Below are 56,409 nucleotides of genomic sequence, written 5' to 3'. Positions count from 1 at the left end.
TGATGTCGACGCCCGCCGGAGCGACGACCTGCATCACCCGGATCCCGGACGTGTCGTCTCCCGACAGCAGTACGACCAACCTCCGCTCGTCGAACTGGACCCACCAGACTTCGCCACGTTGCACAAGTCCTCCAGACACATGACGGCAGACAGACGCTGCGCGACCCTGACGCGCTGTGGAGACGGGTGCGGCCACCGTTGATCATCGGTGTGTGAAGACTGAAGATCATGCGGTGGCCGCAGGTCACAGCGTAGACCCTGCCCGCCGGCAGGAGGCGTTCGAGGGCCTGATGGCCCAGATCGCGGGCCGGTTCGCACGGGTCGCACCCCGACGTCGGGAGTCCGGCAAGGGCCTGGCTGCCTTGGACGAGCACCAGGTCCGCCGCTACCCGTCCTGGTCCCGCTGGGTCACCCTGGCCATGCTCGCGCACGCCTTCCTCGCCGTCGTCCGCGCGAACGAACACGACCGCGATCCCGCACCAGACGCCCTCATACCGCTCACCTGCAACGAGATCCAACGGCTGTTCATCACGCTCGTCATCCGGCCCGCCTTTGACCCGGTCCACCGGCTCGGCTGGTCCGACTGGCGACGCCGCCACCAGGCCCGAACCCAGACCAGCCACTACCGGCGGCAAGCCGCTCGAACGTGAAGATCACGATTTACGGCTGGAGTACTAGCCCTGTCCCTGCGCGTAGAGCGCGGACATTTCAAGGGGCATCGGGAGTATGGAAGCCAGCGAGGCGAAGGGCGAACTCGCTGTACTGGTCGGCGACTTCTTCGGCGGACATTGCGCCGTCCTCCCGAAACCAGCGGGCAATGCTCACGCACATCTCTAGGATCCCGAATGAGGCCAGAGACGCCGTCTTGACGTGGAAGACACCTTCGCGTGCGCCGTCGTCGATCAGGGCTCGAATGGCGCGCTCGTGGCGGCGTCGCAGGTGCAGGACGCGCTCGTACGCCTCGTGTTCCAGGCTTGCGATGTCCCGGCTGACGATGAGGGCCTCGCGCCGATGGAGTGCATGGCGCAGGGCGTATGCCTTCACGGCGCGGCGTAGTGCGTCGGCTACCCCGGTGCTGCCCTCTACAGCGGCCTCGTAGTCGGCCCAGACCTGCTCTGTCGTCTCGGAGACGATGGCGTCCAGTAGGTCATGCTTGGAGTTCATGTGGTTGTAGAGGCTCGGCGTGCGTACCCCGAGTTTGGCTGCGATCTGGCTTAGCGCTGTGCCGTGGTAGCCACGCTCGGAAAACAGCGTAAGAGCTGTTTCACGTACTGCTGCCGGTGTCACCGTGACCCGCGCTTCGCGGGATTCGGCCGTTTGAGACCGCGTCATTGCCATGGCTTCTAGCCTACGGCCCGCAGTCAGCGGGACGTTGTGGCCGCCTCCCGACAGTGGATGGGGCCGCGCGTGGCGGACAGTGGACGTGCACTTGCTTGGTTACGGCAGGTAATGATTTGTGCGGCGATGGAGATCGCTGTCTCCTCCGGAGTGCGGCCGCCGAGGTCGAGGCCGATGGGAGAGTGCAGGCGTGCCAGATCTTGCTCGGTCACGCCGTGTTCACGCAGTTCGGTGAGACGGCGCTGGTGGGTCCGGCGTGATCCCATGGCTCCGATATAGGCTGCTGGGCTGGGCAGAGCCTGTGCGAGGAGGGGTACGTCGAACTTCGGGTCGTGGGTCAGAACGCAAAGGACGGTGCGTTCGTCTGGTGGGTTGGCCTCGAGATAGCGGTGTGGCCAGTCGACGACGATCTCGTCGGCGTCGGGGAACCGGGCTCGTGTGGCGAAGATTGGGCGGGCGTCGCAGAGTGTGACGTGGTAGCCCAGGTATTTGCCGATCTTTACGACGGCGCCGGCGAAGTCGATGGCGCCGAAGACGACCATTCGGGGCGGCGGAGCGAAGGAGTGGATAAAGACCGTCACGTCCCGTCGCATCCGCTCGCCGCTGGGTCCAAAGTACGTGGTGCGCGTTTCACCGATGTCCAGCAGTCCCTGGCCGGCTTCGGTGACGGAGGCGTCGAGACGGTCGTCGCCGAAAGTACCGGTGGTCTCCTCGGCGGTGATGATGCGGTGGGCGCCAACCGGGCCCGGACCTTCGAGGAACGTGGCGACGGCAATGGGCATCTCGTGGGCGGCCGCGTCGACCAGGAGGGGGAAGTCTGGGAACGACGAGGCATCCACTGGTTCGACGAACAGGTCGATGATGCCCCCGCAGGTCAGCCCGACGGCGAATGCGTCGTCGTCGGAGATGCCGAAGCGCCGGAGCATCGGTGTGCCGGTGGCGATCGCCTCGTGAGCCAGATCGTAGGCTGCGCTTTCGACGCAGCCGCCGGACACGCTCCCGACCACTCCGTGGGCGGCGGACACAGCCATAGCGGCGCCGGGTGGTCGAGGTGCGCTGGAAAAGGTGTTCACGACGGTGACGAGCCCAAACCGCTCTCCCGAGGTGAACCACTGGGAAAGTTTGGGAAGTAGTTCGTGCATGGGTGCTCCGTCACGGTGCCGGCGCGGTCGCGGGAGCGTCGGAGGCCTCGTTGAATTTCCGCAGCTTGCACGCGGCAGCCTGTACGGCGTCAACGATGCCCATGTAGCCAGTGCAGCGGCAGATGTTGCCGGACAGTTCCTCGCGGATTTGCTCCCGGTCCGGGTCACTTTCGCGGTGCAGCAGGTCAAGGGCTGACATCAGCATGCCGGGTGTGCAGAAGCCGCACTGCAGTCCGTGGTGTTCGGCGAACGCCTCCTGCAGCGGGTGCAGGGTGCCTTCGTCGCCGCTCATGCCTTCAACGGTGGTGATGGAGCTGCCTTCAACCTGAGCAGCGAACATGAGGCAGGCACGAACGGGTTCTCCGTCGACCAGCACGGTGCAGGCACCGCATACTCCGTGCTCGCAACCGAGGTGCGTCCCGGTCAGGCCGACGTCCTCGCGCAGCGCATCGGCGAGGGTGCGGCGTGGCTCGACGTTGATGGCCTGCTGGGTGCCGTTGACTGTGAATGTGACACGCATCAGGTCATTCCCTTCTCGTTGCCAGCGGTTGCCTGCAGCAACGCGCGGCGGGTGAACTCCTCGGTCATGGCCCGCCGGTACTCGGCCGAGCCATGGATGTCATCGGATGGGTTGATGCCTGCGGCGATGACCGCTGCGGCTTGCGTGAGGGCGTTCGAGCCGCTGTTGTTCAGCAGTTCCTCGGCCTCGGCACTGCGGTATGGGACGCTGCCGACGCCGCCGACGCAGACCCTCCAGCTGCCTCGGATCTCTGCGGCTGCCACAGTGACCAGGCCGAAGTCGCCGTGCCGACGGGAGAGTTCGGCAAATCCCCAGCGGTCAGGGATCGGCATGTCTACAGCGATGATCATCTCGTCTTCGGCAAGTGTGGTCTCCAGTGCGCCGGTGAAGAATTCCTGGGCGGACTGCTGTCGCACTCCACTGGGACCTGCGACGTGAATGGTCGCGTCGACCGCGGCTGCCACGATCGGTAGTTCGGCTGAGGGGTCGGCGTGAGCGATGCTGCCGCCGCTGGTGCCTCGGGACCGGATCGCGGTGTGCCCGATCCAGCGGGCTGCCTCGGCGAGCAGTCCGTGATGGGGCTGCTCGATGAGCCGGGAATGGCGGACCAGGGCACCCAGCCGGACGGTCTGTCCGTCCAGGGGGGTGATGGCCGACAGGCCGGGGACGCGGTTGATATCAACGAGGACGGCCGGGCGGGACATTCTCAGAGCGAGCACTGGGATGAGGCTCTGTCCGCCGGCGATGATCTTGCCGTCCCCGTTGGCGTTGGCGAGGATCTGGGTGGCCTCGGCGACGCTGTTTGCGGTGACGTATTCGAAGGATGCTGGTTTCACTCTGCTTGTCCTCTCACCGGCCGCGGAACTGTGGCGTGCGGCGTTCCTGCCGAGCCAGCCGCGCTTCGGTGACGTCCTCGCTCTCCCAGCACGCTATGAACTCCCTCTCAAGTTGTTCAGCTCCTGCAGTTTCCTCGAAGAGGGCGTTGAGTGCGTGCTTGGAATAACGCAGCGACATCGGAGCCATGTCGGCGATCTGGGCGGCCCATGTCAGAGCGTCGTCCAGCGACCCGATGCGGTCGGCCAACCCGATCTTCCGGGCTTGAACAGCGCCGAACGGTTCACAGCCCAGCAGCATGGCCCGGGCCGCGCCTCCCCCGGCAAGCATCGCCAGCCGGCGCACTGTCCACGGGTCGACCGCCAGGCCGTTCTTCGCGGTAGGCACGGAGAAGAACGCCGTCGGCGCCGCGACACGCAGGTCGGCGGCGATGGCGAGCTGGGTACCCGCCCCGACAGCGGGGCCGTTGACGGCAGCAATCACCGGAATGGGAAGGGCGTAGATCCTGTGCAGCGTCTGGTAGAGCGCTTCGCGGAACTCCTCACTGTAAGTGCCGTCCAGGTCGGCACCCGCGCAGAAGGTGGTGCCGTCGCCGGTGAGCACCAGCACCCGGGCGTCCTTGCCGATCAGTTCTTTGGCACCGTCGGCCAGGGCCCGGCAGTGGTCGAGGTCGAGCGCGTTGCGGCGCTCGTCACGGCACAGCGTGATGAGTCCGATTGCGTCGGTCAGCTCGGCAGTAATCATCGCAGGGCCTCCCATACGCGGGCTGGGGTGATGGGCAGTTGGGTGATGGTGATGCCGAGGGCGTCACTGATGGCGCCCGCGACGCATGCGTTGGGGCCGAGCGTGCCGCCCTCACCCACGCCGCGCACTCCGATCGGGTTGTCCGCAGGGTGGCTGACGTGCCCAATCGTCAATTCGGGGATTTCGGCCGCGGTGGGCATCAGATAGTCCATCAGGGTGCCGGTGGACAGGTTGCCCGCATCGTCGTAGATGAGGTGCTCGTAGAGGGTGCCGCCGATGCCCTGGGCGATGGAGCCGGCGATCTGGCCGTCGACGATCATCGGGTTGATGACCCGGCCAGCGTCCTCGACGCAGACCCATTGCAGGATGCGCAGTTCGCCGGTGGCACGGTCGATCTCCAAGACCGCGGCTTGTGCTCCGGCGGCGAACGCGCCTCGGATCGGGTCGTAGAACCGGGTTGCTTCCAGGCCGGGTTCGATGCCCTCGGGCAGGCGGTTGGATTCCAGGTAGGCGACGCGGGCGATTTCGCTGAGCGAGGCGAGCGGTTCGGGCTTGCCGGCTCGGCGTACCTCGCCGTCCACGAGCCGCAGTTCCTCCTGCGGTACGTCGAACAGCTTGGCGGCCAGGTGCAGTGCCTTGTCCCGGACCGCGGTTCCGGAGCGGTGGGCCGCGCCGCCGCCGATGACGGCCTGCCGGGAGGAGAAGGCGCCGAATCCCCACAGCGACTCGTTGGTGTCGCCGAGCCGTACTTCGACGGCGTCATAGCTGACGCCGACCGCGTCGGCAACCACCTGGGCCATCGTGGTCTCCAGGCCTTGGCCCTGTGCCGTCACGCCGGACAGTACGGTGACGCGGCCGTCCGGGTTGATCCGCACGGTGCAGGCGTCGTGCCCAGTGCGGAATGGCATGCGCGGGCCTGCTGCTGCCGCGCGCCCCAGCCCGGTCAGTTCGTTGTAGCAGGCCAGGCCAAGTCCGATGGGATTGCCGCCGGTCTGCCGGCGGCGTTCCTGCTCCTTGCGGAAGGCGTCGTAGCCGATAGCCTCGATGGCCTTTTCCAGGCATTCTCCGTACCACCCGGAGTCATCCACCAGACGGGACGGCATGCGGTACGGGATGTCGGCGGGCTGGATGAGATTGAGCCTGCGGATCTCCAGCGGGGAGATCCCCAGTTCCCGGGCGGCTCCGTCGAGCAGGGTCTCCATCGCGAAGACGCTGGCCGGACGGGCGACGCCCCGGTACGGGCCTGAGGGCGAGGTGTTCGTGGTCACGCCCCGCACCGTGCAGAGGTAATGCTGCAGCCGGTACGGGCCGGACAACAGGCCGCCCGCCATGAGCGGTTCGATACCAGCCGTCCACGGGTAGACCGAGTAGGCACCGACGTTGCACGTGACGTCCGCCTGGAGAGCCAGGAGGCGACCGTCGGCGGCAAACCCGGCCTTGACCAGGTAGCGGTGTTCTCGGGCGTGAGTCGCGGCGAGCAGGTGTTCCGTGCGGTCCTCGACCCATTTGACCGGGAAGCCGCGCATCTGCCGGGCGATCAGGCACAGGGCGACGTCCTCGGGGTAGAGGACGGCTTTGGTACCGAACCCGCCGCCAACGTCGGGGGCGATAACGCGGACGTTGCCCTCGGGCAGGCCGAGGAGTTCGGCGATCATGTTGCGGGCGAGGTGCGGGATCTGGGTGCCCGACCAGAAGGTGAGCTTGTCGTCGGCGGCGTCCCACAGTGCGACCCCGGCCCGGCATTCCATCGGGTTCCCGGCGTGCCGGTTGGTGATCAGCTCGCGCTCCACCACGAGGTGCGCGGCCTCGATCTGCTGCGGTACGTCACCGGTGTCGAAGGTGCGCTGCAGCAGGACGTTGTCTGGTGCCGCGTCGTGGACCGGGACCTCGGGCTCGGCCCAGGCGGTGACCGTGGCCGACAGCGGCTCGTACTTCACGTCGATCCGCTCGATGCCATCCTCGGCACGGTAGCGGTCCTCGGCGACGACCGCAGCCAGCGTCTCCCCCGCGAAGCGAACCTTCTCCCAGGCCATGATGGGTTGTTCAGTCTCGACGTAACTGGGCAGCGCCGAACGGGCGCGCAGGGGGGATGCCTTGAACTCGGGCATGTCGCCTGTGAAGACTGCGTGCACGCCGGGCAGCTTGCGCGCTTCGGATGCGTCTATGCCGTTGATGCGGGCGTGCCCATACGGGCTGCGCAGGAACGCGACGTGTCGCATGCGCGGCAACTGCAGGTCAGAGACGTACTGGCCGTGCCCGGTGAGCAGGCGCAGGTCCTCCTTGCGCTTGACGCGCTGGCCCATGACAGGGATTTCGGCCGGTTCGGTGGTATCGGGAGCGTCTGCCGAGGCAGCAGCCTGGACCGCGTCGCGGGCCTGGTCCTTGTCGCCGGATTTGGGGGTGGTGCTCTTTCTCATGGCGCCTCCGTCAGGGCATCGCGTAGCCGCCGTTGACCGACACGACCTGGCCGGTGGTCCACGACGACAGGGGTGAGGCCAGCAGGAGGACGGTCGGGGCGACATCGTCCGGGGTGCCGAGCCTGCGCAGCGGGTAGGCGGAGAGGATCTTCTTCATCTTTGCCTCGTCGGCCTGGCCTGTGTGCGAGTCGAGGCTCTCGGTCCGCACCAGGGCGATGGAGACCGCGTTCGCGCGGATCTGGTGGCGGGCGAGTTCCTTGGCGAGCGACTTGGTCAGGCCGACCGTGGTGGCTCGGGTGGTCGCGGTGACCAGCAGGCGGGACTCGCCGACGCGGCCGGAGTCCCCCATGAGCGTGACGATGGAGCCGCCGCCGTTGGCCACCATCTGCAGGGCGACGGTCTGGGTGACGCGCAGGGCGCCAGTGACGTTGACGTCGATCTGCGGCTCCCAGTCCTCCTCCCTGGAGTCCAGGAACGGCTTGCTCTGGGCCACGGCCGCATTGTTGACCAGGATGTCAATCGGGGCGATCCGGTCGCGAACCTCGTCCACAGCGCGCTGTATGGCGGCGCCGTCGCGCAAGTCGGCGCCGACCGCGATGGCCTTGACGCCGAGGGCGCTCGCCTCCTTGGCAGCCGCTTCGGCACCTTCCGCCGAGGAGTTGTAGTGGAAGGCCACGTTGGCGCCCTCGGCCGCGAAGGCCTGGCCGATAGCACGGCCCAGGCCCTGGCCTGCTCCGGTGACGAGGACGGTCTTCCCCGCGAGCTTCAAGTCCATTGCCAGCCTCCTAGAGTTGAATGAATCGGCGTTCGCCCGCCGTGGTGACGAGTCGTCCGAAGTGCAGGTCCGGGAAGTGCGCGCCGACCAGGGCGTCGGGCCCGTCGGCGAGTTCGTCGGACAGGGCATTGCGCGCGGCTTTGGCCGCCGCGGGATCGACGTCGAAGACGGCTTCCCAATCGGGTTCGGTGAGTTCGACGATCGAGTGAGCAACGTCCCCGAGGAGCAGCACTCGCTGCCCTTCGCTTGAGACGACGAACACGGTCGTGCCGGGGGTGTGACCGGGGGTGTGCCGGGCGTCGAGACCGGGGGCGAGGGTGGTGTCCCCGGTGAACAGGGACCACCGGTCGGCCAGCGGCGACAGCTTGCGCACCGCGCCGGCCTCGGCATGCTCGCCGCCCAGGAAGTGGCGCCAGTCGGCAGCATGGACGCGGTACGTCGCGTTCGGGAAGAACACGGTGCCCTTCTGGGTCGCCCAGCCGACGTGGTCGAAGTGCAGGTGTGTGAAGACCACGTCGGTGACGTCCTCAGGGGCGGCCCCAGCCTTGCGTAGACTTTCGGGGAACTGTCCGCCCTTGTAACGGCCGTTGTCGATGGTGCCGACTCCCGCGTCGATGACGATCGTACGGTCGCCGGTGCGCAGCAGGAACCCACCCACGGTGAGGGCCAGGTTGCCTTCGCTGTCAAGGAAGTGCTCGTGGCAGGCCCACGGGTCAGCGATGCCTGGCTTGGTCAGTGACGTTCGCGCGGGCTCGCGCCCGTGTCCGTCCAGGAGCGGCACGATCTCAAGTGCGCCGACTTTCATACCTGGCTCTCCGCCCCGTCCGGCGCGATGAGAGTGCGGATTCCGCGACCTGCGGCCATCTCCTGAAGCGCGGGTTCGACATCCTGGAGCGTGCCGCTGCCTGTGACCATGGAGGAAAGGTCGAGCTTGCCCTGGCGCACGTGGTCGAAGTAGCGCGGCAGGTCGGTGTGCGCGGCGAGGGATCCGGCAACACAGCCGACGAGGGTGCGCGCAAAATGGAAGAGCTCCAGCGCGCTGAAGGAGACCGTGTCGTCCTTGCCGCCGATGCCGACGATGCAGGCGGTGCCGCCACGCCGCGTCATGCCCCAGGCGTCACGGATAGTACGGGATGAACCAACGCAGTCGAAGGCGTAGTCCACTCCTAGCTTGCCGGTTAGCTCCTTGACTGCCTTCTTCGTGTTCTCGTCAGCGAAGACGAAGTGGTCCGCTCCCAGCTTGGCCGCCAATTCGGCCTTGTCAGAGTTGCGGTCCACAGCGATGACAGTGGACGCGCCGGCCAGCTTGGCGCCCTGGACGGCTGCCAGGCCGACCCCGCCGAGGCCGACGACCAGAACAGACGAGCCCTTGGTCACCGCTGCGGTCTTGGTGACCGCGCCGACGCCGGTGGTGACGGCGCAGCCGAGCAGAGCGGCGTCGCGGGTGGTGATGTCATCAGGAACCTTGACGGCCGCGGCGGCGGGCACGACCGTCTGCTCGGCGAAGGATCCGACAGTCAGGCCCGGATAAACCGGATAACCGTGCTCGTCGACGGCATACGGTTCCTGTGCGCGGGCCGAGCCCTTGACGCACAGATGGGATTCACCGCGAAGGCAGAAGGCACACGTGCCGCAAGGGGTGATCCACAGCAGGATGACCCGGTCGCCCTCGGCGAGATCGGTCACCTCGGCGCCGGTCTGCACGACAGTGCCGCAGGCCTCGTGGCCGAGTACGGCCGGCAGTGGCTGAGCCAGCACACCGCGTGCGAGGGAGAGGTCGGAGTGGCACACCCCGGTCGCATCGATCCGCACCCGGATGTCGGAAGGTCCGACGTCACGCAGACGTATGCGCTCCACGCGCATCGCCTCGCCCGGCGCCCGCAGCACGGCCGCCAGGACCTCGGTCGGGTAGCTCTGGGTTTCCTCGCTCACAGCTGCACCGCCTTGATCTCAAGAACGTCGTCGAGACCGTAGTCGCCGAGTTCGCGGCCGACTCCGGACTGCTTGTAGCCGCCGAACGGTGCGCGGGCGTTGAAGGGGGCGCCGTTGACGTCGACCTGTCCGGTGCGCAGCCGGGCCGCGACCTCTTCTGCACGGTCGGTCTCGTCGGTCCACAGGGCCCCGCCGAGGCCATAGATGGAGTCGTTGGCCAGCTCGATCGCGTGATCGTCGGAGTCGGCGGCGATGATGGACAGCACCGGTCCGAAGATCTCGTCCTGGGCGAGCCGCGAAGCCGGGTCGACATTGCTGTACACGGCCGGGGAAACGTAGTAGCCCTTGTCGGGCACGGGCAGATCCTCGGTGATCTTTCGTGCTCCCGTGCCGCCGGCGCCCGGTTCCGTGAAGCTCAGGACTTCCTTGCGCTGCCCAGCCGAGATCAGCGGTCCGAGCCGGTCGCCCGGCGGGTACTTGGCGGCTGCCTGCGCGGCCAGCTCCTCCACCGCGGCCAGCCGGTCGGCCGGGACGATGAGGCGGGAGAGTGCGGTGCAGGTCTGACCACCGTTGAGGAAGCAGTTGCCTACCGTGACCTTGACCGCCTTGGCCAGCAACTGGTCGGAGACGTCAGCCAGTACGACACTCGCCGACTTGCCGCCGAGTTCCAGCGTGACGCCCTTGATGGTGCCAGCGGCGGCGATGGCGACTTGCTTGCCGACCTCGGTGGAACCGGTGAACGACACGTGGTCGACCTTGGGGCTGCGGGTGAGCCGGTCGCCGACGTCTCGTCCGCCACCGGTGACCAGGTTGAACACGCCGGCCGGGAAGCCGGCGGCCTCGATGGCGCGCGCGAGTTCGAAGGCACTGAGGGGGGTCAGGGCGGCCGGCTTGAGTACGACCGTGCAGCCTGCGGCAAGCGCCGGGACGACCTTGGCGATGACCTGGTGCAGCGGGAGGTTCCACGGGGTGATGGCCGCGACGACTCCAACGGGCTCACGCAGGATTACAGAGTGGCCGACCCGCTGCCGGAAAGGGAATTCTTCCGTGGCCTCGATGGTCTTGGCGATGACGCCCAGCGGCACGTCCACGTGCAGGCCGCGGGCGACCTTGGGCGGGGATCCCTGCTCGCGGGTGACCAGATGGGCGAAGTGGTCCGCCTTCTCGGTGATGCGTGCCTGCAGTCGGCGCAGGAGGGCCACGCGCTCGGCGACGGGAGTGGCGGCCCAGGCCGGGAATGCTGCTGCGGCGGCGTCGATGGCGGCGTCCACCTCGTCCGCACCGGCCTGTGTCACGACACCGGTCACTGTCTCGGTGGCCGGGTTCTCGACTTCCTGCTCACCGGCGCTGCCGGGCACCCAGGCGCCGTTGAGGTAGAGGTTGTTCTCGCGGATCAGATCGGTCACGGCAGCTTCAGCTCCTCAGTTGTCGGACGGTGCACCACGGTCGGCAGCGTCAGATTGAGAACCACGGGGACTGCGCCAGCGGCAGCTGGCCCCCACGCGGGCTGCTTCGGCCATGTGGCACGGCTGCCTCGTCGCAGCAGGAACACGCCCACTACGGCCGCGGCGACGGCGCCGACGATGGGGATGGCGCGTTTGGCGATCAGGCCGCCCATGCTCCCCATCACGTCCAGCGGTTCGACGTCCCCGAGGGACGCCGTCGGCGTCGGCGCGGAGGTTCCCGGGGCGGCCATGGTTGCGTTGTTGGAGGCCACCTCGTTCTGCAGACGATTGACGAACTCCTTGATCAGCTTGTTGCTGACGTCACTGATGACTCCGCGCCCGAACTGGGCGACTCGGCCGGACAGGGCAAGGTCGGTGCGGACATCCACTCGCGTGCCGTCGCCCTGGGCGGCGAGTTCGGCGATGATGGTCGCCGCCGCGTTGCCTTGTCCGCCGGCGTCCTTGCCCTCAGCGCGAATGACGGCGCGGTGGGCGGCGCCGTCGCATTCAAGAAAGCGCGCCGTGCCCTTGTAGGTGGCGGACACCGGGCCGACCTTGATCTTTACGGCGCCCTGGTAGTCCTCACCATCCTTACCGAGCAGTGCAGCGCCGGGCAGGCAGGGCGCAATGCGCTCGATATCGGTCAGGACCTTCCACGTTTCCTCTAGGGGTATCCCCACGGTGAAGGTGTTGGTGAGCTCCACGCGGCCTCCTACTAATTAACGTTAGTTAGCAACGTACAGGCGTGAACGTGCTGCGTCCAGCCTTGTGGCCGGGTTTGCGGGGATGGCGGAGCCCTGGAGGGCCGCTCCCACGGCGACGGAGGCTATGAAGCGGTTTCCGGCCGGCGACGAAGGCCTGTGAGCAGCCTTCTGGCACACCCCTTGCGCCTACGGCTGTCTCTCCGGAATGACCTGCTCAGCCCAGACGGCCTTGCCCACGGTGGTGTAGCGGAAACCCCATCGGTGCGTCGTCTGGGCGACGAGGAACAGCCCGCGGCCGCCCTCGTCGTTCGTACGTGCGTGACACAGCCGAGGCGAGCTGTTGCTCGCGTCGAACACCTCACACACAAGCGCGTCGCCAAGGATCATGCGCAGCCGAATCGGCTCCGCGCCGCACCGGATGGCGTTGGTGACCAGCTCGCTGACAACAAGTTCCGTTGTGAGCGCGGCATGGATGCCGTGTCCCACCACGTCCCCGACCACCAGCGCAACTCGAGCTCCCGACAGGGGGATGACGTCGACCCAGTCGCCGCCGACGCTGCGGGAATCCGCCGGTAGATAGCGCGACGCGATTTCCACAGCGTTTCCCGCGGTTAGACCTCGCGGGAGGAGACTGCGCTGCAAATGTCAGGGCGGTGGTCCTCTCCGTGGTGAAGCGCCTGGCGTTGTCGATGCACACGGCTGCTTGTGCAGAGAACTACTCACTGTGACGGTTCATGGAGGCGGAACCGCATGATCTTGCCGGATCCGGTGCGCGGGATCGCGTCGATCTCGACGATGTCGGCAGGTACTTTGAAGTGTGAAAGCTGCCTTCGGCAGAGCTCGAAGAGGGCCTCTCGGTCGAGTTCACCAGGCCTGTCGCTTACGACGAAGGCCACCGGCACCTCCCCGAGGTCGCCGTGCTTGCGTGCGATCACGGCGGCGTCAGCGACACCGTCAGCGGCCAGCAGCACTCCCTCGATCTCGGCCGGATAGATGTTCTCGCCGCCGCGGATGATCAGTTCTTTGATGCGTCCGCAGATCGTCAGGAAGCCGTTGGCATCCCGCCGGGCCAGGTCACCGGTGCGATACCAACCGTGCTGAAGGACTTCTTGTGTTGCTTCCGGCCGGTGGTGGTAACCAGCCATGACGTTAGGGCCGTTGACCCAGAGCTCGCCCTCTTCGTCTACCTGAACGTCCTCGCCGGTCCTTGGGTTGACCAATCGCACCGAAACACCCGGCAGTGGGAGCCCACACGAGCCGAGGTTGCGGCCGCCGGACGGGGAGTTCATGGTGACCATGGTGGATGTTTCGGTGATCCCGTACCCATCCAGGAGCTGCACGCCGAAAAGCTCTTCGAACTCGGCGTTGACGGTTCCGGACATGATGGCGCCTGCCGACACGCACAGCCGCAGGGAACCCTTGTGCTCAGCACCTGGGCGTTCCTTCAGACCGTGGATGAGGTACTGGAACATCGTGGGCACACCGGGCAGGACGGTGTAGTCGTCGGTGTCCAGTAGGTCGAGCACTCGGCTCGTCGAGAACTTCGGAAGGATCCGCTCGCTCGCTCCGACGGCGAAAACCGCGAGTACGCACAGGTCAAGGGCGAAGGAGTGGAAGAGCGGCAGAGCGCACAGCACTCTGTCGTCGGAGGTGAGGCCAGCTACGGGCGACCAGCAGGAGGCGACGACCCAGAGGCAGGAACGCTGGGTGAGGAGCACACCCTTGGGGCGGCCGGTCGTGCCCGACGTGTAGAGCATCCAAGCGATGCCGTCCAGGCCAAGGTCATCGCGAGGTGCTTCGCGGGGTTCTTGGGTGACCAGGGTGTCGTAGGCGAGCAGTCCCTCGGGCACGGGGCCGTCGCCGGCCAGCACGATCTGCACTGATGCCGAATCCGGAACGTCTTTGAGCAGTTCGCGCACCTGGTCCAGGTGTTCCGGGTCCGTGATTACCATCCTCGCGCCACTGTCTGTGGCCATGTGCGCGAGCTCGGCGGTGGCAGCGAGCGGGTTCACGCAGACACCGACTAGACTTGCCCTGGTCAGTGCGAGATAGCACTCAGCGACTTCGACGCGGTTGTGCATCAGGATCAGAACCCGGTCGCCGTGCACCAGGCCGCTGGACACGAGATGCCCCGCCAGCCGACGTGTTCGCTCGGCGAGATCGGCGTAACTCACCGTGATCCGATCGTCCCAGAAAGCGACTTTCGGTCCATAGCGCGCTGCATGATCGGCGAGGAGCTCAGGGATGGGACGGATCACCTCGACGTTGAGCATCGCACCTCCAGGACTAACTAACGATAATTAGTGTGGCTGAATATAGGCACAGCTCAAGATCGACACAAGGGTTCTGGGCGTGGTCGGCCAACGGCACCTGAGCCTCGATCCACCGTGTGAATTCTGATCACGGGTGTCGGGCGGGTTCCGGGTGTTCCTTCGGGGGGTGGGCAGCGGTGATCGCCGGGTGGCCGTCCGGTGCGGGGTTTCCGAGGTCTTTCGGGTCGTGGGCGGGCAGGGCGGTCGTGTGGGTCAGGTGCGCATGCGCTGTCCGGTCGCCGTCCACAGGTCGGTGAAGTCGTCCTGCCGGTGCCAGAGTTCCGGCAGATGGAGGGTGAGGCGGCGGGCGCCGGTGGCGATCCGGGCGGGAATGTTGATCAGGTGGCGGCGGATGGTGCCGGTACGGGCTCTGGCCAGACGACGTGGAGATCCTGCTCAGCCCACCCCGGGCACCGAGAGCGAACGCGATCTGCGAAAGAGCCGTGGGCACCCTGCGCCGCGAAATCCTCGACCGGATCCTCATCTACAACGAGACTCACGCCCACGCAGTTCTCTCCGCCTACATCAGGCACTACAACCAGCACCGCCCCCATCAATCCCGGCAGCAACTACCCCCAGACAGCACCGAATCGCCCGCCCCGGCCACCGTCACCGACCTCCAAGCACACCGCATCCGGCGACAACCCGTCCTCGGCGGCCTGATAAACGAGTACCGGCACGCTGCCTGACCGCGCCGCATCGCCGCAGTTCACAGCACCGAATCGTATTTTCGAGCGGCACAGGGCCGATCTCTGTCTGAAGACGGATCCCCTCCCGCGTCAGTCGCGCGGACTGCGCGGCCGCCGCGATCTCGACATGACCGTCCGTCGATCCGGCGCATGGCAGCCGGATCCTCTGCCGCAGCGAAGTCGAGCAGTGAACGGCGCGGGGCCTCCAGGTCCGGCGCGTCGGCGCGCTCCGCGGCGAGGCGGGCGGCGGCGCCCGCGAGCGCGGCCCAGTGGTCGGCGAGGTCGCGCAGCTCCTCCGTTGTGTGCGCGAGCAGTCGCGCGCGCAGGCGCTCGCCGAGCAGGTCGGCGGGCGCACGCACGAAGGTGCCGCCGCCCCGGCCACGACGGGTCCCCACCAGTCCCTGGTGCCGGAGCACGGCCAGCGCGTCGCGCAGCGTCACAGTGGCGACGCCGAGCTGCGCGAAGAGTTCGCTTTCCCCGGCAGTTGCTCACCGTCACTGAGCAGGCCGAGGGCGATGGCGTCTCCGAGGCGCCGGACCACCGCGTCGACACGGGGTGCGGCCGCGAGGGAGGCGAAGACCATGCGGCGGGCGGCACTCGACAGCGGCTGGGGGTTCACGGAGCCATCCCATCACAGGCAATCACGAATCGGACTCATGTCTGGCCAGCCATTGCCATATGACCTGTGGGTTCATATGTTTCGGAGCCATATCGCTCCCCGAAAGGTTCCTGTCCATGAGTGACAGCGTGTCACCGGACCAGGATGCCGCGGACGCCGCGCAACTCGCGGCGCTCGGCTACAAGCCCCGACTCACCCGGGCGCTCGGTCTCTGGTCCAACTTCGCCGTCGGCTTCACCTATCTCTCCCCACTGGTCGGCGTCTACTCGGTCTTCGACTACGGCCTGGCCACCGGCGGTCCGGCCTTCTTCTGGACCATCCCGGTGGTGCTGCTCGGACAGGGCCTGGTGCTGCTCACCTTCGCCGAGGTGGCCTCGCAGTACCCGCTGGCCGGCGGCATCTACCAGTGGGCCAAGCGCCTGGTCGGGCCGAAGTACGCCTGGCTGTCCGGCTGGATGTACACCTGGGCGCTGCTAGTGACCATCGCTTCCGTCGCCTACCCGATCGCCACGTACGCGGGTCCGCTGCTGGGTTACCAGGTCAACCACTGGAGCACGGTGATCACCTGTGTGGTCGTCATCCTGTTCTCCGCCGTGATCAACCTGCTCGGCGTGCGGCGGCTCGCCTTCGTCGCCAACATCGGAGTCTTCGCGGAGGTCGCCGGCACCCTGGTGCTCGGCGGGTACCTGCTCTTCTTCCACCACAAGCAGCCCGTCAGCGTCGTCATGCACACCTTCGGCGCGGGTGGCAGCAGCGGCTACCTGGGCGCCTTCCTCGGCTCCTGCCTCTTCGCGGTGTGGATCTTCTACGGCTTCGAGGCCTGCGGCGACATCGCCGAGGAGGTCAAGGACCCCTCCCGCAAGGTCCCACGTGCGATGGGCATGACGCTCGGCGTCGGCGCGGTCGCGACCGTCGTCCTGACACTGGGTCTGATCCTGGCCGTGCCGGACTTCGGCGCGGTGATCAGCGGCAAGTCCGCAGACCCGCTGGGCGACGTGCTTGCCGCCTCGCTGGGCACCGCCGGCAGCAAGTTCGCACTCGCGCTAATCGTGGTCGGCTTCGTCTCCTGCACGCTGGCGATCCAGGCAGCGGCCACCCGACTCGTCTACTCCTACGCCCGCGACGGCGTGATCGTCGGCGCGAAGTGGCTCTCCAAGCTGCACCCGACCTTCCACATGCCCCCGGCCGCCACCGCCGTCACCGCCGTGATCCCCTCGGCCTTCGCCTTCCTGCCGTCGGCGACGGTCACGCGTATCATCACCTTCTCCGTCGTCGGCATCTACATCGGCTTCCAGTCGGTGGTGCTGGCCTCAATCATCGGCCGTTCACGCGGCTGGAAGCCGGCCGGCGTGTTCACCCTGGGCCGCTGGGGCTGGGCCGTGAACATCGCGGCGCTGGCCTATGGCGTGACCGCGATCGTGGTGCTCTCGATCAAGACGCCGCCGAACGGCACCAGCTTCTTCGACCGCTGGCTGGTGCCCATCTCGGTGGGCATCGTGGCGGCCCTCGGCGTGGTCTACCTGATGGTCTTCCGGCCCAAGGAGCAGATCACGGAGGAGGACAGGTCCGAGAGCGCAGCCGAGGGCTCGGGCGAGGCCCCGGTCGCGACCGACCACTCGACCGCGCTCACGAACGGCTGACTGCCCTGATCGCCGCGGCCAGGGCCCGCGCACCCTGGCCCGGCGGGGGCAGCAGCGCCCTCGCCTGTCCCCTCGCCACAACTTCCTCCGCCTCGGTGAGGTGTTGCGACGATCAGTTGAATCCGCCGCGGCTTTTTCACCACCGCTGTCCGCTTCTCCTCCACCGACCTGGCCAGTCACCAGCGCGGATATCCCGCGCTACAGCAGATCACCGGCACCCCCGTCTGCGCCCTAGTGCTCTCTGAACAGGCCGCCGCCGGCCACCTGTGGCTGCCCGACGGCTCCCGCAGCCCCCTCGCTGAAGTCGTCATCCCGGGAACAACCTGATCCGCTTGCGTTCATCACCGGAAGAGCCTCCGCAGCTGCCGGGCGGCCCCGTCGCGCGGGCGGGCCAGCACACCTCTACGACCGGCAGGTGCGCATCTTCGGGGACGTGGGGCAGCGCACTTTCCAGCAGATGAGCGTCGCCATCGTGGGTCTCGGCGGGATCGGCATCCTCCTCACCGAGTACCTCGCTCGCCTCGGTGTCGGCCATCTCATCCTCGTCGACGACGACACCGTGGACGAGACCAACCTCCCCCGGCTGGCCGGCGCGCGGCATACCGATGTCGACCAGCCCAAGACCGACCTCGCACAGCGTTTGGCCTGCCAGGCTCAGCCCGGGATCCGGCACACGCCTCTTCGAGAGCATGCAGAGTGCCTGCGATCCCGGCATGAGCTCACCCAGTGCGACTGGATCTTCCTTGCCGCTGACGGAGCGGCAGCACGCCATTGGGACAATGCCGTCGTCCAGCAGTACCTCATCCCCGCCACCCAAGTTGGGGTGAAGATTCCTGTCCGCGATGGGGTCGTCGGGCAGATTCATGCCGTCACGCGGCCGCTGCTGCCCGGTACAAACTGCCTGTGGTGCGACGGTCTCACCTTGCGCGAGCCGGGCCTCGCGCCCTCGGACCCTCAGTTGGACCACCTCCTGGCTCCCGCTCAGGATGTGGCTCCAAGCGATGCCCGCGACCTGGCGATTCTGGAGCGCATCGAAGCTCACGTCCTCGATCAGATCACGGATCCAGCACCCGGCTTCGTGGATGGTTCGCCGGACCCCCTCTATGCGGAGCGGGTGCTGATGATGCTGCGAGAGGTGGCGGCGCACGACGTCGCCGCCTTGCGTCATCCCAATCAGTCCGCGCTGGTCGACATCCTGCGCGACATCGACATCGACGTCGCTCTGGCCGGATGCTCCGACTCCGGCGCGGCGGAGGAACAGAAGGAGGCGCCTGGGCCTGAACCGCCCCGGGTTCGGCAGAGATCTCAGTTGGTGGCTGTGAGCTGGGATTTCGTGGCTGCTCGGTAGTGGTTGGCTTCGTATTCGGCGGGTGGGATGTGCCCTATCTCACCGTGGAGCCGACGGTGGTTGTACCAGTCGACCCACTCGGCGGTGGCGAGTTCGACGTGTGAGAGCGTCTTCCACGGCCGCATCGGTTTGATGACCTCGGTCTTGTACAGGCCGATCGTCGACTCCATGAGGGCGTTGTCATACGCATCGCCGACCGAGCCGACGGAGGCCGCGATCCGGGCCGCGTCGAGATGTTCGGCCAGGCGGAAAGACGTGTATTGGCCCCGCATCCGAGTGATGAGTCAGCTTGCCCGGGACGGGAGGGCGGCCCTCGCGGTCGCGCTGCCACAGACCCATGTCCAGGGCGTCCAGGACGAGTTGGGTCTCCTTCGACAACGAGGCGGACCAGCCGAGGATGCGGCGGGAGAAGGTATCCACGACGAACGCGACACAGACGACGGCCGCCCAGGCCGCCACGTGCGTGAAGTCGGCCACCCACGTGCGATTGGGGGCCGGGGCGACGAAGTCACGGTCCAGGCGGTCCGGGGCCCTGGCGGCGGTCGTGTCCGGGATGGCGGTGATCATCTTCTTGCCGCGCACCGCGTCGGCGATACCGATCTCGCGCATCAGGCGTTCGACGGTGCAGCGGGCCACGTCATGGCCCTGCCGATTCAGTGCCCTACGGCCACAAGGCAGCCGCGTGAGGGCGGCCCCTTGCATGCGGTCGGGTCGGGCCGGCGCTTCGGGACGACGTTACTTACTTTCGGGCTCCGGACGACCCCCACAAGATCCGCGTGTCGCTCCCCGACGAGCCACCCGAAGTGACCGCGTCCGTCGCTGCTGCCCTTCTGCACCGTCTTCTTCCCCCGCGTGACGACCACCGCCTGACCAGGGCACCCGTCAGCGCTCGTGCGTGCCCGAGCAGCGGGAGATGATCCTGCGTCTCGCGCGGGAGAATCCGCTGTGGGGACACCGCAGAGTGCTGGCACGCAGTCATCTCCGAGGCGAGCCCGCGGATACACGAAGTTAACTTCCCAGACTCGGGTGTGAGACCGGTCCGGCCGACGATCGCAATACCTATCAAGCGACAGGTATCTGTCGACCGATCGGAGGTGCGGCGATGAGCCGGCCCGAACTCCCCCTTGCGCAGGACCCTGGCGGCGGTGGCACGACCGGCCACGCCCTCTTCGGCTACCAGCAGGAACTCCACCGCGGCGTAGGCAGCTTCGCGTCGTTCGCCGCGGGGTTCTCCTTCGTGTCGATCCTCACCACCGTCTTCCAGCTGTTCGGGTTGGGCTTCGGTCTCGGCGGCGCGGTGTTCTTCTGGACCTGGCCGCTGGTCTTCGCGGGCCAACTGCTCGTCGCGCTGTGTTTCGCCGAACTTGCCGCACGCTGGCCCATATCCGGGGCGATCTACCAGTGGTCGAGTCGGCTGGCCGGCACCACGACGGGCTGGTTCGTCGGCTGGATCATGATCATCGGGCAGATACTCACGGTCGCGGCGGCCGCGATCGCGGCGCAGGCGGTGCTGCCGGGTATCTGGTCCGGTTTCCAGATCGTCGGCGGTCCGGGTGCCGATCCGTCGGTCGGCTCCCCGACCGGCGCGCAGAACGCGGTCCTGCTGGGATGCGTTCTGCTGGTGATCACCACGGTGGTGAACATCCTGGGAATCCGCCAGATGGCCGCCGCCACCAGCTTCGGCGTCACGGTCGAGATCATCGGCGTGCTCGCGCTGGTGCTGATCCTCTTCTTCCTGCCCGAGCGGGGTCCGCAGGTGGTGGCCCACCCCACCGGCTGGGCCGGCCACAGCGGCTACTTCGGGGCCTTCCTCGCGTCCTCACTGATGGCGGCGTACGTGATGGTCGGCTTCGACTCGGCGGGCGAGCTGGCGGAGGAGACCCACAGCCCGCGCCGAACCACTCCCCGGACCATCCTGCGGGCCCTGATCACCTCGGGTGTCGGCGGCGCGTTGCTGATCCTGTCGGGGCTGATGGCGGCGCGCAGCCTGACCGACGGAAAACTGGCAGCCGGTGGTCTGTCCTGGGTGCTCACCGACCGGCTCGGCGGGGTTCTGGGCCGCCTGCTGCTGTGCTGCGTGGCAGTCGCGGTGTTCGCCTGCACCCTGGCCGTGCAGACCTCCGGGGCGCGGATGATGTACTCCATGGCGCGCGAAGGCGCCCTGCCCTTCCACCGGCACCTCGGCAAGGTCTCGGCCCGCACCGGTACGCCGATCAGCACGTCGGTGGTGGTGGGCGTCGGCGCCGCGATCGCGCTCGTGGTCAACATCCGCCAGTCGGCGATCTTCACCGCCCTGTCCAGCCTCTGCATCGCCCTGCTGTACCTGGCCTATCTGGGCGTGACAGTGCCCCTGCTGGTCATCCGGATCCGGCGAAGGGGCAGCGGCGGGCTGCCGGCGGGCGTCGACGAGACCGGCCGGCCCCTGTTCTCGCTGGGCCGGTGGGGAGTGGCGGTCAACACGCTCGCCGTGCTCTACCAGGCCGGCATGACGGTCAATCTGATCTGGCCCCGTGTGGAGATCTACGACCTCACCGGCGGCACGTGGTGGCTGCGGTGGAGCGCCCCGCTGTTCATCGGGCTCAGCCTCGCCGCCGGTGCCGGTTACTTCCTCGCCCGCCGGCTGCACCGCCGTATCGAGCTGAGGCACGTACCGCACACGCACACCGAGCCGCCCCTGGACGCGCAGGCCGTTGCCGAGCCCGCCTGAGGGCCCGTGTGAGGCGAGGGGACGCATCGATGACGTACCGACGAAGGGACGACGGGACATCCATGACCACCACCGAGAGCTCGACGGCCGTACCGCAGCACGGCCGCTACCCGACCGGGCAGGCTCCCGCCCGCGCCCGTGATCTGCACCTGACCGACAGCGTCCGAAGCGCTCGCGACGACGCCCGCGCCCAGGGCGGGCAGGCCGGCGCGTGGATGCCGTACCTTCCGGCGTCGGACAGCCCGTACGGCCCGCCGGGTGTGGACGCGGCCGCCCTGGTGTGGGCGGAGACGGTAGCGCCCGGCGGCTACACGCACAAGGTCCTTGCCCGCGGTACGCGGCTGCGCTTCGACGACCCGAGCGGTGACGCCTGCGCCCACCTGCTGCTCTTCAACGCCCTGGAGCCGGTGGAGCGGCTGAACGTCGCCGACACCCAGAAGGTGCCGTGGCAGGCGTATGTGGGCCAGAACCATCCGCTGCTCTCCGGCGACGGCCGGGTCCTGGCCGTGGTCAGCGGTGACTCCTCCGGCCGGCACGACGCCTTCTGCGGCACCACCACCGACGCCTGGAACGAGCGCAAGTACGGTGATGCCCGTCCCGAGGGGCCGTCGCCGTCCGGCCGCGGGCTCTTCCTCAAGGCGGCCGCCAAGCACGGTCTGAGCCGGCGCGACCTGCCGCCCAGTCTCTCCTTCTTCCAGGGCGTGCGTGTCGAGCCGGACGGCACCCTGGCCTGGCAGGGCAGCGCGGGGGCGGACACGCATGTCGAACTCGTCGCGGAGATGCCCCTGCTGGTGCTGGTCGCCAATGCCGCCCATCCGCTGGATCCTCGTCCCGGCTACGTCGTCGGCCCACTGCGGGTGCACGCCTGGCGCGGTGCCCCGACCGGCCGGGACGAGCCGCGGTTCACGGCGACTCCGGAACTGCACCGGGCGTACCTCAACACCGTCGACTACTGCGAAACCCGGGGGTTGTGACATGGCGACCACACGGACCGAGACCACGCCCGTCAGCCGCCCGACCGCCGCCGGCGGCACGGTCGCCTCCACCGTCCCGGTCGGCGCCGTCCACACGGAGGGCTCCCACCTGGACTGGGGAGCGAGCCTGGTCGAGGGCGCCGTCGTCCTGGACGAGACGGTGGCCCCCAACGCGCCCTGGTCGGCGGTGGTACGCACGGGCCACGTCCTGACGATCGTCGACGTCGGCGGCAACCAGTCGGCCGACTGTCTGCTCTACAACGCCGACGATCCCGAGGAGCGCTACAGCGTCCCCGACACCCTTGCTTGGCAGGGCAACGCCTATGTGCGCACCGGCACCGTGCTGCGCAGCAGCGAGGGCCGCTCGTTGATGACCGTCGTCGCCAACGAGGTCGACCGCCAGGACACCATCGGCGGCGCGTGCGGCAAGGAGTCCAACACCCTGCGCTACGGCCATCATGTGATGTTCCAGCACGGCTGCCGTGAGAACTTCCTCGCCGAGGCCGGCCGGCGTGGCCTCGGGGTGCGGGACATCGTCTCCAACCTCAACTGGTTCATGAACGTGCCCGTCGAGGCGGACGGCGCGCTGGGCATCGTGGACGGCATGTCGGCGCCGGGCCGTCGGGTCGCGGTGCGCGCCGAGACGGATGTGCTGGTGATGGTGTCCAACTGCCCGCAGATGAACAACCCGTGCAACGACTTCAACCCCACTCCGCTGCGGATGATCGTCGTGGAGCCAGCACCGGTCGACGTCGGCCCGCGGTCCGCGGAAGCCGCTCGCACCGCGAAGGAGGGCGCGTGATCCGCCCCACCGTCGTTCTCGTCGCCAACCGCGGTGAGATAGCCCGCCGTGTGATCCGCACCGCCAGGAGGATGGGTCTGGGCACCGTCGCCGTCTTCTCCGACGCCGACCGGGCCGCCCCGCACGTCCGCGAGGCCGATCACGCGGTCCGCATCGGTCCGGCGCCCGCCCGCGCGTCGTATCTGCGCGGGGAGGCGATCATCGAGGCCGCGCTCGCCCAGGGCGCGGGCATCATCCACCCCGGCTACGGCTTCCTCTCCGAGAACCCCGTCTTCGCCCGTGCCGTGGGGGAAGCCGGTCTGCGTTTCGCGGGACCGACCGCCGACCAGATCACCGCCTTCGGTGAGAAGCACACCGCGCGCGCCCTGGCCAAGGCCGCCGGAGTGCCGCTGCTGGCCGGGACGGAGTTGCTTGCAAGCGCCGAGGAGGCAGTTGCCGCGGCCTCCTCGATCGGGCTACCCGTGATGGTCAAGGCCACCGGCGGTGGCGGCGGCATCGGCATGCAGGCCTGCGCCACCGCCGACGAGGTGCGCGAGGCATTCGCCCGCGTCGCGGCGCTCGCGGAGTCCAACTTCGGATCCGCCGGGGTGTTCCTGGAGCGCCTCGTGCGCCCCGCCCGCCATGTCGAGGTGCAGGTCTTCGGCGACGGCACCGGCCGGATCGCCGTCTTCGGCGACCGGGACTGCTCGTTGCAGCGCCGCAACCAGAAGGTGATCGAGGAGGCCCCGGCCCCGGCCCTGCCTGCTCATGTGCGGGCACTGCTGCACGACTCCTCGCGCCGACTGCTGGCCTCGGTCGGCTACCGGGGCGCGGGGACAGTGGAGTTCGTCTACGACCCCGCGCGCGAGGAGGCCGCCTTCCTGGAGGTCAACACCCGCCTCCAGGTCGAGCACCCGGTGACCGAGGAGGCGTACGGCATCGACCTCGTCGAACTCATGCTCGTCCTGGCCCGCGACGGCATGGTCGAGGACGCGGTGTTCGAGCGGGAGTGGACGCCCGCCGGGCATGCCGTGGAGGCTCGCGTCTACGCCGAAGACCCCGGCAAGGACTCGCTGCCGTCCTCGGGCCTCATCACCCGGGCGGCCTTCCCCGGCCAGGGCGCCGACGAGATCCCCGGCGTGCGCGTCGACGGCTTTGCCGAAACCGGTCTGGAGGTCTCGCCGTACTACGACCCCATGCTCGCCAAGGTGATCGCGAAGGGCCCCACCCGGGAGGCCGCGTTCGACGTGCTCGGCCAGGCCCTGGCCGCGAGCCGGGTCCACGGCATCGTCACCAACCTGGGCCTGCTGCGCGAGCTGACCTCGCGGGGCGAGGTGCGCGAGGCCGTGCACAGTACCAGCACGCTCGCCACCACGGCCGACCCCGAGCCGCGCATCGACGTCCTGGTGCCGGGCGCGATGACCACCATCCAGGACCTTCCGGGCCGACTCGGCTACTGGCACGTGGGCGTGCCGCCGAGCGGCCCCTTCGACGCCGTCTCCTTCGCCGAGGCCAACCTGGCCGTCGGCAACCCGCCCCAGGCCCCTGGCCTGGAGGTCACCGCGGGCGGGCTGAGCCTGCGCTTCTCGGCCGCCACTGTGGTCGCCGTCACCGGCGCTCCCGTCCCGGTCACGGTCGACGGCAGCGCGGTAGCCCTGTGGGAGCCGGTCACGGTCGCGGCCGGCGCCACCCTGGTGCTCGGCGCCTGCCGGGGGCCAGGCCTGCGCAGCTATGTGGCCGTCCGGGGCGGCATCGACGTACCCGAATACCTGGGCAGCGCCTCCACGTTCACCCTCGGCGGCTTCGGCGGGCACGCCGGTCGGACGCTGCGCGCCGGAGACGTACTGCGGCCCGGAGCTTCGTCGACCGCCGGCGGCGGCCCCACCCCGCCCGAGCGCCGGCCGGCGATCACCTCGCACTGGCGGATCGGTGTCACCGAAGGGCCGCACGCGGCGCCCGAGTTCTTCACCCGCGACGACATCGACGCCCTCTACGCCACCGACTACAAGGTGCACCACAACTCGGCCCGCACCGGCGTCCGCCTGATCGGGCCCAAGCCGCGGTGGGCGCGCCAGGACGGCGGTGAGGCCGGGCTGCACCCCTCCAACATCCACGACACGCCATACGCGGTGGGTGCCCTGGACTTCACCGGCGACACGCCGATCATCCTGGGGCCCGACGGTCCGTCCCTCGGCGGGTTCGTCTGCCCCGCGGTGGTCGCCAGCGGCGAACTGTGGAAACTCGGCCAGATCCGCCCCGGCGACACCGTCCGCTTCGTACCGGTCAGGGAAGCCGAGGCGGCCGCCCTCGACGCCCGCCGCTCCTCCCCCACGCTGATCAGCACCGGCGGAGACGGCGACAACGGCGTACTCGGCCGCCTGGAGGCCACCGATGCCCGCCCCGCCGTCACCTACCGCCGGGACGGCGACGACAACGTCCTGGTCGAGTACGGCCCCATGGTCCTCGACCTCGGCCTGAGGATGCGGGTCCACGCCCTGCAGGAGACCCTCGCCGGCCACGCGCCCGACGGCATCCTGGACGTCACCCCGGGCATCCGCTCCCTCCAGATCCACACCGACGCCCGGCGGCTGAAGGCCCGTGACCTCACCGCCCTGCTGCGCGAGCTGGAGGACGAAGTCCCGCCCAGCGACGAACTGGTGGTCCCCTCCCGCACGGTGCGGCTGCCGCTCAGCTGGGACGACCCGGCCACCCGCCTCGCCATCGAGCGGTACATGGCCGGGGTGCGCGACGACGCCCCGTGGTGCCCGTGGAACATCGAGTTCATCCGCCGAGTCAACGGCCTTCGGACCGCCGACGACGTCTACCGCACCGTCTTCGACGCCTCCTACCTGGTGCTCGGCCTCGGCGACGTCTATCTCGGCGCCCCCGTCGCCACCCCGCTCGACCCACGGCACCGCCTGGTGACCACCAAGTACAACCCGGCCCGCACCTGGACCGCGGAGAACTCCGTCGGCATCGGCGGCGCCTACCTGTGCATCTACGGCATGGAAGGCCCCGGCGGCTACCAGTTCGTCGGCCGCACCGTGCAGATCTGGAACCGGTTCCGCAAGGGCGGCCTGTTCCAGGACTCGCCGTGGGCGCTGCGCTTCTTCGACCGCATCGAGTGGTATCCCGTCACCGCGGAGGAACTGCTCGAACTGCGGGCCGAGACCGACGCCGGGCGCGGTGACTTCCCGACCGAGGAGGGCACCTTCTCGATCGCCGAGTACAACGCCTTCCTCGCCGCGGAGGCCGACTCGATCGCCGCGTTCCGCCGGCGGCAGAGCACCGCCTTCGAGGCCGAGAAACAACGCTGGCGAGCCGCCGGAGAGTTCGACCGCGCCGACGATCCCGAACCCGTGACCGCCCCCGCTGCCGTCACCCTGCCGGACGGCGCGGTCCCCGTCACCGCGCCGTACACCGCCACCGTCTGGCAAATCGCCGCCGAGTCGGGCGCCACCGTGGCGAGCGGCGATGCGATCCTCTCTCTGGAGGCGATGAAAATGGAGTCCAAGGTGAACGCCCCCACCGCCGGGACACTGCTGGAAATCTACGTCAAGCCCGGGGAACAGGTCGCCCCCGGCCAGATCCTCGCTGCGGTGCGGGCATGAACGCCATGACACCGGCCGCACGCGTCCAGGCCGCCTACGACCGCATCGAGGGCGTCGGCCGGCCCGAGATCTGGATCCACCTCAGGCCACGCCAAGAGGTGCTCGCCGAGGCGGCCGGTATCGACCCGGCGCTGCCGCTGGCCGGCCTGGTGGTGGCCGTCAAGGACAACATCGACGTGGCCGGCCTCCCCACCACCGCGGGCGCCCCGTCGTACGCCTACGAGCCGCAGGCCGACGCGCCCGCGGTGGCGCGGCTGCGCGCGGCCGGCGCGGTGGTGCTCGGCAAGACCAACCTGGACCAGTTCGCCACCGGCCTGGTCGGCACCCGCAGCCCCTACGGCGCGGTGCGCAACGCCTGGGACGCGGCCCGCATCTCCGGCGGGTCGTCCTCCGGATCCGCCGTCGCGGTGGCGCTGGGCGTCGCCGACATCGCGCTCGGCACCGACACGGCCGGCTCCGGGCGGGTGCCCGCCGCCCTCAACGGCATCATCGGCGTCAAGCCCACCAAGGGTCTGGTGCCCGTGACCGGGGTGGTCCCCGCCTGCTACACCCTCGACTGCCTGACCGTCTTCGCCCGCGATCTGCAACTAGCCCGCACCGCCGCGGAGTTCGTCGAAGGCCCCGACCCGGCCGACCCTCTCTCCCGCACCGGCACCCAGCTTCCGGCGCCCCCTGCGCGCCCGCGGATCGCCGTACCGGCCGGGGAGCATCTGAACGGCATGGCCGACGGCTGGCGCGAAGCCTTCGACGCCGCCGTCGCCCGCATGGCGAACACCGGGACGGAGATCGTCGAAACCGACATCACCCCGCTGCTTCAGGCCGCGGAACTGCTGTACGGCGGCGCGTTCGTCGCCGAGCGGTACGCCGCCGTGGGCGCGCATCTGGAGAAGCACCGCGACCTGATCGGGGCGGGCCTCGATCCGACCGTCGCCGCCATCGTGCTGGCAGGCCGGGAGAAGACCGCGGCCGACTGGGCCGCCGACGCCGCCAGGCTCGCCGCGCTCGGCGCCGCCGGACGCGCGGTGCTCGACGGCTGTACAGCTCTCCTGACGCCGACCACCACCTGGCATCCCACCCTCGATGAGGTGGCGGCCGACCCGGTCGGCGCCAACGCCCGGTTGGGACGGTTCACCAACTTCGCCAACCTGCTGGACTGCGCCTCGCTCGCCGTTCCCGCCGGGTTCGTGGACGGCCTGCCGTTCGGCGTGATGTTCACCGGACCGGCCTTCTCCGACCGCGCCCTGGCCGCGCTGGCCGAGCGGTTCGCCAACCCCGGGCTCGACCTGTTCGTGGTCGGCGCCCACCTCACGGGTCAGCCCCTCAATGCCCAGTTGGTGCAGGCCGGCGGCACCCTGACCGGCCGGGCCCGCACCGCAGGCGGCTACCGACTGTACGCCCTGGCCACCGAGCCGCCCAAGCCCGGCCTGCTCCGGGTCACCCAGGGCGGACAGGACGCCGGCGCCGGGGCGGGTCACGCCACGGCGTCAGGCGGCGACGCGCGGACGGGCATCGAGGGCGAGATCTGGCGGCTGCCCGCTGCCGGGTTCGGGGCGATCACCGCCGCCGTGCCCGCGCCGATGACCATCGGCACCGTCGAACTGGCCGACGGGCGGCAGGTCCGCGGCTTCCTCGTCGAGCCGTACGCCGTCGAGGGCGCGCCCGACATCACCCACTTCGGTGGCTGGCGGGCGTACACGGCCTCCGCGTGACCGGAGGCCGCAGGGCGGACACCTGGTGGCAGGATGGGGCCATGACGACGACGCGTCCCCGTCAAGGCAGGCCCCGGCACACGCCGCCGTCCGACCCCGGCGCCTCCGCCCGGGAACAGATCCTTGACGCCGCCGGGGCGCTCTTCGTCGACCATGGGATCACCAGCACCAGCACCCGCATGATCGCCGATCGGGTCGGCATCAGGCAGGCCTCGCTCTACTACCACTTCGCCACCAAGGAGGAGATCCTCGCCGAGCTGCTGGCGACGTCCGTGCGGCCCAGTCTGCAGATGGTGGACCGGATCCGGGCCCTGGTGCCCGAGCAAGCGGATGCGGCCGCCGCACTCTACGCCGTGGCCGCTATGGACGTACACACCCTCTCCCGCACTCCGTACAACATCGGCACGCTCTATCTGCTGCCGGAAGTGCGCGCCGAGCGGTTCGACGCCTTCCGGGCCGAGCGGGGCCGTCTGCAGTCGAGCTACGGCACGCTGGGCGCCCTGGCGGCGACCGAGGACGTCGCGCGCGGCCTGCCCGCCGAGCGGCTCGGTGAACTGCTGATCCAGCTGGTGGAGGTTGTCATCCAGATACGGCGCGCCCGTGAGCCGGATGCGGCTGACACCGAGGCCATCGCGTCGTCGTGCCTGCGCCTGTGCGGGCTCGGCGAGCCGGCGGTGGCCGCCGCCCGGGAGGAGGGCCGAACGCTCCTGAACAGCCTGGACTGACCACCGGCCCACCGCACACCCTCCAGCGCCTGTAGGGTGCCGAAACTCACGTATCGCTGTGACCAGGAACTTTGCGAAGGTCGACAGTCCTGACGCCCTCACCGACCCCGCCACGGTGGCGGTGAAGTCACGTCCGACCAGGTCCGGCGACGCGGACGCCTTCCTGTCCGACCGGGTCAGGCCACGGCGCCGGCGGCGGGTGATCCCGCTGATGCCACGCTCGCGCATCAACCGCTCGACCTTCTTCCGGTTGATCCGCCGCCCCTTCCTGCGCAGCGCCGCCGTGATCCTCGGGGCACCGTATGCGCGGCGGGACGCAGTGTGGATCTGCCGGATCTCGGCAACCAGTTCGCCCTCCCGACGGGCGCGTTCCTCTGCCGCGGGCCGGGCGACGAGGTAGGCGTAGTAGCCCGAACGGAACACGCCCAGCACCTTGCACATCAGGGTGACACTGTGACCACCGGGGTTGCTCTCGGTGGCCTTCTCCGCGTCGATGAGCGCGTAGCGCACGGCTACTTCGTCGACTCCCTCGCGAAGAAGGCCGCGGCTTTTTTCAGGACCTCGATGGTCTGCTGCTGTTCCCGGTTCTCCCGTCGCAGGCGGCGCAGTTCTTCTTTCTCGTCGCTGGTCAGCGCGCCCGTCGGGCCCTGACCCCGGTCGGCCTTGTCCTGGTTCACCCAGTTCCGCAGCCCCTCCGGGCTCACGCCGATCTCCCGGGCAACCTCGGTCACCGTCTTACCCCGACGAATGGACCAGCGCGACCGCGTCCCGCTTGAACTCGGCCGTGTACCGCTTGCTCATGTTGCTCTTCTTGCTCACTACCTGGAACTGCTTCCTCCGGGACCGACCGTCCCAGTATCAGGCTGTCCAGCCCCAAGGGGGAACTTCACTTTCGAACAGGCCCCTAGCTCAGTCCGGGCGAGGCCGGGCCAGGCCGTGGTCGTAGGCGAAGATCACGGCCTGGATGCGGTCGCGGGCGCCGATCTTGGACAGGACGCGGCCGACATGCGTCTTCACCGTGGACTCCGACAGAACGAAACGTGTGGCGATCTCACCGTTGGACCAGCCCTTGCCGATGGCGACGAGGATCTCGCGTTCGCGGTCCGTGAGGGAACTCAGGCGCGGATCTTCGACGGAGCCGCCACCTGGCGGTACGAGACGGGCGAACTCGTTCAGCAGGCGGCGGGTGAGGGCGGGGGCGATCACCGCGTCGCCGACGGCGACAGCACGGATCCCGGCGAGGAGTTCCTCGGGGCGGGCGTCCTTGAGGAGGAAGCCGCTGGCTCCGGCGCGCAGGGCCGCGTAGACGTACTCGTCGATGTCGAAAGTGGTCAGGACCAGGACGCGGGAGCGGTCGCCGGCGGCGACGATGCGACGCGTTGCTTCGATGCCGTCCATGCCTGGCATGCGTACGTCCATGAGGACGACGTCCGGGCGAAATTCCGCGGTCTTGCGCACGGCTTCGGCTCCGTGTGCCGCCTCCCCGACCACATCCGTCTCCGGTACGGAGTCCAGAAGCATGCGAAAGCCGTACCGCTGAAGCGGCTGGTCGTCCACGATGAGCACGGTGGTCACCGGGCACCCTCCTGAGGGGCGAGGTCGAGGGCGGCGCGCACCGTCCAGCCCGGGCCCTGGGGACCCACACTGACGTGTCCGCCGTAGAGCGCCGCTCTCTCCCGCATGCCCACCAGGCCGTGTCCTTCCTCGTTCGCCGTGCCGGGACGGTCGGCCGGTGCGGGTGGGCCGGAATCCTGGACGGTGATGGTCAGCCGTGTGTCCTCCACGACGATCGCCAGATTCGCACGGGCGCCCACGCCAGCATGCTTGAGGGTGTTCGTCAGGGCCTCCTGCACGATGCGGTAGACCGTCAACTGCACCCCATGGTCCAGGGCGTCGACGTCACCGGCCGTGCGGTAGACGACCTCCAGGCCCGCGGCGCGGACCCCCTCGCACAGCGCGTCGATGTCCCTGAGACCGGGCTGCGGGCTCAGTTCCGGCTCGGTCGGGGGGCCGTCTGCCTCGCGCAGTACGCCGAGCACCCGGCGCAGTTCGCTCAGGGCCTGACGGCTGGTATCTCCGATGAGGTGCAGCGCCTCCTTGCCCCGCTGCGGGGCGGCGTCGGCGGCATAGACTCCCGCGTCGGCGAGGGTGATGATGACGGACAGGTTATGGCCGACGATGTCGTGCATCTCGCGCGCCACCCGCGTCCGCTCGGCCGCGACGGCAAGCCTGCCCCGCTGGTCCCGTTCGATCTCCAGTCGGGCCGCACGGTCCCGCAACCCGGCCAACTGAGCGCGCCGGATACGGATCATCAGGCCGAGCGCGAGGGCCGCGGTCGCCGTGCTGAGCAGGAAGAAGAGCGCGTCCCAGACCGACACCGCGGCCGCGACCCGGGCCGCGACCAGCCCCAGCGCACCCGCCGTGACCGCACAGGCCCACGGCAAATGCCGCAGCCGCCCGTGCAGGGCCAGGCTGTAGAGGGCGACGAAGAGGGCGACATCCGCCCGGAGCGCGGCGTCGAGGGACCACTGGAGGACGAACACGGCCGTGACGGCACCGAAGGCCACGGCGGGCGCCCGCCGCCGCCACAGGAGGGGGAGCATCAGCCCCGCCTGCAGGGCCACCGTGCCGACCGTGGGCAGGTGGGCGAACGCAAGGCGGAAGCGGCGCGGGCCGTCACCGTCCCCATGGACTCCATGCAGCAGGTCCGGCAGGCAGAACATCAGGAAGACCAGCACCACCACAGCGGCGTCCAGCACCCACGGACGGGTCTGGTCGGCGTGCCGGAGCCGCTGGCCGACCCGGCCGAGCCGGGCGACCAGCGGACCCATCCCGCTGAGATCATCGTAGGTCACGGAATCCACCCGTCCATGATGCGGGAGCCTGCTGCTCAGACGTCGCTGCGCAGCAGCCGGTACGCCGCCCCCGCCAGCGCCAGTGCCGTCCAGCCGAGGAAGACCAGCAGCCCGGCGGACGGCGAGAGGGCGGTGGAGTCATGGGTCAGTGCGAAGATCGACTCCCCCGCGTGGCTCGGCAGGTAGGGGTCGATGTCGCCCTGCCATGAGGTGGGCAGAAGAGAGACCAGCCCGGGCACCAGCATGAGGGCGGCGACCAGGACCGAGATGCCGCCGGCCACCGACCGCAGCAGCATGCCCAAAGCGGCGCCGATCACACCGACCAGGCCCAGGTAGAGCCCGGCGCCCAGCAGGCTGCGTACGACGCCGGCGTGACCGAGGCCCATGGCGGCGGGCGTGCCGGACACGATCTGACTGCCGACGAGGAAGGCGACGAACGCGCCGACGGTGGCGACCACTAGCGCGACCAGGCCGTACACCGCCCCCTTGGACCACAGCACGGGCAGCCGGCGCGGTACGGCCGCGAGGGTCGAGCGGATCATGCCCGTGGAGTACTCGCCCGCCGTGACCAGCACGCCGAGCACACCGAGGGCGAGCTGGGCGAAGTTCGTGCCGAACAGGGACAGGCTCACGGCCGTGGCGGTGGCGAAGTCGCGGTCCATGTGGCGGCCGGAGTCGAGATTGGACTTGTAGTGGCTCGCGGCGATGACGCCGAAGGCCACGAGGAAGAGCACGCCCAGGCCGAGGGTGATCCAGGTGGAGCGCAGGGACCAGAGCTTGGCCCACTCCGAGGCCAGTACACGCCGGCCGGTCACCCGGTAGGCGGGGCGGGCCGGAGCCGCCGTGGCGGACTCGGGGGTCTCGGGTGTTGCGGTGAGGGTGCTCATGCCGCGCTCCCGAAGGTCTTGGTGCCGGTCGTGGCACCGTGGTACTCCACGGCGTCCCTGGTCAGTTCCATGAATGCCTCCTCCAGCGACACCGCCTTCGTGCTCAGCTCGAACAGGGGGATCCCATGCTCGGCCGCCTTCAGCCCTATCTCACGGGCGGACACCCCGGTCACCTGCAGTTCCTCCGTGCCGACACGGCCGGTGATGTCCACGCCCGGCGCGACCAGCACGTCCCGCAGTCGCGCGGGATCGTTCGTCGCCACCTTCACCGTGTCGCCGCCCGCCTGGCGAACCAGGTCCTGCACGGTCGTGTCGGCCAGCAGCCGGCCACGCCCGACGATGATCAGGTGATCGGCCACCAGCGACACCTCGCTCATCAGATGCGAGGAGACGAACACCGTGCGCCCCTCGTCCGCGAGGGAGGTGAGCAGGTTCCGGATCCAGAGGACGCCCTCGGGGTCCAGTCCGTTGACCGGCTCATCGAGCATCACCGTCTGCGGATCGCCGAGCAGGGCCGCCGCGATGCCGAGCCGCTGGCCCATGCCGAGGGAGAAGGCACCGGCCCGCTTCTTCGCGACGCTGCCGAGACCGGCGAGTTCGACGACCTCGTCGACCCGGCGGCGCGGAATGCCGTGGGTCAGTGCGAGCGCCCGGAGGTGGTTGTAGGCCGAGCGGCCCGGGTGGATCGACTTCGCCTCCAGCAGCGCCCCGACCTCCTGCAGCGGCGCCTGGTGACGGGCGTAGCGGTGACCGTTCACCGTGACGGAGCCGCCCGTGGGCGCGTCCAGCCCGACGATCATGCGCATCGTCGTGGACTTGCCCGCTCCGTTCGGGCCGAGGAATCCGGTCACCGTACCCGGTTTCACGGTGAAGTCCAGACCGTCGACGGCGGTCTTCTCCCCGTACCTCTTGGTGAGCTGCTGAGCATCGATCATTGGCGTTCCCTCTTTCGGACTCCGGCGTCCGGCACGCCCGACGCCTCCTCCCTCACGCTAAGGCCGCGATCTCTTCAATCCGGTCGTACCAGGGGACTGAACACTGCCGGGCGGGCGGTACCGAAGTACTACGGCCCCGGCGTCCTCGCTGGTCGGAGTGTGGAGCGGGCCTTGCGCCTGCGCAGAGTACCGGGCGGCCATCGAGGTGTCCGGCAGGGCGGGCCGGAGATCTTGGCCCACCCCGCGGAAGAGGTCGCTGCCGGACGGCGGCCGAGGGTACGTATCCAGGGCGGCGTCGTTCTGTCCTGCTGCCGTTGGCTCCGAAGAGCTGGGCGAGCAGTTCTCGGGTGCCGAGTTTGCGCAGGTAGAGCACGGCGGCCATCGTCGAACAGATCACCGACCGCCCGCGCACCCATCGCGCAGCGTCCCAGGAGCCGACCGCACAGTCCCACCGCAAGCCGAGACGTGCCGTGCCGGTTCCAGTCAGCGCCTGGATCTTGCTGAAGCCCAACGTGCGCACCACGAACGCCGAGTGGGCCCTGCCCGAACCGCTGCTGCCGCCCTCCGCGGCCGCGCGTGCCTGCTCGAGCGTTCGGTGAGGTCCTCGCACACTTTTTGAGTCGGGTCACGGCCCGGTGGGCTGCGCGGGTTCCGTGTCCGGCAGGACGATACGACCATGACGTACGACACCGGCTTGGAATCGCCTTCCGGCGTGGGATCGAAGCAGCACAGGTTGTTCTGGTTCGAACTTCTGGAGTGCGCCCGGCGCGGTCACCGCGTAGTCGGCACGGACGCGGCGCGGGTGCGCAGCGAGGACGGGCTCCTGGTCAAGGACTTCGGGGACGGGCTTCGCTGGCACCGCTGCCTGCGCTGTGACTCCTGGCTTCCGCTGCGCTCCGCGGCACAGCCGGAGCGGGAGTTCCCACCCGGGCGCGAGGAGGTGGAGATCCCCCTGCGCGGCAAACCGCTGCGCGACCGGTACGTACTGCGGCTGATCGCGCTTGATCGTCTCCTGCACTTCCTGGTGCTCGGCGTACTGTCGGTCGGCGTTCTTGCCTTCGCGCACGAACGACGGCGGCTCAGCGGTGCCTTCTACCGGACGATGGACCTGCTGCAGAACGGCATCGGTGGACCCACCGGCAGATCCGGGCACGGGCTGCTGGGCGAGTTGAGCAAGGCTTTCGCGGCCCGGTCCTCGACGCTGTGGGCCGTGGGGCTGGTCCTCGGCGCCTATGCGGTACTCGAAGGTGTCGAGGCGGTCGGACTGTGGCTGACCAGACGTTGGGCGGAGTATCTGACGTTCGTGGCCACCACCGTGTTGCTCGCCCCCGAGATCTACGAGCTGGCCGAGGGGCGCATCACACCGACCAAGGTCCTCACCCTGATCATCAACCTGGCGATCAGCGTCTACCTCCTCTTCGCCAAGCGTCTTTTCGGCCTGCGCGGCGGTGGAAAAGCGGAAGCAGCCGAAAGGGAGCGCGACACCGGCTGGAGCGCCCTGGAACGTGTACTGCCAGGACCATCACGGTGACGTGCTGCGCCCGTCCACTCAGGCGCGGCCGGGCTGCGGGGGAAGAGCCGACCCTGCGCGAGACCCGCCTCCGGGCACGGCGCGCGGACGGGAGGCGCGCCGCCGGTCTCGGAGGCGTGGCCGACGGTGGCCTGCCCGACACTGCCGTACCTGTCAGAACTGACGGCAGGGCCGACTGGTCCGACGCCGGCCCTTGACCACGCCCACGGGGCGACGTTCCACGTCTGCCTCGCGCCCCGTCCCGCGGAGAACACTGCGCCTGCCGAGAATGTCATCCATGCAGCTCAGGGGCCTGTTCGATGCTGAGGCAGGATGAGCACTCGTGTTGCTTCGTCTCGCCTACCTGACCATCACCAACGCGTTCGCCGCGCTGCGGCTGCTACCGATGAGCGACCGCGACAAGGACGCAGAGATTCTCGCCCTGCGCCACCAGATCATGGTCCTCGAACGGCAGCTCTGGGAGGAGCGGGTGAAGTTCGCCCCGGAAGACCGAGCCTTCCCCGCCGCTCTGCTGGTGCCGCTGCCGCGCCAGGTTCTGCGTCGGCTCCGGTTGCTGGTCCAGCCCGACACCGTACTGCGATGGCACCGCGACCTGATCAAGCAGCGCCACGCCCGCACCCGTCGCCCCAGGAAGCCGGGCCGCCCGCCCACCGTTCACTCGATCCGTATCCTGATCCTGCACCTGGTCCGGGAGAACCCGTCGTGGGGCTACCGCAGGGTGCACGGCGAACTCGCCACCCTCGGCATCAGCATCGCCGCCTCCACCGTCTGGGAGATCCTCAAGACCCAGGGCATCGACCCGGCACCCAACCGGGCCGCCACGACCTGGGCCGACTTCCTGCACTCCCAGGCCGACGCACTCCTGGCCTGCGACTTCATCGAGACCGTCACGCTGACCGGCCGAAGCCAGTACATCCTCGCGGTCATCGAGCGTTGCGGGTGCCGGTAAATCATCCGCCCAGGTGGAAGCCTTGATCGACTGACCTCTCAGGCCCGCGCTCGCCGACAACTCCGATGCCTGCACGTGGACAGACGCGGACGGCATCATGATCTATCGTGCTGCTGCGCCTGGCCTACCTCGCTGCGACCAACACCCTGTCGCTCCTGCGCCTGCTGCCGATGAGCGACAGGGACAAAGACATCGAGATCCTTGCCCTGCGGCACCAACTGCTCGTACTGCAACGCCAGGTCGGCAAGCCAACGTTCACAGACACCGACCGCGCCGTCCTCGCCGGCCTGCTCCACCATCCGCCGAGGCAGAAGCTGCGCCAGCTCCAGCTGCTGGTCCGCCCGGACACAATCATGCGGTGGCATCGCAACCTGCTCAAGCGACAACACGCCGCCACCTGCGTGCCAAAGCGGCGCGGACGCCCAGCCACGGTCCGCTCCATCCGCGCCCTGGTCCTACGCCTGGCTCACGAGAATTCCTCCTGGGGCTATCGCCGGATCCACGGCGAGCTCGCGGCGCTGGGCATCAAGGTCGCCGCCTCCACCGTCTGGGAGATCCTCCGCGAGCACGGCATCCCACCCGCGCCCGAACGGCAGACACGACCTGGGCCCACTTCCCGCGCAACCAGGCCGACGCGCTGCTCGCCTGCGACTTCTTCGAGACCCGCACCCTGACCGGGGCGCGTCTGTACGTCTTCGCCGTCATCGAGCACTCCACCCGGCGCATCCGGATCCTGGGCGCCACCGCTCACCCGCACCCCCCGCGGACTGGGTCGTACAGCTCGGACGCAATCTCCTCATGGACCTCGAGGACGCGGGCAGCCAGGCCCGATTCCTGATCCGCGACCGCGACGCGAAGTTCACAGGCCTTCGACGCCCTGCTGGCCGACGCCGGACTGAGAGTCGTCACCACCGGCATACAAATACCCCGAATGAACTCCATCATGGAGCGCTGGATACAGACCTGCCGCAGCGAGCTCCTGAACCGCAACCTGATCTGGAACCAGAGCCACCTCCTACATGTGCTCCGCGAGTTCGAGACCTTCTACAACTGGCATCGGCCGCACCGAGCCCTGAACCACGCCGCACCACTCCGACCGCTACCCAAACCAATCAGCGTGCCAGCACAGATCAGGTACCTGGAAGTCCGCCGACGAGACCGACTCAGCGGAACCCTTCATGAGTACCGACGTACCGCTTGACCAGGCCGGATGATTTATCGGCACCCACAGAGTCGACGGCTGACGATACGGTCGTGGTCGCTCAAGGGAAGCTCAGGGTGCGTGATACGCCGAGGGGCCTCAGCCTCGCCTCATGACCCGCGGTTCCGGCGGTGACTCCCGCACACTCAAGCCGGTCTCCACGGCTCCGACAGCGAGCGCGGCAGAAGACCTCGGGCGCCAAGCAACTGCGCGACTCCTTCACCCGCCGCTCCGGCCGCCTCCTGCCGGGCGTTGGCTGTGGTGACCCGGATGGTGCCGCGGGTGGTCTCGGCTTTGGCCGATTCTCACCCTCCGCTGAACTTCGCCTTTCATACCGCGGTTACCTTCCCAGGAGAGTCAAAGTCAGCTTTTCAGTCAGGAGACCGGTGCGGTGAAGCGACGCAACATAGGCGGCAGGTTCTACGCCCCGCTGGCCAGCGTGCTCCTGGCCGTCTCCGTAGGCGGCTGCGGCATGAGCGGTGGCAACGCAACCGGCCCGGCGACCACCTCGTCGGCGTCCGCCACCGTCGGCGGCACGCCCGGGACCGCGTCGCACGTCACGGCCGAGCCTGCCGCCTGGCACAAGTGGGGCCTGACACCGCTGCCCGCGGCTCCCCAGCCCCCGGCGGACAAACCCATCAAGCTGTCCGCGACCGGCCCAGTCCCGGTCTTCACGCACGTACCGACATCCCAGAAGGTCGTCTTCATCACCATCGACGACGGTCTGCAAAAGGACCCCAAGTTCATCGAGATGATGCGGGACCTGAAGATCCCGATCACGATGTTCCTGATGAACGACGCCATCAAGTCGGACTACGGGTACTTCAAGCCACTGCAGGCGATGGGCAACCACATACAGAACCACACCCTGCACCATCCCGCGATGAACACCATCCCGCTGGTTCGCCAGAAGCAAGAGGTGTGCGGCGACCAGAAGATCCTCACCCAGCAGTTCGGCACCGCCCCGTTCCTCTTCCGGCCGCCCTACGGGGCGTACAACAACAACACCAAGATCGCGGTGGGAGATTGCGGGCCGCGAGCGATCGTCTGGTGGCGCGAGTCCATGCAGATACGCAATATGCAGTACCAAGAGCCAGGCAGGAAGCTGCGTCCCGGCGACATCATCCTCGCCCATTTCCGCGGCCCTGCGGAGCTCAAGGGCGCCACCATGACGGAGATGTTCGCGAATCTGCTCAAGCGCATCCGGGAACAGGGCTTCGCGGTGGCCCGCCTGGAGGACTACATCCAGCCGCCAGCCGGACACTGAACCGACCAGGAATCAGTGTGCTGCGCAGCCGTTGCACTCTTTCGGCATCGGGGCGCGGGCCGCGCAGTATGCGCCGCGGCCGGCCGTTGGTGGTCGAGGACGACGGATCGTCCAGGCACTTGCCGGACGCCGGATTGACCAGCGAGCCGTTCGCACCGGCCTTCCGCTGCTGACCGGCGCGGACGCTTTCGGCGCTGTGGTCGCCGGGCAGATGCAGGAGCATGACGTAGCGGGTGGCACGCTCGACCAGGGTGCCGATGGCCGATCTGGGCGGTGGCTTGTGACAGGAGCCTCCCGGTGAAGCACCTCCCGTTTTCCCGGCCCGCGTCGATAGCACCTTGCACATCAGGGTGACACTGTGACCACCGGGGTTGCTCTCGGTGGCCTTCTCCGCGTCGATGAACGCGTAGCGCACGGCTACTTCGTCGACTCCCTCGCGAAGAAGGCCGCGGCTTTTTTCAGGACCTCGATGGTCTGCTGCTGTTCCCGGTTCTCCCGTCGCAGGCGGCGCAGTTCTTCTTTCTCGTCGCTGGTCAGCGCGCCCGTCGGGCCCTGACCCCGGTCGGCCTTGTCCTGGTTCACCCAGTTCCGCAGCCCCTCCGGGCTCACGCCGATCTCCCGGGCAACCTCGGTCACCGTCTTACCCGACGAATGGACCAGCGCGACCGCGTCCCGCTTGAACTCGGCCGTGTACCGCTTGCTCATGTTGTTCTTCTTGCTCACTACCTGGAACTGCTTCCTCCGGGACCGACCGTCCCAGTATCAGGCTGTCCAGCCCCAAGGGGGAACTTCAGGCCGGACCTGATCCCACTCCGCGTCCGTCATGTCCGACGGATACCGCCGAACACGTTCCGGGTGATCGGCTGCGTTTCCGAACCGGTGGGCGACACAATCACACGACGGAGACGCCGAGTTGAACTCCACCGGCGCGAGCACGTACAACTGCGGCAACAGGGTCTCCTGGATCTCGGTTGGCTTCGCAACCCCGAGCTACCAAGAGGCCCTGCCTTCATGCCCCGGCCGGCGGCAACCACCCGATCGAGACTCCCGTTCGGCGAACACCCCTCAAGATCGGAACGACAACAGCCACTTACGCCGCCGGCCACGGTCAGGATGGTGAACGGAGCCTCTGCCATCGGCACGCTCGTCGAACGCTCCACCCGCTACGTGATGCTCCTCCACCTGCCAGGCGGCCGCGGCACCGAGCTGGTCCGCGACGCCCTAGTGGAAGCCGTGACGACTCTGCCTACCCATCTCACGCGATCCCTGACCTGGGACCAGGGCAGCGAGATGGGACGGCACCACGAGTTCACCATCGCCACGGACGTTCCTGTCTACTTCTGCGATCCGGCCAGCCCCTGGCAGCGCGGTTCGAACGAGAACACGACCGGCCGGCTCAGGCAGTACTTCCCCAAGGGCACCGACCTGTCCGTCCACACCCGCGAACACCTGAACACCGTCGCTGCCGAACTGAACAGCAGGCCCCGCAAGACGCTCGGCTGGGAAACGCCGGCCGAGCGCCTGTCTACACTGCTCAAGGCCCAGTAGAGCCAGTTGTCGGCATTCCGTCGACACACGGCAGAACCGCGGCAGGGGGAGCGGTGAAAGTACCCGCGGAGTTGGTCGGCACTCGTGTAACACGCACGGCCTTCGACCACCAGGTTCGAATCAGCTTCACCGATCAGGCCCCAGACGGCCGCATCCGCGTCGATAGTGAGCTCGTCATCGAGACACCATTCACCCTCACAGACGCCCCGGGTCATCAGGCCCTTCTGAAGCCAGCCACCGGACCGTCCTTGGCGCCGCTACTCGGCTTGTTCGCCCGGGTCGTCACCGAAGCCGAGGTCACCGGGCAAGGCACCCTGTCCCTCGGCTTCGATGACGGCACCCGGCCCAGCGTCGAGCCAGACCCCGACTACGAGTCGTGGAACCTCACCGGCTCGGGTATCGATCCCGTCCTGGTAGGCCCAGGCGGAGAAACCGACTGGCGAGACTGATCACCGCCGCAACCGACACCGTCGCGGGACTCAACCTGTGTTGCGACGACCGCTGGAATCCGCCGGCCATGAGCCTGGGGGTTTCTTCGGCGTCTTCTTCATCGTCGCACCCGTACGCTCCACGCCGCTGGGTCCGGCCGGCTGGTCGGTGTCGAGCGCGACGGCGACCTCGAGCGATGTGCGGCGACCCGCGTACGGGCCGTGCGGGCGCGGCGCGCGGTGCGAGCGTGCCCGCGACGACACGGGCACTCGAGTCGGGTAGTCGCTGTCAGATGTCGCCGCGCGTCAGGCGGGCGCCACGGGCGCGTCCCAGTCGATCCGGTACCGGTGCGTCCAGCCGAACATCTTCTCCGGCTTCAGGAACGTCCGCGTCGCCAGCGGCATCAGCAAGGTCATGATCTTCGTCGCAACCGGCCCCATCGACTTCTGGCTGTTGGTCTTCGCGGCCTGGGCTGCGACTTTCTCCACCCTCCCCCGCCTCAGCCGCTCGTACGTCGCGAACGCCGCGCCCACGTCGGGGATGTCCCGCAGACACCGGGCCAGTTGCACCGCGCTCTCCACCGCGAGGGACGCGCCCTGTCCGGAGCTGGAGGACGGCGCGTGGGCCGCGTCGCCGACCAGGACCATCCGGCCGCGGTGCCACTTCGGCACCGAAGGCAGGATCTCCAGCCCTCCGAACGTGAGGAGTTCGTCGTCGCCGGTGCCCCGGAGCAGGTCACGGCCGGGCACGTCCTCGGCGTACTTCTCCCGCAGGATCCGCATCCACGCGGCCGGCGGCGTCGCACGGGCCTGCTCCGCACTGAGCGGCTCGTCGTAGGGCAGGTTGCCGAACCAGGCGGTGCCTCCACCGGGCACCGGCCAGTAGCCGAGAAACGCGTGCCCGCCGAAGGCGAAGTACATGGTGTCCGGCCGCGCCTGTGGGACCTCCGCCTTCGAATGCGCGCCGAAACCGAGCAGGCCGGTGTACCGGGGCCCGGGCGCTGCCGGGTCGATCAGTTGCCGGACCGTCGACCGGATGCCGTCCGCGCCGACCAGCACGTCCGCGGTCACCCGGGTCCCATCGGTGAACTCGGCGGTGACGCCCGCCGGAGTCTCCTCGGCTCCGGCCAGGCGCTTGCCGTACACGGTCCGTACGCCCATCGCGGCGGCCCGCTCGCGTACCGCCCTGTACAGGTCGGCGCGCCACATCACCTGGCTGGGCGGCAGGCCCGTCAGCCCGCCGAACTCACCCATCCGCCGGCCCCGTCCGTCGGTCATGACCATGCGATGGACCGGCTGACCGGCCAAGCCCTGGTCCACACCGACGACTTCCAGGGCGCTGAGCCCGTTGGGTGCGACCATCAGCATGCCGCCGAGGCCGTCCGCCGTGTTCTCGTAAGCCTCGTAGACGGTCGCCTCGATGCCCGCCCTGCGCAGTGCGAGGGCCGTCACCGGTCCGGCTATGCCGCCTCCTATGACGGCCGCCGTCTTGATCGCAGTCATGCGTCTGCCCCTTCCCCGTCCTGATCGGATGTTCAGTGGCCGTGCGAGCGTGCCGGGTCGTCGACGGTCGGGTGACCGCCCGTGCTGTAGGCGAGGCGCAGGTCCTGAAGGTAGGCGCGGGAGCACATGGCGCTGAGGACCGCGATGCCGCCGCGGTGCACGCGGACCTCGCTGTCGGCTGCGACACCGGTCAGACGGATCTGGCGGGCCCCGGCGAGGGCCGGTTCCCCGGCGGTCCGGCCCTGCGCGTCCTTGACCTTGCCGCGGGCGGTCCAACGCAGGTCCCAGTGCTCGACCACGGCGTCTTCCGGCACCAGCAGTTTGACCGTGGCGAGTTGGAGTTCCAGGCGCAGCTCGATGTCGTCGGGCAGGTCCGGGGAGCGCAGGTCGAGCACGGCCAGGCCTCGGCGGGCGCGCACCTGGATGTGTCCGGCGCGGGTCCAGTTGCCCAGCCGCTTGGTGGTGGCGTGGTCGGCGTGGACGCGCTCGGTGGCGGCGGGCGTCTCAGTGCTGGTGGTGGTCATTTTCGTGGTCTCCGTCCGATCGTGGGCCCCGCTCATCCCTGAATGGATAGTTGCATTGAGACTAGTCTCAAGTCAACTAGTTTCAGCGTGGGTAATATGCACGCATGAGCACCGCGCCCCGCAGCTCCCCGCTGGCCCTGACCGTGCTGGCCCTGTTGCACTTCCAGCCGCTGCACCCGTACGGCATCCAGCGACTGATCAAGCAGTGGGGGAAGGACGAGGTCGTCAACGTCGGCCAGCGCGCGAGCCTCTACCGGACGATCGACCGGCTGCTCGCGACGGGTCTGGTCACGGTCCGGGAGACCGGCCGCGACCAGCAGTACCCCGAGCGGACGGTGTACGAGCTGACCGACGCGGGGCGCTCGACCATGCGCGTCTGGCTGGGCGAGATGCTGGCCACACCGAAGCAGGAGTTCCCCCAGTTCCCCGCCGCGCTGTCCTTCGTCCTCATGCTCGCCCCCGAGGAGGCCCTCGATGTGCTGGAACAGCGCGCCGCGGCCCTCGTGCGGACCCTTGACGCGCACGACAAGTCCTTGACGGAGCAGGCGAAGGTCCATGGTCTGCCGCGGGTGACCAGGCTCGAGGAGGAGTATCTGCGCGCGATGACCGCCGCAGAACTGGACTGGATCCGAGCCGTCACAGACGATCTTCGCAGCGGTCGGCTCAGCTGGACTCTCGAAGAGCTGATCGGTTTCGCTCAGAGCACGGGACAGCAGGCCCTGGTCGGCCAAACGCCCACGGAGTCGGACCACGGCCTGGAGTGAACGCGCCGCACATCACAGAGGATCAGCAGGTCACGGGCCAGATGTTTCCGCATTTCCCGCAAGACTCCCCCTCTCCGCCAAGTCGGCAAGCGCCGGCGGCGAGCCTGCGCCCAGCCGCGTACACAGGGGCGCCAGGCATCGAATGACCCTGTGGGGCTCGTAAAGTCATCGCCGCAGGTGGGACGGTAGAGCGGTCCCGGCTGGGACCATGTCCGCCGTGATCCTCTCGATGCTGTACAAGGTAGCCCGCAAGCTGCTGTCCGTCCCCGCGATACTGCTGCGCCGCGACACCTCGAAGGACGCCGAGCTGCTTGCCCTCCGCCACGAGAATGCGGTGCTACGGCGTCAGATCGCCGGCCCGGTCCGCTACGAGCCCGCCGACCGGCTCTGGCTGGCCGCACTCTCCAGCCTGATACCCCGGCGCCGCTGGCGCGAGGTCTTCGCGGTCACTCCCGGTACCCTGCTGGCCTGACACCGCAGGCTCATCGCCGCGAAGTGGGACTACAGCGCCCGACGCGGCCGCACCGGACGCCCGCCCACCAGGGCAGCGCTCAAAAAGCTGATCCTGCAGCTCGCTCGAGAGAATGCGAGGTGGGGACACAGGCGGATCCAGGGCGAACTGGCCCGACTCGGGCACCCCATCGCAGCCTCCACGGTATGGGAGATCCTCCACGCAGCGGGCATCGATCCAGCCCCGCGCCGTACCGGGCCAACCTGGCGGGAGTTCCTCACCAACCAGGCACAGGGCATCAACTGTCGCAGGTGGGGGCCGGGGCACGCTCACCGCCTATCAACTCATGGTCATCGGCAACGCGGTCGCCTTTGTGGTCTCCGCGGCGATCCTGGTCCTCCTGCCACCCGTCGCGCCCGTCCCCACCGCCGGCGGTCCTCGCTGGATTGCCCTGCGGGACCGTCCCTACCTGCTGCTGACCGCCCTCGACGGCATCATGGCCATCCAGTTCAAGGTGCTCACCGTGGCCATCCCGCTCTGGATCGTCGGTGCCACCGCCGCCCCGCACTGGCTGATCTCGGCCACCATGCTCACCGGCACCGTCATCGTCGTCGCCTTCCAAGTCCGGGCCAGCCGCAACGTCGATTCCCCCGCCGCCGGCGCACACGCCTACCGCCGGGCAGGCGTGGCCTTCCTGATCGCCTGCTCACTGATCTCGCTGTCCGCGGGCATACCGGCGTGGGCCGCCGCCGCCCTGCTCATCACCGCGGTGGTGATCCACACGGTCGGCGAGCTATGGCACTCCGCCGCAGGCTTCGAGGTCTCCTTCGCTCTCGCCCCGCAGCACGCCACCGGCCAGTACCTGGGCGTGTTCGGCCTCGGCGCCGGCCTCGCCGAAGCCTTCGGACCAGGACTGCTCATCGCACTCTGCATCGCCTGGGGCCGTCCTGGGTGGTATGTCGCGGGTGCCATGTTCGCGCTGACGGGCTTGGCAGCACCACCCGCTGTCCGCTGGGCGCAACGCCACCAGCACGCTCTACAGACGCAATTCGCACCCACAGAAAAGGCGTCAACCGCCTGATCGACCCGAGGCAGCAGCTCAACCCCCGTTCCAACGGAGCCAATTCAAACCGCCTTCCGGGGCCACCTCCCGGCGCCTGATCTTCACGAATCATCCGCGAACTGGGGCCAGTTGGAGTCGCCTCGACGGGGCCGAAAGAAGCCGCCCTAGCCACCGAGCTGGCGGGCCACCTCGGTCACGGTCTTCCCGGACGAGTGCACGAGCGCGACCGCGTCCCGTTTGAACTCCTCCGTGTACCGCCTGCTGCGGTTGCTCTTACTTCCCACCTGGCACTAGTTCCTCTGGAACCTCATGTCCCAGTCTCCAGGTGTCCATGATCAAGGGGAAGGTTCACAGCCACGGTCAACCAGGGTGTCTGACAGGCGCACTCGTGCCTGCTTGAACCGCTCCGGGTCTGATGGAGGCTCCGGACTGTCCCGAGTTGGATCGCCCTGATCGCGCCGGGCTGCGCGGTCTTCGGCAGGCAATTCGTGACGTTGCGGGCCTTACGGCATCAGCTGGGAGCTCGACCTCGCCGCGACCGACGCCACACGCATCCGCGCCTGCACCTGAGCCCAGCACCGGGCACGTCGGACTCACCAGGATATTGGGGAGGCGGAGGGACGCTACGCTGCCCGCCGTGACCGCAGAGACAGCGGCACGGCAGATAACGGATGCGTGGCGTCGGATCGAACGATGGCTCGGCGAACATGCACCGGCCACGTACGCGGCGCTCGGCCCGGGAGCGTCTGACGAACAGATCGCCGCTGTAGAAGCCGCATTGGGGCTCGTTGTTCCGGTCGAGCTGCGGACGCTGTGGGGGCTCGTCTCGGGCGGGAACGTGGATGGCAGTGGACCGTGGCAGGGGAACGCCGCGCTGCTCGGCCTGGACGAGGTGGTGAACCACTACCGCTCGCAGATGGAGGCGCAAGCGGAGTTCGACGCGGGGTACGAGGTGCCGGGGGTGCCCGGTGAGGGCGACGTGATCGTGTGGCAGCCGGGGTGGATTCCGGTGTTCTCGTCCAGCGCGTACGACACGCTGTATGGCACATATCTCGACGCCGGGACGGGACTGCTCTGGCGGTGGACGCGCGAGACGTACGTCCCGCCCGGCCCCGACGACCCACAGGACTCGCTGGTGACGTATCTGGAGGGGCTGGCGGATGCTCTGGAGTATCCCGCCCTCGCCCAGGACAGGCCCGGTCTGCTGGACGGCGCTCTCGTGTGGGAGTCCGCTGCGTACGGGGACGAGGACTGGCGTCCGGTGTGACAGCGAGAGAGCGGGAGAACGCAGGCTGTGCGTTCTCCCTCCCCTTCATACTTGGGTGACGTTATCCGATCTTTTCCCAGTCACACGTGACGACATCCTTTTTGCAGTGGTCGAAACCAGGAGTGTCGACAAAGAAGCCGTCGTTGTCGAGCATGCGCCAGTCAGGAACGGGATAGCCCCGGAAGACCCCACTGTTCTGGTCCGCTGGAAGATTGGCTCGGCCGCACTTTTCGTGAGTGGACAGTCCCCCGGGCTGCTGCCCGACATCTGCCAACATTCCGAAAGCGGTGTTGCCGCCGGACACGGCGTCGGTGTAGAGCTGGGCGCATTGCGACCCGTCCGTCACCTTGTCGGGCGACTGGGGGAACCCTGTAGGGTGCCGAAACTCACGTATCGCTGCTGACCAGGAACTTTGCGAGGGTTGACAGTCCTGACAGGCTCGGACTGCATGGCGTTGCGCATGCTCTACCTGATCTTCATTCGGCTCCTCGGACTGATCCTGCTCCTCTCCTGTGCCGACCGGGCGAGGGACGTAGAGCTGCTCGCGCTGCGCCATGAGAATGCGGTGCTGCGTCGGCAGCTCGGTGTCCGACCGCGGCTGACCTGGCCGGAGCGTGCGGTCCTCGTCGCTCTCGCTCGGCGCCTGCCCGGCAGGCTCCGCCGACACCGCCTGGTCGCCCCCGGCACACTGCTGTCCCGGCACCGACGCCTGATCCGCTGGAAGTGGCGGCAGGAACCCGCACGGACCGGGCGGCCGCCGATATCCGAGCAGGTCACCACTCTGATCCTGCGCCTGGCACGCGAGAACCCGACCTGGGGCTCGACCCGCATCCAGGGCGAACTGCGTCGGCTCGGGTACCGGGTCGGTGCCTCCACCGTCCGCCGTATCCTGCGTTCCGCCGGACTCGGGCCAGCACCCCGAGGTGGCCCCAACACCGGCCTACCTGGCGCAAGTTCCTGCGCGCCCAGGCCTCCGGCCTACTCGCAGCCGACTTCTTCCACGTCGATACCGCGGGCTTGACCAGGCTCTACGCCTCCGCCGTCATGGAGGTCGGCACCCGCACCGTGCACATCCTCGGCGTGACCGCCCACCCAACAGCGGCCTGGGCCACCCAGCTCGCCAGAAACCTCCTGGCCGATCTCGGCGATCGGGTCTCCGGCTTCCGTTACCTGCTGCGCGACCGGGACAGCCGTTACACCCAGACCTTCGATGCCGTGTTCACCAGCGAGAACATCGAGATTCTCAAGACCGCACCGCAGGCGCCGAGGATGAACGCCCACGTCGAGCGGTTCATCCGCAGTGTCCGCGCCGAGTGCACCGACCGGATCCTGATCTACAACGAGCAACACGGCCGACGCGTCCTCGCCGAGCACGCGGCGCACCACAACACGGTAAGGCCGCACCGGGCACTGGATCTCCGGGCGCCTTGCGACGACCCGGACGTCATACCGTTCCCGGCCCAGCGCATCCAGCGCCACGACATCCTCGGCGGACTGATTCGCGAGTACCGCGACACAGCCTGAAAAAGATCCCGGCTACGCGGGCGAACGCCCAGCTCACAAGGCGTACGGCACTATTGGCACCCCACACGCACCAGGGCCTCGCGAACGCCCGCCCTCTGCGTCCCTTGCCCGAACCAATCGACGATCCAGAACGGATCGCACACCTCGACATACGACGACGCGCGCGGCTCGGCGGCACCCTGCACGAGTACGCGCATGCGGCTTGACCAGCATGGATGAGGTATTCGGCAAGAGCAACCCTGACAGGGCCCAGCCGCTTCTTGCGTACTGGGCGATGTCGATGTCCGTCGACAGAGAAGTCAGTCCCGCCGAAGAGCGCTGACCTGGGCGTACAACTTCATCGGCAGAGCGGTCGCATAGCACCTGCCTTCAGCCCAGGTTCCACAGCGCATACACCGCGACGAGCAGGATAAGTCCCGCACCTGCCATGACAGCGCCCAGGAACCGCAGATACCCGACAGACGCGAAAAGGTTCGGAGAGGCGCCGAGACGACCCATCGCCCACGTCTTCTGGTTCCTGCGGTGAATCCGTTCGGATCTGCGCGTGGTGATCCCCCGCACATCGAACGCCCAACTCATTCCGCACCACAGGAAAACCATGCCTCCCACGGCGAAGACGATGTCGATCACCGGGGACGGTCCATGTGCCCCAGCGGCGAGGGGCTGCATTTTCTTGGCGTTCCTTTCGTCGTTCCGCGCCTCGGTCGGTCTACTGCCGGCCGCACGGGTCAGCTTGTGGCTCGTCTGGGCGACCGGGCGAGAACTATCCGCGTAGTACCCCAGGCGCCGGCCAAGCCGCCCGGAGGGTCCGGGCGCAACGCAGAGAGGACGAGGCGAGCTGGCATGCTGGTGTCCGAGGTGTAGGCCATCGTCCACATCAGGACGTGCTGGCAGCACATGCAGCCCCTCGAACATACCGCGCCAGTCGTTGAGCGTGGTGCCGTGGACACGGACGTCGCGCAGAGCTCCGTCGACGACGAGGTCTTCCGGTCAATACATCCACAGACCTCGGACCGACTGCCCGTTCACCATTGCGCAAATGGCTCCCTTGCCGCGATGTCCGGGCAAGCCCGGTCGAGTGCGCGCCGGAAGTCATGGGCCAGCGCCGCCAGCATGCCCTCGACGTCCGAAAGGGAGGCTGTTTCGATCGCCGGGTCGGGAATCCAGTCGGTCTGCGTTGTACAGGTCATGGTGATCTGTTCGCCGGCCGGGTCGAACGTGATGACACGTTCGACCCCCTGTCCGTAGAAGTCGATCTGCGCACGTTCCATCCGGCGTAGGGATGTCCTTACCTGCGGGAGTTGCTCGATGACCGCTGACAGGTCGTAGGAGACGTCCACGGGCCATGGATCCTGACCGAACCCAGCTACATGGAAGCGGCAGTCGGTCTCGCCCAGGAGTTCACAGGCATCCATGACCAGAGACTCGTAGTCCTCGGCGAGGTCGAGGTCATGTGTCACCGGGGTTTCGGACGTGGGCGGAGACACTGTCATACGGAATTGCACGGAGCTGCTCACTTCTTCAGGATCGGGAACGCCGTCTTGTAGGAACCATCAGGTTTGGGGACCAGCCTCGCGTAGTTAGCCTCGACGATTTCACCGTCCGGCATGATGACCTGCCCCATTCCCGGCGGCAGTTCCACCTCGCGCACCCCGCCGTTGGGGTCATGATGGGTTTTCAGGAACTCCAGGGCCTTGTCGTTGTCCAGCCATTGCCCCTGCTGATTCCCCGTGCTGCGTGCGCGGTCGGTGAGGCTCTTGGTGTTCTTCGCGCCCGCACCGTGCTCACTGAAGGTGTGGCCGAAGGTCGGCCGACTACGTGTGTTCCAGTTGAGCTCGTCGGTCGGGATCTTCTTGCACGCGAGCCCGAGAGGGTCGAGCCAGGTGAAGGGGTTCGGGCCGTACGCGTAGGGGTTCGGGTACGGATCGAGACCGAGCGGGTCGGCGGAGACGAAGCCTCCGGTCTCCGGGTCGAAGTACCGGAAGACGTTGTAGTGGAGGCCGGTTTCTGGGTCCGCGTACTGGCCCGGAAAACGGAGCGGGCAATCCACGGAAGACTCGTCGTCCAGTGGCGCGGGGAGCGGCGCACCCCACACCGTAGTCCGGCGTTGCCACGCCAGGTGGCCGTCCGGGGTGACCAGTTCGGTGGGCGTACCCACGACGTCGGTCACAATGGCGTGGAACCGCATCCGCTGCTCGGCCGTGGTTTCTTCGGCTAGCCGGGCTAGGAACGATCTTTGTGCTTCGTGCGCTGTCGGTTTGCGGTCGGTCTGGGCCACAGGGCGGTCGGTGTTCGGAGCGAACTCCCATGTGGAGACCATGCCGGTGGGGCCGGTCTGCTCCGCCAGTCGGGTGTCGTCCCAGGAGAAGTCGGTGCGGTCGCACGCGGATCCGTCCTCGGCTACACGGTGCTTGGAGATCCGGCGTCCGAACGGGTCATAGACGTAGCACCACCGGTCGCCCTCGGGGGTGACCGCCTCGGTCAGCCGGTTCTCCGAGTTCCATGTATAGGACCAGATGCGCTGCTGACCGTTGAGTAGCCTTCGCGTCTTACGGACAAGTCGGCCTTGGGCGTCGTGCTCGTAGACGGTGTGACCGGCACGGCGGATCAGCGTGCCATCGAACTCACGCTCGTCAGAGGCACCAGCTCCCGGTGAATCCGCCCGGACCGTATTGCCCGCCGAGTCGTACGCGTAGGTTTCCGTCCAGCCGTGGGCGCGCACGCCCCTGACCCGGCCCATGGAATCGAGATCGAAGCGACGGGTGCCTGACGTCAACTCGCGGATCTCGGTGATGTGGCCGTCGGCCCGGTATGCGTAGCCACGGTGTTGGAGGAGGCGTCCGGCGCCCGCGGAACTGGAAAGCACGGTCAGCGACTGCTCGGTCAGTCGGCCGGACGCACTCCACCGCTGAAGGAGCGCGACGTCGTCTCCGAGTCTGCGCTCGGTCTCGCGGCCCGCTGTGTCGTACGAGAAGGCCAAGCTGTGGTCCGCCGTGCGAAGCGCGGTGGCTCGGCCTGTGGCGTCGTACGTCCACTCCGAGACCAGACCAGAAGGGGTCGTACGCCGAACCCGACGCCCGAGAGCGTCGTACTCGTAACTGATTCTCCGGCTGTTGACGGTCTCCCCCACGACCCGGCCCAGCGAGTCCCGCTCCAGAGACACTTCGGCGCTGGTGTTGGCAGCGTGCACCAGCTTGCGGTCGGGCCCATAGCTGTATGTGGTGATGTCACCGCTGGCCTCGTCGCGCTGTTCCACCACGCGGCCCGCGGCATCCCGCGTGAAACGAAGGCTCTCCCCGGCTGCGTTCGTGCGGGAGACCAGCCGACCCGCCGCGTCGTGGATGTACGTGAGCGTGCGGCCGTTGAAGTCCGACTCGGCCGTCAGGCGGCCGACTTCGTCGTAGGTGTAGGTCCACGTGAGGCCCTGAGGGTTGGTGACCCCCGTCAGCCGCAGCTCGGTGTCGTACGCAAACGCGTAGCGTGCGCCGTCCGGATCCGTTCGCGTGGCGAGTACGCCGAAGTGCGTCACCGTGTGGTGGGTGAGGTGGCCGGCCGGATCGGTGTGGCTGAGCAGGTTGCCCTCGGCGTCCCAGCTCCACGACTCCCTTGTGCCGTCAGCCAGTTCGCGCCAGGCCGGTCTGCCCTCCGTCGTCCAGCCCAGGCGAGTGGTGTGCCCGAGAGGGTTGGTCACCTCGATCACGCGGCCGAATGCGTCCCGGCGGATCGTCGTCGTGTTACCCAGTTCGTCCGTCAAAGCGATGGGCAGGCCGGCGTCGTCGTACGTTGCCACGCGGGTGTGTCCGAGAGCGTCGGTGATCGCCGTGGGGCGGCCCGCATGGTCGTATGCGTACCGAGTCTCGGCGCCGAGCGGGTCGACCGTCGTCAGCAGGTTGCCTTGCTCGTCGTATGAGTGTCGCCAGACTGCGCGGCCCGGCTCGATCACCTTGGTCGGCAAGCCGAGTGCGTTGTATTCGGCCTGTGCCACCGCGCCGTCGGGCAAGGTAAGTTCGACAAGGTTGCCGACGTCGTCGTAGGCACAACGGGTGATGTGGCCCAAGGCGTCGGTGAATGTCAGTGGCTTGTGGCCATACTCGTCCCACTCTGTCCGGGTGACATGCCCCAGGGGATCCGTCTCCTCCACCACCAGGCCCTCGGCGTTGTACCGGTGGACCGAGACATGACCCTGCGAGTCGGTGTAGGTGGTGGTGCGGGTGGTGTCGTCGTAGGTCAGGGTGCCGGAGAGGATGCCGTCGACGGCCTCGGTACGGACGACCCGGCCGCGATCGTCGTAGACGTAACCGAACCAGGTGCCGTTCCGGTCGGTCCACCGGGTGACACGTCCCTCGGCGTCGTACGTGAAGCGCAGCGGCTGGCCGCTGGAGTTGATGACCTCGGTGAGGTTTCCGGAGGCGTCGTAGCCGTAACGCATCACGACCGTGCCCTCATCGGGCGTGGTGCCCGGGCGGTATCGAAAGGGCGGTTCGTCCAGCAGACGGAGGGCTGTGATGCGTGGGCCCTTGGTGTCGACGGCGACGTAGTACCCGCCCGAGTGACGGATGCCGAACGGGACGCCTTCGTCGTCGCGTTCGACGTCGATGCGGTTGCCGTTGCGGTCGCTCCAGGAGTCCAGCGCAAGGTGGAAGACGCCGAAGGTGGGTGAGGGGACGGGTGCGGCGAAGGTGCGGGTCACGCCCGTCGACGGGTCCGTGACCGTCATCGCGCCGTCCGGCTTGCCATCCCACTCCAACGGCCAACGGGCGCCCTTCACCGGCATCGTCGGCACGCCCGGCTCCGGCACCGGGTACACCAGGCGCATACCGTCAGCCGCCGCGAATACGACGCCCTCGCCGTCGATCTGGAGGCACTCATCGAGGGTGGAGATCCAGGTCGGGCCGAAGCAGACGCCGCCCCGGTGGGAAGAGAGGTGGGTGCGGGTGAACTGAAGAGGCGGACTCCCCGGCAGCGACAGGTCTGTCTGCGTCATCAGCATCGCGCCGGTCGCCACGTCGATCGGCTCACCCACACACGGCATGTCGTCGGCTTTGCGGGCCGCCGGGCCCAGATCGACCAGGTCCGGGCGGAGCGACGGCGGGCGCAGCAGCGTCGGAGTGTCGGCGAGGCCGCCTTCCATGCTCGACGTCAGCAGGCCATCGCCCGCTCCGAACACGCCACCGAAGATCATGCCGTCCTTGGCGGCCTGATTGACCTCGTCCAGGCTGAAGCCGTGCTGCAGACCGGCCATCATCTGCAGCGGCTGGGCCACAGCAGCGTCGATGGTGACCGACTCGACCCCACCGAACGCGACGCCGGCGAAGGCACCTCCGATGATGTCGGCCACCACAGCGGAGACGCCGACGCCTATCGTGGCGCCGAACTCAATGACCGCGTCCGCCGCAGCTGCCGCCGCCCCCGAGGCGATGCCCGCGGTCATGATGGCCAGCGTGATGCCGCCCGCGATCACGACCGCGTCGATCGCTATCCGCGTCCACAGCTTGTTGATCGCGTCGTCGATGGTTCCGGCGAACTTGTCCAAAGCGTAGGCCATGTCCCGCGAGGACTTCGCGAGGTCGCTCAGCCAGCCGCCGTCCTTGCCCTTGGCATAGCGGTCCCAGAACTTGTGGAACGCCTCGATCGACTCACCCGTGTTGTTGTGGATGATCCCGGACGCACTGCGGTTCACCGGGGAACGGACGTCATCCACCGACTCGGCGAACGCACGCCACGCCTTCGCCGCGTCCCGCAGCTTGTCGGGGTCAGCCTCCGGCCACCACAGGCCCATCTTGAGAAGGATGTGCCGGGCCTTGTCCTCAACGCTCACCGGCACCGTCGCTCTGCTTGTCGGTCTTCACTTCCTTGAACATGCCGGCGACGAGCTTGTCGTTGTCCACGTGCCCGTCCGACATGTCCACCATGGCCTCGTGAATACTCGTCAGCCCGAGCACCAGGATGCCCGCCGCGCTCTCGATCGACTTCTGGTGCGGCTTGTAGACGCCGCCGAACTGGTTGCCCTGATCATCGTGACCCCAGGGCTCGCCGAGGCCGTCCAGGGTCTTGATGAGAGTGGTCAGGGCCTTGCTCAGATCGGTGGCGCCCTTCTGGAAGGCCGGTGCCGCCGCCTTGATGTCGGCAGTCTTGATGTCCAACACCTTGCCGGGGACCTTGCCGTCACCCATCGCTGTCGTCTCCCCCCGGTTCGCAACTGCGGCTTCTGACCCTAGGGGAGGCGAGTCAAGGAAAGGTCATATTCAAGGCGTGCGTAGGTAATGTGTCGGCGGTGGCGCCGCCTATCGAGCAATCAACTTCGTCGCCATCGGCGGACCGGGCACCAGCATTCGCCTCGCGGTGGTCATGTTCGACGGCACCGCTCAGCAGGTCAGCGATGCAATGTGCTCCACCATCGCGAGCGTGCTCAGCGCCGCCCTCGCAAGCCGGCTTCTGCAAAGGGCGGCCCGCAGCCTGTGCCAGCGGCCGCTCCGGGTGCGACCACGCGACGACGCGGCTCGTTTTGATCAAGGCGAACGGCCTATACCGGGCGCACCGTGCGCAGGCGCCCATGAGGCGGCAGAAGTCGGCGCCGGTCTCCATGACGGCTCGGTCGAAGGTGAGGCGGTCGACGATGGCCGCGCAAAGGCGGGGGCGGGCCACGAGGTGAAGGGTGCCGCCCGCGCTGCTCATCCTGGATCTCCCTCGACCGCTGTGGCGCAAGCAGGCACGTGCGTGGCGTCTTCTCCACGACTGTGCACAAGTTCGCCGACGCCGGCAAGGACCTGTCGACCCGGAGCAACATCATCGTGCTCGTCGACGAGGCGCACCGCACGCAGTCTTCCAAGGAGAAGTCCCTTGCCGGGCAGATGCGTGCGGCGTTGCCGAGCGCTCGCTTCTTCGGCATGGCTGGCACCCCCATCAGGAACCTTGCCACCGATACCTTCGCCCTCTTCGGTGAAGAGAGCGACCCCGGCAGGGTGCTGCGTGCTGTGACCGGGAAGGTTTGCCGGGAAGCTCGCGGCGTCCGGTGCGGTGCATCGCAAGGCGGAGCATCACCCGCGTACTGGATGTACTCGGGTGATGCGACAACGCGGCGAGGTGCCGTGCCGGGCGTCGCGAGCCGGTGAACCTTCCCGGTCACAGCACTAGGCATCACCATCACCCACGAACACGCAACGAGGACCACAACCATCAGGTCGTGGCCCTCATCCGCGTATCGCTATAGCGAGTGTCCGAGGGGGGACTTGACCGCTGACGATACGGTCGTGGTGGCGCAGGGGCGGCTCCTGTCAGCGGTCACGTAATTCCCGAGGACCTTCATGCTCAGCGTCACGCCTCCGAGGCCGAATAACCCTGGCGAAGGGCCGCCAGGTATCGGTGGACGTGTCCACCGATACCACCTTCTTCTACAGCTTGATAGAGCGAAGGGGCTTCGTTGCGCGCCGGCGCCAGCATGGCTGGTGTTAGAACGTCTGTGACCACCGCCCGCAAGGAAGAGCACGGCAAAGCCTGAATTGGACCACACTGACCGCGACGCGAGGGGGCGATGAGCTCCCTTGGCGAAACGTGATGCGCGGCCGTGCGCGGGTCCCTTCGGTGGGGCTGGCGAGCGGATTTCGCGGGCCCGGCGCCCGCCCCGTGACGGGGTGGGGCGGGCGCCGCGCTCACGCCTCGCGCGGCGGCTGGGATGGCACCGGCCCCTCGCCCGCGTAGGTGTCCCCCAGCGGCGTCGTCGACACGTCCTCCTCGGCGAGCGTCAGGGTGGGCCAGGGCCCGGCGAGGGTGGCGTCGTCCAGCGTGATGCCCAGGTGGTCGAGTACGAGAGCCACCACGGGCGCCATCCCGAGGTCCTCGCCCTGGTGCGCGGCGAGCGCCGCCTCCACCCGGTCCCACCAAGGTGCGGTCGCTTCGGGCCGGGTGTGCTCCATGCCGGGCTCGAAGTTCTCGACGCACTCGCCGTCGCTCCAGTACTGGAAGACGTCGAGGCCATCGGTGGCCAGCACACTGTAGGTCTCGGTGCCCCGGGACAGTTCCGCAAGCGGTTCGTCCCAGGAGCCGATGACGCCGTCCTGCTCGACGCAGAAGGCCCATTCACCGAGTCTCCCGGCCCGCAGCAGGGAGACCGCCCCGTCGCCGGAGTCTCCCGAGGGCAGCTCCGAGGCCGCGTCCTCGTCGAGCAGACGCGCCCGGTCTGGGTCGGCACCGTAGCGGGTGAACACCTCCTCGGGGCTCAGGCCTCGGGTGAAGGTGACGCACATCCAGTCCCTCGCCCAGCGGAACGAACGCTCGTCCGCGCCTGCTTCCATGTCCTGCCTCCGTCGTTACCACCGGCACCGCTCGCCGGTACCGGGTCCCTTGGGATCCCGACCGTGCACGCGGCACGACGGAGAGCCCAACTGATGATGCTTTGTTCAGGCGGTGAACTCGATCCCGGGTGGTATACCCGTCGGATCCTCAGGGGGTGAACTCGATGCGGAAGGGATCATCGTCCACGAGGCGCTGGTACTTGCGCAGGGAGCCAAGGACACCGCCCGCCGAACTGTTGGCGCGCTGGGTGATGTGGAGCCGCAGGCAGGTCTCCGTGCCCGAGGCCGGGCGAGTGGGCCAGGTCGCCGGGGCCGACCACACGCCGCCCACGACCTGCGGCGTCAGCTCAGCGCACAAGTGGGTCTGCCGCACGATCGGGTGACATCTGAACTGGCTTGCCCTGTGGGGCGGGTGGGAAGGATGTCGCTGTGCCCAAGCCTTATCCGGAGGAGTT

At 68.4% G+C, this 56,409-nt stretch carries 52 protein-coding genes and 8 pseudogenes (1 of these 60 only partly in view); 23 read left to right on the top strand and 37 right to left on the bottom strand.

The window, feature by feature from the left end; all coding sequences use genetic code 11:
- A protein-coding gene (locus AB0A61_RS16225; RefSeq protein ID WP_361292086.1) for a type II toxin-antitoxin system PemK/MazF family toxin crosses the window boundary here: on the bottom strand, nucleotides 1-124 show its 5' portion. The gene continues 281 nt to the left of window position 1, outside the view; 124 of the gene's 405 nt are visible here — the first part of the coding sequence; the start codon lies at nucleotides 122-124; the stop codon falls past the left edge of the window.
- 238 nt (nucleotides 125-362) lie between these two features.
- Here AB0A61_RS16225 and AB0A61_RS16220 point away from each other — a divergent pair.
- Nucleotides 363-650: pseudogene (locus AB0A61_RS16220) on the top strand (IS701 family transposase); the annotation flags it as partial.
- Between the two features lie 58 nt (nucleotides 651-708).
- Here AB0A61_RS16220 and AB0A61_RS16215 read toward each other — a convergent pair.
- From AB0A61_RS16215 to AB0A61_RS16150, 14 genes and pseudogenes are all read right to left on the bottom strand, one after another.
- Nucleotides 709-1,338, bottom strand: a complete 630-nt coding sequence (locus AB0A61_RS16215) for a TetR/AcrR family transcriptional regulator (RefSeq protein ID WP_361292084.1) — start codon at nucleotides 1,336-1,338, stop codon at nucleotides 709-711.
- A gap of 23 nt (nucleotides 1,339-1,361) precedes the next feature.
- Nucleotides 1,362-2,480, bottom strand: a complete 1,119-nt coding sequence (locus tag AB0A61_RS16210) for an XdhC/CoxI family protein (protein ID WP_361292082.1) — start codon at nucleotides 2,478-2,480, stop codon at nucleotides 1,362-1,364.
- Between the two features lie 10 nt (nucleotides 2,481-2,490).
- Complete coding sequence (locus AB0A61_RS16205) at nucleotides 2,491-3,000, bottom strand: (2Fe-2S)-binding protein (protein ID WP_361292080.1); 510 nt, start codon at nucleotides 2,998-3,000, stop codon at nucleotides 2,491-2,493.
- On the bottom strand, nucleotides 3,000-3,836 hold the full coding sequence (locus AB0A61_RS16200; protein WP_361292078.1) for a xanthine dehydrogenase family protein subunit M: 837 nt from the start codon (nucleotides 3,834-3,836) through the stop codon (nucleotides 3,000-3,002). Before AB0A61_RS16200 ends, AB0A61_RS16205 begins: the two co-directional genes overlap by 1 nt.
- Before the next feature lie 13 nt (nucleotides 3,837-3,849).
- Nucleotides 3,850-4,578 (bottom strand): enoyl-CoA hydratase, encoded by a 729-nt coding sequence (locus AB0A61_RS16195; RefSeq protein ID WP_361292076.1) that lies wholly within the window; start codon nucleotides 4,576-4,578, stop codon nucleotides 3,850-3,852.
- Nucleotides 4,575-6,995, bottom strand: a complete 2,421-nt coding sequence (locus AB0A61_RS16190; protein WP_361292074.1) for a xanthine dehydrogenase family protein molybdopterin-binding subunit — start codon at nucleotides 6,993-6,995, stop codon at nucleotides 4,575-4,577. Before AB0A61_RS16190 ends, AB0A61_RS16195 begins: the two co-directional genes overlap by 4 nt.
- A 10-nt stretch (nucleotides 6,996-7,005) precedes the next feature.
- Nucleotides 7,006-7,770 carry an SDR family oxidoreductase gene (locus tag AB0A61_RS16185; RefSeq protein WP_361292072.1) on the bottom strand — a complete coding sequence of 255 codons (765 nt, stop codon included), beginning with the start codon at nucleotides 7,768-7,770 and terminating at the stop codon, nucleotides 7,006-7,008.
- A 10-nt stretch (nucleotides 7,771-7,780) separates the two neighbouring features.
- Complete coding sequence (locus AB0A61_RS16180) at nucleotides 7,781-8,575, bottom strand: MBL fold metallo-hydrolase (protein WP_361292070.1); 795 nt, start codon at nucleotides 8,573-8,575, stop codon at nucleotides 7,781-7,783.
- Complete coding sequence (locus AB0A61_RS16175; protein ID WP_361292068.1) at nucleotides 8,572-9,657, bottom strand: zinc-binding dehydrogenase; 1,086 nt, start codon at nucleotides 9,655-9,657, stop codon at nucleotides 8,572-8,574. Before AB0A61_RS16175 ends, AB0A61_RS16180 begins: the two co-directional genes overlap by 4 nt.
- Before the next feature lie 41 nt (nucleotides 9,658-9,698).
- Nucleotides 9,699-11,099, bottom strand: coding sequence for an aldehyde dehydrogenase family protein (locus tag AB0A61_RS16170; RefSeq protein WP_361292428.1), 1,401 nt, complete (start codon nucleotides 11,097-11,099; stop codon nucleotides 9,699-9,701).
- Between the two features lie 5 nt (nucleotides 11,100-11,104).
- Nucleotides 11,105-11,851 (bottom strand): SRPBCC family protein, encoded by a 747-nt coding sequence (locus tag AB0A61_RS16165; protein WP_361292066.1) that lies wholly within the window; start codon nucleotides 11,849-11,851, stop codon nucleotides 11,105-11,107.
- Nucleotides 11,852-12,037: 186 nt separating this feature from the next.
- A pseudogene (locus AB0A61_RS16160) lies at nucleotides 12,038-12,560 on the bottom strand (ATP-binding protein); the annotation flags it as partial.
- 10 nt (nucleotides 12,561-12,570) lie between these two features.
- The gene (locus AB0A61_RS16155; protein WP_361292064.1) at nucleotides 12,571-14,124 is read right to left on the bottom strand and encodes a class I adenylate-forming enzyme family protein; all 1,554 of its coding nucleotides are present in this window, start codon (nucleotides 14,122-14,124) and stop codon (nucleotides 12,571-12,573) included.
- A gap of 252 nt (nucleotides 14,125-14,376) precedes the next feature.
- Nucleotides 14,377-14,544: pseudogene (locus tag AB0A61_RS16150) on the bottom strand (IS1380 family transposase); the annotation flags it as partial.
- A gap of 2 nt (nucleotides 14,545-14,546) precedes the next feature.
- Between AB0A61_RS16150 and AB0A61_RS16145 the strand changes: the two are divergent.
- On the top strand, nucleotides 14,547-14,852 hold the full coding sequence (locus tag AB0A61_RS16145; protein WP_361292062.1) for an integrase core domain-containing protein: 306 nt from the start codon (nucleotides 14,547-14,549) through the stop codon (nucleotides 14,850-14,852).
- 20 nt (nucleotides 14,853-14,872) lie between these two features.
- Here the strand turns inward: AB0A61_RS16145 and AB0A61_RS16140 are convergent, their stop codons facing one another.
- Complete coding sequence (locus AB0A61_RS16140) at nucleotides 14,873-15,292, bottom strand: hypothetical protein (protein ID WP_361292060.1); 420 nt, start codon at nucleotides 15,290-15,292, stop codon at nucleotides 14,873-14,875.
- Nucleotides 15,289-15,471: a hypothetical protein gene (locus AB0A61_RS16135; RefSeq protein WP_361292058.1), complete on the bottom strand. Its 183-nt coding sequence runs from the start codon at nucleotides 15,469-15,471 to the stop codon at nucleotides 15,289-15,291. The genes AB0A61_RS16140 and AB0A61_RS16135 overlap by 4 nt, the downstream gene beginning before the upstream one ends.
- Nucleotides 15,472-15,587: 116 nt before the next feature.
- Here AB0A61_RS16135 and AB0A61_RS16130 point away from each other — a divergent pair, with 116 nt between their 5' ends.
- Both AB0A61_RS16130 and AB0A61_RS16125 read left to right on the top strand, forming a co-directional pair.
- Nucleotides 15,588-17,111 (top strand): amino acid permease, encoded by a 1,524-nt coding sequence (locus tag AB0A61_RS16130; protein WP_361292056.1) that lies wholly within the window; start codon nucleotides 15,588-15,590, stop codon nucleotides 17,109-17,111.
- A 415-nt stretch (nucleotides 17,112-17,526) separates the two neighbouring features.
- Nucleotides 17,527-18,459 carry a ThiF family adenylyltransferase gene (locus AB0A61_RS16125; RefSeq protein ID WP_361292054.1) on the top strand — a complete coding sequence of 311 codons (933 nt, stop codon included), beginning with the start codon at nucleotides 17,527-17,529 and terminating at the stop codon, nucleotides 18,457-18,459.
- Here AB0A61_RS16125 and AB0A61_RS16120 read toward each other — a convergent pair.
- Nucleotides 18,417-18,629 (bottom strand): integrase core domain-containing protein, encoded by a 213-nt coding sequence (locus tag AB0A61_RS16120; protein WP_361292052.1) that lies wholly within the window; start codon nucleotides 18,627-18,629, stop codon nucleotides 18,417-18,419. The two genes, AB0A61_RS16125 and AB0A61_RS16120, sit on opposite strands and share 43 nt — an antisense overlap.
- A gap of 10 nt (nucleotides 18,630-18,639) precedes the next feature.
- The gene (locus tag AB0A61_RS16115) at nucleotides 18,640-19,095 is read right to left on the bottom strand and encodes a DDE-type integrase/transposase/recombinase (protein ID WP_361292050.1); all 456 of its coding nucleotides are present in this window, start codon (nucleotides 19,093-19,095) and stop codon (nucleotides 18,640-18,642) included.
- Nucleotides 19,096-19,561: 466 nt separating this feature from the next.
- Between AB0A61_RS16115 and AB0A61_RS16110 the strand changes: the two genes are divergently transcribed.
- The 6 genes from AB0A61_RS16110 (at nucleotide 19,562) to AB0A61_RS16085 (ending at nucleotide 28,966) form a co-directional block, all read left to right on the top strand.
- Nucleotides 19,562-21,166, top strand: a complete 1,605-nt coding sequence (locus AB0A61_RS16110; RefSeq protein ID WP_361292048.1) for an amino acid permease — start codon at nucleotides 19,562-19,564, stop codon at nucleotides 21,164-21,166.
- 62 nt (nucleotides 21,167-21,228) lie between these two features.
- On the top strand, nucleotides 21,229-22,140 hold the full coding sequence (locus AB0A61_RS16105) for an urea amidolyase associated protein UAAP1 (protein ID WP_361292046.1): 912 nt from the start codon (nucleotides 21,229-21,231) through the stop codon (nucleotides 22,138-22,140).
- A 1-nt stretch (nucleotide 22,141) separates the two neighbouring features.
- Nucleotides 22,142-22,942, top strand: coding sequence for an urea amidolyase associated protein UAAP2 (locus AB0A61_RS16100; protein ID WP_361292044.1), 801 nt, complete (start codon nucleotides 22,142-22,144; stop codon nucleotides 22,940-22,942).
- Complete coding sequence (uca, locus tag AB0A61_RS16095) at nucleotides 22,939-26,532, top strand: urea carboxylase (RefSeq protein ID WP_361292042.1); 3,594 nt, start codon at nucleotides 22,939-22,941, stop codon at nucleotides 26,530-26,532. Before AB0A61_RS16100 ends, uca begins: the two co-directional genes overlap by 4 nt.
- A gap of 5 nt (nucleotides 26,533-26,537) precedes the next feature.
- A complete protein-coding gene (locus AB0A61_RS16090) occupies nucleotides 26,538-28,241 on the top strand; it encodes an allophanate hydrolase (RefSeq protein WP_361292426.1) in 1,704 nt (567 codons plus the stop codon).
- 41 nt (nucleotides 28,242-28,282) lie between these two features.
- The gene (locus AB0A61_RS16085; RefSeq protein WP_361292040.1) at nucleotides 28,283-28,966 is read left to right on the top strand and encodes a helix-turn-helix domain-containing protein; all 684 of its coding nucleotides are present in this window, start codon (nucleotides 28,283-28,285) and stop codon (nucleotides 28,964-28,966) included.
- Nucleotides 28,967-29,212: 246 nt separating this feature from the next.
- Here AB0A61_RS16085 and AB0A61_RS16080 read toward each other — a convergent pair.
- The 6 genes and pseudogenes from AB0A61_RS16080 to AB0A61_RS16055 all read right to left on the bottom strand — a co-directional run.
- Nucleotides 29,213-29,407 (bottom strand): annotated as a pseudogene (locus AB0A61_RS16080) (IS3 family transposase); the annotation flags it as partial.
- A 71-nt stretch (nucleotides 29,408-29,478) separates the two neighbouring features.
- Nucleotides 29,479-29,715 carry a transposase gene (locus tag AB0A61_RS16075; RefSeq protein WP_361292424.1) on the bottom strand — a complete coding sequence of 79 codons (237 nt, stop codon included), beginning with the start codon at nucleotides 29,713-29,715 and terminating at the stop codon, nucleotides 29,479-29,481.
- 160 nt (nucleotides 29,716-29,875) lie between these two features.
- Nucleotides 29,876-30,541, bottom strand: coding sequence for a response regulator transcription factor (locus tag AB0A61_RS16070; protein WP_361292038.1), 666 nt, complete (start codon nucleotides 30,539-30,541; stop codon nucleotides 29,876-29,878).
- Complete coding sequence (locus AB0A61_RS16065; RefSeq protein ID WP_361292036.1) at nucleotides 30,538-31,821, bottom strand: sensor histidine kinase; 1,284 nt, start codon at nucleotides 31,819-31,821, stop codon at nucleotides 30,538-30,540. The genes AB0A61_RS16070 and AB0A61_RS16065 overlap by 4 nt, the downstream gene beginning before the upstream one ends.
- 35 nt (nucleotides 31,822-31,856) lie before the next feature.
- Nucleotides 31,857-32,708: an ABC transporter permease gene (locus tag AB0A61_RS16060; protein ID WP_361292034.1), complete on the bottom strand. Its 852-nt coding sequence runs from the start codon at nucleotides 32,706-32,708 to the stop codon at nucleotides 31,857-31,859.
- The gene (locus AB0A61_RS16055) at nucleotides 32,705-33,643 is read right to left on the bottom strand and encodes an ATP-binding cassette domain-containing protein (RefSeq protein WP_361292032.1); all 939 of its coding nucleotides are present in this window, start codon (nucleotides 33,641-33,643) and stop codon (nucleotides 32,705-32,707) included. The genes AB0A61_RS16060 and AB0A61_RS16055 overlap by 4 nt, the downstream gene beginning before the upstream one ends.
- Nucleotides 33,644-34,319: 676 nt before the next feature.
- Between AB0A61_RS16055 and AB0A61_RS16050 the strand changes: the two genes are divergently transcribed.
- The 4 genes and pseudogenes from AB0A61_RS16050 (at nucleotide 34,320) to AB0A61_RS16035 (ending at nucleotide 38,591) form a co-directional block, all read left to right on the top strand.
- Entirely contained in the window at nucleotides 34,320-35,174 is an 855-nt protein-coding gene (locus AB0A61_RS16050; RefSeq protein ID WP_361292030.1) for a DUF2127 domain-containing protein, read from the top strand.
- 322 nt (nucleotides 35,175-35,496) lie between these two features.
- Nucleotides 35,497-36,105, top strand: a pseudogene (locus tag AB0A61_RS16045) (hypothetical protein); the annotation flags it as partial.
- 125 nt (nucleotides 36,106-36,230) lie between these two features.
- Nucleotides 36,231-37,324: pseudogene (locus AB0A61_RS16040) on the top strand (integrase core domain-containing protein).
- Nucleotides 37,325-37,715: 391 nt separating this feature from the next.
- Nucleotides 37,716-38,591, top strand: a complete 876-nt coding sequence (locus AB0A61_RS16035) for a polysaccharide deacetylase family protein (RefSeq protein ID WP_361292028.1) — start codon at nucleotides 37,716-37,718, stop codon at nucleotides 38,589-38,591.
- A gap of 417 nt (nucleotides 38,592-39,008) precedes the next feature.
- On the opposite strand, the gene AB0A61_RS16030 is transcribed toward AB0A61_RS16035, so the two are convergent.
- On the bottom strand, nucleotides 39,009-39,314 hold the full coding sequence (locus AB0A61_RS16030) for a transposase (protein WP_361292026.1): 306 nt from the start codon (nucleotides 39,312-39,314) through the stop codon (nucleotides 39,009-39,011).
- A gap of 402 nt (nucleotides 39,315-39,716) precedes the next feature.
- Here AB0A61_RS16030 and AB0A61_RS16025 point away from each other — a divergent pair.
- Both AB0A61_RS16025 and AB0A61_RS16020 read left to right on the top strand, forming a co-directional pair.
- Nucleotides 39,717-40,139, top strand: a pseudogene (locus AB0A61_RS16025) (IS30 family transposase); the annotation flags it as partial.
- A gap of 53 nt (nucleotides 40,140-40,192) precedes the next feature.
- Nucleotides 40,193-40,588, top strand: a complete 396-nt coding sequence (locus AB0A61_RS16020) for a DUF6188 family protein (protein WP_361292024.1) — start codon at nucleotides 40,193-40,195, stop codon at nucleotides 40,586-40,588.
- A gap of 285 nt (nucleotides 40,589-40,873) precedes the next feature.
- Here AB0A61_RS16020 and AB0A61_RS16015 read toward each other — a convergent pair whose 3' ends face one another.
- Both AB0A61_RS16015 and AB0A61_RS16010 read right to left on the bottom strand, forming a co-directional pair.
- The gene (locus AB0A61_RS16015) at nucleotides 40,874-42,070 is read right to left on the bottom strand and encodes an NAD(P)/FAD-dependent oxidoreductase (RefSeq protein ID WP_361292022.1); all 1,197 of its coding nucleotides are present in this window, start codon (nucleotides 42,068-42,070) and stop codon (nucleotides 40,874-40,876) included.
- 32 nt (nucleotides 42,071-42,102) lie between these two features.
- Nucleotides 42,103-42,594, bottom strand: a complete 492-nt coding sequence (locus tag AB0A61_RS16010) for a hypothetical protein (protein WP_361292020.1) — start codon at nucleotides 42,592-42,594, stop codon at nucleotides 42,103-42,105.
- Between the two features lie 104 nt (nucleotides 42,595-42,698).
- Between AB0A61_RS16010 and AB0A61_RS16005 the strand changes: the two genes are divergently transcribed.
- From AB0A61_RS16005 to AB0A61_RS15995, 3 genes and pseudogenes are all read left to right on the top strand, one after another.
- On the top strand, nucleotides 42,699-43,358 hold the full coding sequence (locus AB0A61_RS16005) for a PadR family transcriptional regulator (RefSeq protein ID WP_361292018.1): 660 nt from the start codon (nucleotides 42,699-42,701) through the stop codon (nucleotides 43,356-43,358).
- A gap of 217 nt (nucleotides 43,359-43,575) precedes the next feature.
- A pseudogene (locus AB0A61_RS16000) lies at nucleotides 43,576-44,109 on the top strand (integrase); the annotation flags it as partial.
- A gap of 46 nt (nucleotides 44,110-44,155) precedes the next feature.
- Nucleotides 44,156-44,890: a hypothetical protein gene (locus AB0A61_RS15995; protein ID WP_361292016.1), complete on the top strand. Its 735-nt coding sequence runs from the start codon at nucleotides 44,156-44,158 to the stop codon at nucleotides 44,888-44,890.
- Nucleotides 44,891-45,036: 146 nt separating this feature from the next.
- On the opposite strand, the gene AB0A61_RS15990 is transcribed toward AB0A61_RS15995, so the two are convergent.
- Entirely contained in the window at nucleotides 45,037-45,156 is a 120-nt protein-coding gene (locus AB0A61_RS15990; protein ID WP_361292014.1) for a transposase, read from the bottom strand.
- A 353-nt stretch (nucleotides 45,157-45,509) separates the two neighbouring features.
- On the opposite strand from AB0A61_RS15990, the gene AB0A61_RS15985 reads away from it, so the two are divergent.
- Nucleotides 45,510-46,139: an SMI1/KNR4 family protein gene (locus AB0A61_RS15985; protein WP_361292012.1), complete on the top strand. Its 630-nt coding sequence runs from the start codon at nucleotides 45,510-45,512 to the stop codon at nucleotides 46,137-46,139.
- A 61-nt stretch (nucleotides 46,140-46,200) separates the two neighbouring features.
- On the opposite strand, the gene AB0A61_RS15980 is transcribed toward AB0A61_RS15985, so the two are convergent.
- The gene (locus AB0A61_RS15980; protein ID WP_361292010.1) at nucleotides 46,201-46,443 is read right to left on the bottom strand and encodes a hypothetical protein; all 243 of its coding nucleotides are present in this window, start codon (nucleotides 46,441-46,443) and stop codon (nucleotides 46,201-46,203) included.
- Between the two features lie 144 nt (nucleotides 46,444-46,587).
- Here AB0A61_RS15980 and AB0A61_RS15975 point away from each other — a divergent pair, with 144 nt between their 5' ends.
- Together AB0A61_RS15975 and AB0A61_RS15970 are read left to right on the top strand one after the other, a co-directional pair.
- On the top strand, nucleotides 46,588-47,160 hold the full coding sequence (locus AB0A61_RS15975) for a helix-turn-helix domain-containing protein (protein WP_361292008.1): 573 nt from the start codon (nucleotides 46,588-46,590) through the stop codon (nucleotides 47,158-47,160).
- Entirely contained in the window at nucleotides 47,157-47,663 is a 507-nt protein-coding gene (locus AB0A61_RS15970; protein WP_361292006.1) for an integrase core domain-containing protein, read from the top strand. The genes AB0A61_RS15975 and AB0A61_RS15970 overlap by 4 nt, the downstream gene beginning before the upstream one ends.
- A 369-nt stretch (nucleotides 47,664-48,032) precedes the next feature.
- On the opposite strand, the gene AB0A61_RS15965 is transcribed toward AB0A61_RS15970, so the two are convergent.
- From AB0A61_RS15965 to AB0A61_RS15945, 5 genes are all read right to left on the bottom strand, one after another.
- Nucleotides 48,033-48,293, bottom strand: coding sequence for a hypothetical protein (locus tag AB0A61_RS15965; protein ID WP_361292004.1), 261 nt, complete (start codon nucleotides 48,291-48,293; stop codon nucleotides 48,033-48,035).
- 395 nt (nucleotides 48,294-48,688) lie between these two features.
- Entirely contained in the window at nucleotides 48,689-49,180 is a 492-nt protein-coding gene (locus AB0A61_RS15960) for a hypothetical protein (protein WP_361292002.1), read from the bottom strand.
- A complete protein-coding gene (locus AB0A61_RS15955) occupies nucleotides 49,177-53,487 on the bottom strand; it encodes an RHS repeat-associated core domain-containing protein (RefSeq protein WP_361292000.1) in 4,311 nt (1,436 codons plus the stop codon). Before AB0A61_RS15955 ends, AB0A61_RS15960 begins: the two co-directional genes overlap by 4 nt.
- Nucleotides 53,471-53,836 (bottom strand): hypothetical protein, encoded by a 366-nt coding sequence (locus AB0A61_RS15950; protein WP_361291998.1) that lies wholly within the window; start codon nucleotides 53,834-53,836, stop codon nucleotides 53,471-53,473. The genes AB0A61_RS15955 and AB0A61_RS15950 overlap by 17 nt, the downstream gene beginning before the upstream one ends.
- A gap of 55 nt (nucleotides 53,837-53,891) precedes the next feature.
- A complete protein-coding gene (locus AB0A61_RS15945) occupies nucleotides 53,892-54,338 on the bottom strand; it encodes a hypothetical protein (RefSeq protein ID WP_361291996.1) in 447 nt (148 codons plus the stop codon).
- A gap of 38 nt (nucleotides 54,339-54,376) precedes the next feature.
- Here AB0A61_RS15945 and AB0A61_RS15940 point away from each other — a divergent pair, with 38 nt between their 5' ends.
- Entirely contained in the window at nucleotides 54,377-54,775 is a 399-nt protein-coding gene (locus AB0A61_RS15940) for a hypothetical protein (protein ID WP_361291994.1), read from the top strand.
- 537 nt (nucleotides 54,776-55,312) lie between these two features.
- Here the strand turns inward: AB0A61_RS15940 and AB0A61_RS15935 are convergent.
- Both AB0A61_RS15935 and AB0A61_RS15930 read right to left on the bottom strand, forming a co-directional pair.
- Nucleotides 55,313-55,954, bottom strand: coding sequence for a DUF6461 domain-containing protein (locus AB0A61_RS15935; protein ID WP_361291992.1), 642 nt, complete (start codon nucleotides 55,952-55,954; stop codon nucleotides 55,313-55,315).
- A gap of 148 nt (nucleotides 55,955-56,102) precedes the next feature.
- Nucleotides 56,103-56,327, bottom strand: a complete 225-nt coding sequence (locus AB0A61_RS15930) for a hypothetical protein (protein ID WP_361291990.1) — start codon at nucleotides 56,325-56,327, stop codon at nucleotides 56,103-56,105.
- Between the last annotated feature and the right edge of the window lie 82 nt (nucleotides 56,328-56,409).

Origin of the sequence: Streptomyces sp. NPDC046197, assembly GCF_040646295.1 — a bacterium.
Classification (GTDB): Bacteria; Actinomycetota; Actinomycetes; order Streptomycetales; family Streptomycetaceae; genus Streptomyces.
Note: the sequence above shows the minus strand (reverse complement) of the source record. Positions and strands in the feature narration are given on the sequence as shown.

Coding starts and splice junctions, on each gene's coding strand:
- AB0A61_RS16215 (WP_361292084.1), bottom strand. CDS start 1,338: ATGGCAATGACGCGGTCTCAAACGGCCGAATCCCGCGAAGCGCGGGTC.
- AB0A61_RS16210 (WP_361292082.1), bottom strand. CDS start 2,480: ATGCACGAACTACTTCCCAAACTTTCCCAGTGGTTCACCTCGGGAGAG.
- AB0A61_RS16205 (WP_361292080.1), bottom strand. CDS start 3,000: ATGCGTGTCACATTCACAGTCAACGGCACCCAGCAGGCCATCAACGTC.
- AB0A61_RS16195 (WP_361292076.1), bottom strand. CDS start 4,578: ATGATTACTGCCGAGCTGACCGACGCAATCGGACTCATCACGCTGTGC.
- AB0A61_RS16190 (WP_361292074.1), bottom strand. CDS start 6,995: ATGAGAAAGAGCACCACCCCCAAATCCGGCGACAAGGACCAGGCCCGC.
- AB0A61_RS16185 (WP_361292072.1), bottom strand. CDS start 7,770: ATGGACTTGAAGCTCGCGGGGAAGACCGTCCTCGTCACCGGAGCAGGC.
- AB0A61_RS16180 (WP_361292070.1), bottom strand. CDS start 8,575: ATGAAAGTCGGCGCACTTGAGATCGTGCCGCTCCTGGACGGACACGGG.
- AB0A61_RS16155 (WP_361292064.1), bottom strand. CDS start 14,124: ATGCTCAACGTCGAGGTGATCCGTCCCATCCCTGAGCTCCTCGCCGAT.
- AB0A61_RS16130 (WP_361292056.1), top strand. CDS start 15,588: ATGAGTGACAGCGTGTCACCGGACCAGGATGCCGCGGACGCCGCGCAA.
- AB0A61_RS16120 (WP_361292052.1), bottom strand. CDS start 18,629: ATGGAGTCGACGATCGGCCTGTACAAGACCGAGGTCATCAAACCGATG.
- AB0A61_RS16110 (WP_361292048.1), top strand. CDS start 19,562: ATGAGCCGGCCCGAACTCCCCCTTGCGCAGGACCCTGGCGGCGGTGGC.
- AB0A61_RS16105 (WP_361292046.1), top strand. CDS start 21,229: ATGACCACCACCGAGAGCTCGACGGCCGTACCGCAGCACGGCCGCTAC.
- AB0A61_RS16100 (WP_361292044.1), top strand. CDS start 22,142: ATGGCGACCACACGGACCGAGACCACGCCCGTCAGCCGCCCGACCGCC.
- AB0A61_RS16090 (WP_361292426.1), top strand. CDS start 26,538: ATGACACCGGCCGCACGCGTCCAGGCCGCCTACGACCGCATCGAGGGC.
- AB0A61_RS16085 (WP_361292040.1), top strand. CDS start 28,283: ATGACGACGACGCGTCCCCGTCAAGGCAGGCCCCGGCACACGCCGCCG.
- AB0A61_RS16060 (WP_361292034.1), bottom strand. CDS start 32,708: ATGAGCACCCTCACCGCAACACCCGAGACCCCCGAGTCCGCCACGGCG.
- AB0A61_RS16055 (WP_361292032.1), bottom strand. CDS start 33,643: ATGATCGATGCTCAGCAGCTCACCAAGAGGTACGGGGAGAAGACCGCC.
- AB0A61_RS16050 (WP_361292030.1), top strand. CDS start 34,320: ATGACGTACGACACCGGCTTGGAATCGCCTTCCGGCGTGGGATCGAAG.
- AB0A61_RS16015 (WP_361292022.1), bottom strand. CDS start 42,070: ATGACTGCGATCAAGACGGCGGCCGTCATAGGAGGCGGCATAGCCGGA.
- AB0A61_RS16010 (WP_361292020.1), bottom strand. CDS start 42,594: ATGACCACCACCAGCACTGAGACGCCCGCCGCCACCGAGCGCGTCCAC.
- AB0A61_RS16005 (WP_361292018.1), top strand. CDS start 42,699: ATGAGCACCGCGCCCCGCAGCTCCCCGCTGGCCCTGACCGTGCTGGCC.
- AB0A61_RS15995 (WP_361292016.1), top strand. CDS start 44,156: ATGGTCATCGGCAACGCGGTCGCCTTTGTGGTCTCCGCGGCGATCCTG.
- AB0A61_RS15975 (WP_361292008.1), top strand. CDS start 46,588: ATGGCGTTGCGCATGCTCTACCTGATCTTCATTCGGCTCCTCGGACTG.
- AB0A61_RS15950 (WP_361291998.1), bottom strand. CDS start 53,836: ATGGGTGACGGCAAGGTCCCCGGCAAGGTGTTGGACATCAAGACTGCC.
- AB0A61_RS15945 (WP_361291996.1), bottom strand. CDS start 54,338: ATGAGCAGCGCGGGCGGCACCCTTCACCTCGTGGCCCGCCCCCGCCTT.
- AB0A61_RS15935 (WP_361291992.1), bottom strand. CDS start 55,954: ATGGAAGCAGGCGCGGACGAGCGTTCGTTCCGCTGGGCGAGGGACTGG.